The sequence below is a fragment of the Roseateles cavernae genome (genome assembly GCF_040187885.1).
Classification (GTDB): domain Bacteria; phylum Pseudomonadota; class Gammaproteobacteria; order Burkholderiales; family Burkholderiaceae_C; genus Roseateles_E; species Roseateles_E cavernae.
Genome location: NZ_JBDPLH010000006.1, coordinates 221,007 through 267,578 on the forward strand (window position 1 = coordinate 221,007; position 46,572 = coordinate 267,578).

Sequence of the window (46,572 nt, forward strand, 5' to 3'; positions counted from 1 at the left end):
CCGCCACCGAAGCTCAGCCGCCCTCCGCTCGATTCGAACGACTTCCCCTATGTGGCGGACACCTACGCGCACTGGCGCGCGCCGACCACCATCACGGAAGGCCAGATCGTCAAGGTCGGTGACACCTTGCCCGATATCTTCGCGGGTCACGATATGCGTCGCGCCGGCCTGATCGGGCCGGCGATGGTGGGCGACGTGACCTGGTCGACCGACAAACACCGGCTGTCGTCGGCCCCGGGCAGCGTGCGCTTTCTCAACAGCGACAAGACGGTGGGCCGCCTCAGCGCCTTCCTGACCGCGATGGGCGCACCCGTCAACGGCCGCAGCTTCTGGACCGGCTACACGATCGAAGCCTTCGTCAAAATTCCCGCCGACTGGGACGCGAGCAAGCACCGCTGGGGCAATCTGCTCGGCCGCCAAGGCAATCGCGGTGCGGTGCCCGGTGGCTACCAGGGCGGTGACCCGGAGGCTTCGAGCGTGCTGTTCGCGATCTCCAGCCTGCGCGAAGTGCAATGGGAAGTGGTGCCGGCGTCCAATTCACGCTATGCCCAGACCAACTGGTCGGGCGAGCTGATACGCAACACCTGGTACCACGTCGCCATCGTCAACGATCCGGCGACCGCCACCACGACGCTCTATGTCGAAGGCGCGCCGGTGCTGCGCAATGTCAGCAACGCAGCAACGGGCACGCGCTCGCAGAGCTCACCGCTGCCTTGGATCATCGGAGCCGGCTGGTGGGACGGCGTGCTCGACGACGGTTTCTACGGCTGGATCGGCGAGATGCGTCTGGTCGGCAAACCCATCCCGCCCGAACAGTGGCTCACCGCACGCCGCAACTGATACTGCCGGCCGCCACTGCGGCCCCGTTTTCCTTGGAGTACTTTCCCATGATTCAACGCCTTCTTCTTGGTGTGGCGCTCGCCACCGCCCTCGCTCCGGCCTGCGCAGCGGAACAGTTCGAGGCCTCGGCCGACATCTTCAACGGCAGCGGCTATGGCCAGAGCTACCTCGGCGCAGGCGGCACGACACCGCTCTACAACCAGGCACTCGGCCAGGTGGTCGATGGCGGCAATGGCGCCTTTGACGCCTTCGGCTTCTACAACAGCGGCGTCGGCGCCCTGAGCCAGACGCGCCAGGTCGAGCTGCTCAGCGGGAACGTCTTCCGCTTCTTCGACACCTTCACCAACCATAGTGCGAGCAGCATCACGACCACGCTCAACTTCTTCGGCAACCTCGGCTCGGACGGCGACGAGTTGGTCCGCAGCACCAAGCCCGGCCTGCTGGTCAGCTGCGAGGACGACGGCAGCGGCAGTTGCGGCAGCGATCCGGTGCTGGCCCTGGTCTCGGGCAATAACGGCCTGGGCCGCGCAGCGATCACGCCCGACCGCTACAACGTGGGCTTCTCCGTCACCGTGAAGCCCGGCGAGAGCCTGAGCTTGCTCAACTTCGCCTTCCTCGCCAGCGATGTGAACGGCCCGACCGTGTCCGATCTGTGGCTGGCCCAATCCACCGGCGAGTCGCTGCTGAGTGCACCGCGCCTGGACGGTCTGAGCGCACAGCAGATCGCCACCATGGCCAACTTCACGACGCCGGTACCTGAACCAACGAGCTGGGCCCTGCTGGCCCTGGGCCTGGGCGTGCTGGCCTTGCGCCGCTCGCGCCTGACTCTTCGCCGGCCCTGTCCGGCTTGAGCCGCCACATGAGTGTGGCCATCTGATGAACTAGAGAAGGCCGGCGTCTAGAGCGCCGGCCCCGAGCCGATCAGGCTCAGTTCAGTTGTGCGCCGCAAGAGCGGCGGCAGAGATTTTCAGAGGCTTCGACTTCACGACTTGGATTCCTGTACAGAGCCATGCTTGGCCTGATGTAGAAGGGGTCAGTGCAGAGCCGGACACTTTTCCAGGCCCTGTGTAAGTTAAACGCAGCCGGCTCGACTACTCGGTGAGACCTTGCCTGAGCCTTGCGCGGCTACCGGCTCGTCTTCTTGTGCAAACCTCATAGCCTCAGGAGTCTTGTCTATGCCAAAGCTGCTTCTCTCTGCCGTGGCTGCCGCTACCGCTGCGTTGACCTCGACCGCATTTGCACAGTCGCCCGCGACCGCGCAGATAGACCCCAAAACCGTCCTGGATCAGTTCGAGTCCACCTTCGGCAAGTTCGAAGGCTTTCGCCGCTCGGGTGCCAAGGGTGTTTGCGCCGTGGGCGAATTCGTCGGCACCGCAGATGCGCGCGCGCTGTCGACAGCCTCGGCCTTCAGCGGCAAGCCGGTGCCCGTCGTGCTGCGCTTCTCGGTGGGTGGCGCCAATCCGAAGGCACCTGACAACGCCAAGTCCCAGCGCAATATGGCTCTGCAGTTCAATCTGCCCGATGGCGAGTTGTGGCAGATGGGCAATATCTCGGCGCCGGTGTTTGGTGCTTCATCGCCACAGCAGTTCCTCGCGCGGCTGGCTTCTCTTCAGCCTGACCCCGCCACCAAGATGCCAGATGCGGCCAAGGTCAAGGCATTTGCAGATGCAAACCCGGAAGTGCTGCTGCAGGGCAAGTACTACGCATCCCAGCCGGTGCCGGCCAGCTTCGGCACAGTCAACTACTGGGGCGTCAGCGCCTTCGGCTTTGTCAACACCGCCGGCACAAAACAGTTCGGCAAGTGGATCTTCGAACCTGTGGGCGGCGTGCAAGGCCTGAGTGACGAGGAGGCCAAGACCAAGGGGCCGAGCTTCCTGTTTGATGAGCTCAGACAACGAGTCAAGGACGGCAAGGTCGCCTTTAATTTCAACCTGGAACTGGCTCAGCCCGGCGACAAGATCGACAGCGCGACCGTACCGCTGCCGGAAGGACGCAAGAAGCTCAATCTGGGTTTGCTGAAAGTCACCTCGGTGGCCGAGGACGGTGGCGGCGCCTGCCTGACGATCACCTACAACCCCATGGTTCTTCCCAAGGGCGTGGAGCCGTCCGCCGATCCGATGATTGTCGCCCGCGCCGCCCCCTATGCAGTCGGGCTCGGTCGTCGCCTGACCGAGGGCGCGAAGCAGCAGTAGCGAGTGCGAGGCTCGGCACCGGCTAGACGATCAGCTCGGATCTTCGGGACTTGTAGAAGATACGGCCAGCACCATCTCCGCGTGCCGAGCCGCTTTATCGGGGGGATCCAAAGAAGACCTCTTGACAGGCACCGTGCACAAACCACGGTCAGCCCTCGACAGGTAGCCGACCAGAGTTTCAGCTCGGCAGCAGGTGCGCTTTCATGCGGTGCACAGGACATGATGTGAACGACGTGCTGGCGCCACGTTGCGCGTCATCGGAGTGAGGCAGGACAACCGTCGTCGATACTCCAGCCTCGCCATCGTCGAGCCCAAAAGCCCTACTCAGACACCTGCGCCGGCGCGGCGCGGCGCGGCGCAACAGCAGCCCCTGCCCTCGCCTCGCCCAGCAAGCCCTGCCAGTACAGCTCGGCGCCCAGCAACACGGTGCGCATCTGGGTGCGCTGGGCGAGCACAAAGGCCTCTCCGTAGACCGTCTCGTCGGGAAACTCGGTGATCAGCGTGAAGGGCACGGTCGAGCGGCTGTCGTCCTGGATCAGGCAGGGTATGCCGTTGAGCAGCAGCGGCGCCGTGTCGGCATCGACCCAGTGCGCGCGCCACAGCCGCTGCTGGCGCGCGTTCAGCGCGGCCAGGGCCGGGTCTTGCGCCAGCCCCGCGCTCAGCGCCTCAAGAAAGGCCAGGCCATCCCGCCCCGGGTGTCGACGCAGGATCAGGAAAAATCCGCGCGGCAGCGCCCAGTCCTCGAAGCCCGGCGGCAGATAGCCGGCAAAGGGCCGGGTCCACTCATGGGCCGGATAGCCATGCAGGCTGAAATGCAGGCCGGCCCCGGTGCGCGCGATCGCCTCCTGGCGCGCGGCCTTCTCGCCCAGCTCGGCGCCGCTGCGCGCCTCCAGATCGTCGCCCAAGGCGGTGTAGCGCGCCGCGTGGTGCATATGGCGCGGGTTGCCGCGGATCAGGGCCTGGTGCAGGGCCGCGCCGTCGGGGTTCTCCAGCGCCACCAGCGCGTAATGGGCTTGGTCCTGCTGCTGCAAGACCTGGACTGCGCGCAGCGCGCCCACCACGCCCGAGCTTTCATTGGCATGCTGGCCAGCGCTGATCACGATGCCGGGCTTCGTGCCACGCCGGTGCAGGCCCGTGACCGGTCGGCCCTGGTGCGACAGGCAGGCAAAGCGCTCGCCCTGCAGCGGCGCCAGCCAGGCGGCCACCGCCTCGGGCGACAGCGGCGCAGCCTGCACGGCCAGGTCGTCCACCAATACTGGCTCGGACGACTGCGCCTGTGGTGCCGGCGCGCTCAGCAGCACCCTGACCCGCGTGCGGCCTGCGGCGGCGCGGATGTCGGGGATGATCTGGCCGGGCCGCAGCGTGCGGTCGCCCGGCGGGCGGCCGGCGCGGCGCTGGAAGAACTCCAGCACGGCAAAGTAGCAATCCTCGTGCAAGGCCTCGCGTGTGCTGATCAGCTCCTCGTCATAGGGCAGCGCGCGCTCGATGCCGCCGATCTCGACTTCGATGCGCAGCTGCTCGAAATAGGGTTCGGTCTTGCCCCAATGATGGCCGGCGACCGCCGCCATCGCCGCCTCGTAGGCGGCTCGATAGTCGCAGCCGGCCAAGGCCGCATCCTCGATCAGCCGGCCAGCGCGCCAGCTGCGCCGCCAGGCCAGCGGCGCGAAGGCCTGATCGATGGGCACGAACAGCGTCGCCAGCGGCCGTCCGTCGGCGCTGACGCGGGCCTCGGTCTGGGGCAGCGCGGCATCGGTCTCAAAGCCCAGTTCGCCCTCGCCCAGCAAGGCCGCCAGCGGATAGGCCTCGACCTTGAGCCGCTGCAGCACGGCTGGCGCCACCGTGATGAGCAGCAGCCGCCAGCCGGCCGGCAGCGCCAGCTCGCCTTCCAGCCAGGCGTGCAGCAGCGGTTTGTAGGCGCTGCGGATGCGGGCCGCGATGCCCAGCTCGGCCAGCGCCCGCTCGGCCTCGCGCCGCGCCGCCTCGTCCTCGAAGACCCAGGCCTCGAGGCGCTCGGGGCGCTCGCGCGCCGCCTGCTCCAGCAGCAGGTCCAGGCTGCGCGGCAGCGTGATGTCCAGCAGAGCACTCATGATCGATGGTGGGGTGGTTTGCGTTCGGTGTTTATATCGCTGTTGAGGCCGCGCCCGCCGCCAGCCCGGACTGAGCTGCGACAGGGGGCGGGCCGGGCAAGCGCTTCTCGAAGGGCAGCGAGCGCAGCGCCTCCAGGTCGGCATCGGGGGCGAACAGCGCACGGTAGCCATAGCCCAGATAGAGGCCCACGGCCTCGGGCTGGCGGCAGCCGGTGGTCAGGTAGATGCGCCGATAGCCCTGCCGCAGCGCGCGGCTCTCCAGCTCGATCAGCACGCGGCGGGCCAGGCCCTGGCGGCGCAGCCGGCGGTCGGTCCAGATGCGCTTGAACTCGGCGGTGTGCGGGTCGGCATGGCGCTTGAACGCGCCGCCGGCCACCGCCCGGCCCTCGCGCAGCAGCAGCACAAAGCTGCCGCCCTGCGGCGGCGTGAACAGCTCGGCCGGATAGCGCTCCAGCTCGGTCTGGGCGCTGATGCCGTCGCGCCGGAAGAAGTCGCCGTAACGGCTGTCGTACTCATGGCGCAACTCGTCGATCAGCGGCTTGGCCAGCGGATCGAGCGGGCTGGTGTCGATGAAATGGAATTCGCTCATCGCTCTCCCCCTTCAGGCCAGATAGCGCTCGACCAGGCGGGCCCAGTAGGTCGCGGCCGGCGCCAGGACGGCGTCGTTGAAGTCGTACTTCGGGCTGTGCAGCGCCGGGCCCTCGCCATTACCGATGAAGAGATAGCTGCCCGGCCGCGCCTGCAGCATGTAGGCGAAGTCCTCGCTGGCGGTGCGCGGACGGAAGTCCGCGTCGAGCTTGTCGGCGCCCAGGGCCTCGCGCGCCACCTCGCGGGCGAATTCGGTCTCGGCCGGGTGGTTGATCACGGCCGGGTAGCCGAGCCGGTAGTCGACCTCGGCCACCGCACCGAAGCTCTCGGCCTGGGCACGTGCCAGCGCCGGCACGCGCTGGCGCAGCAGCTCGCGCACCTCGGGCCTGAAGGAGCGTGCGGTCAGCTTGAGCTCCACGGTGTCGGGGATCACATTGGCCGCGAAGCCGCCGTGGATCGAACCCACCGTGACCACGCCCATGTCCAGCGGGTTGATATTGCGCGCCACCACGCTTTGCAAGGCGGTGATCAGATGCGCGCTGACCAGCACCGGGTCCACCGTCTCCTGCGGCTGCGCGCCATGGCCGCCCTTGCCGCGCACCGTGATCAGGGCCTGGTCGACCGAGGCCATCGCCGGGCCGTCGACACAGCCCAGATGGCCGGCGTCAACACAGGGCCAGTTGTGCATGCCGAACACCGCATCAACCGGGAAGCGCTCGAACAACCCGGCGTCGATCATCTTCTTGGCTCCGCCGCCCATCTCCTCGGCCGGCTGGAAGATCAGCTGCAGCGTGCCGTCGAAATCGCCGTGCCGGGCCAGGTAATGGGCGGCCGCCAGCAGGGCCGTGGTGTGGCCGTCGTGGCCGCAGGCATGCATCACGCCCTCGTGCACGCTGGCATAAGGCAGGCCGGTGGCCTCGCGGATCGGCAGCGCATCCATATCGGCGCGCAGACCCAGGCGCTTGCCACCCTTGCCGCGGCGCAGGCTGCCGACCACGCCGGTGCCGGCAATCCCGGTGCTGACCTCGTAGCCCCAGGCCGACAGCCGCTCGGCCACCAGGGCCGCGGTGCGGTGCTCCTGGAAGGCCAGCTCGGGGTGCCGGTGGATGTCGCGGCGCAGCGCGATGAACTCGTCGAGATGGGTACTGATCTCGCGGCCGATGCGCTCGACCGCCTGCCGCGCCAGGGTCTGGCCCAGGCCCGGCGCGCGGTTCAGCACCAGGCTGCCATCATCGGCACCGCTCATGCCGCCTCCGCTGCCGTAGCGGCTGTTGCATCAGGCCTGCCGGCATGGCGGCTGGCCTTGCGCGGCAGGCCCAGGTGCTCGCGCAGGGTCGCGCCGGGCAGCTCGCGGCGGTAGCGGCCGCGCGCCTCCAGCACCGGCAGCACATGTGCGATGAAGTCCTGCAGGCCCTGGGCCTGCACCGGGAAGCCGAGGATGAAGCCGTCGGCCGCGCCGCTGTCGATCCAGTGGATCAGCTCGTCAGCGATGCGCTCGCCACTGCCGACGAACTGCGAGGCCGGCGTCGCCGCCTGCAGCGCCACCTGGCGCAGGCTCAGGCCCTGGGAACGGGCCTCGGCCTTGATGCGGTCGGTGGTGGACTTGAAGCTGTTGCTGCCGATCTCGCCGAGCTCGGGGAACGGTTCGTCCAGCGGGTACTGGCTGAAGTCGTGATGGTCGAAATAGCGGCCCAGGTAAGCCAGCGCATCGTCGACGCTCAGCAGCTCACGGATCTGCTGGTACTTGGCCTGGGCCTCGGCCTCGGTGGCCGCCACCACCGGGCCGACGCCGGGGAAGATCTTCACCGCGTCGGCCGCGCGGCCCTGGGCCCGGGCGCTGTCGCGCACCTGGGCGCGGAAGCTGCGCGTCTCCTCCAGCGTCGGCGAGCGGGTGAACACCGCGTCGGCGTACTTGCCGGCCAGCGCGATGCCGGCGTCCGAGGATCCGGCCTGGAAGATCACCGGCTGGCCCTGCGGCGAGCGGCCGATGTTCAGCGGCCCGGCCACCTGGAAGAAGCGTCCCTTGTGATCCAGCTTGTGCAGCTTGGCCGGGTCGAAGAAGCGGCCGCTGGCGCGGTCGCGCAGCAGCGCATCGTCGTCCCAGCTGTCCCACAGGCCCTGGGTCACGGCCAGGTATTCGTCGGCGATCTGGTAGCGCAGCCCGTGCTCGGGATGGCTGCGGTTGTAGTTGCTGGCCGAGCCTTCCAGCGGGCTGGTCACGACATTCCAGCCGGCCCGGCCGCCGCTGATCAGGTCCAGCGAGGCCAGCTGGCGCGCCACCGTGAACGGATCGCTATAGCTGGTGCTGACCGTGCCGGCCAGGCCGATCTTGCGGGTTGCGATGGCCAGGGCCGACAGAATCGTCAGCGGCTCGAAACGGTTGAGGAAATGCGGCAGCGACTTCTCGTTGATGAAGAGGCCGTCGGCGACGAAGGCGAAGGCGATGCCGGCCGCCTCGGCCTTGCGCGTGGTCTCGATGATGAAGTCCAGATTGACGCTGGCATCGGCCGGCCCCGAGGGGTGGCGCCAGGAGTGCATATGGCTGCCGGCGCCCTGCAGCATCAGGCCGAAGGGAATGGAGGTCTGGGTCATGTGGTTTGAATCTCCGTGGGTTCGGTGCGGGCTCAGTCCGCAGAGTCCGGCTCCGGGGTGAAGCTGCGGGCCAGCAGCTCGACCGAGGCCAGGCGCTGATCGAAGTCCGGCACCGGGGTGTCGATCACGAACTCGGCGACGCCGAACTCGCGATGCAGCGCGTCGAGCGCGCTGCGCACCCGCTCGGGCGTGCCGGCGAGCACCTGCGGGCGCAGCTCCTCGATGCGGTAGTCCTCGGGCCGCTCGAAGCCGGCCTGGCGTGCGAACTCGGCCGCCGCGGCCAGGGTCGGCAGATTGACGCTCTGGCCGGTGCTCAGGTGCAGCTTGTAGAGGCGCAGCGCGCCGGCCAGGCGCTCGGCCTCGGCCTGGGTCGCGGCGGCCAGCGCATAGAGGGCCAGCAGCGGCGCCCGGCCGCCGGCGCGGCGGTAGGCCTGCAGCGAGCGCTCGATATGGGCCGGGTCGCCGTTGAAATGGCCGGCATAGCAGAAGGCCCAGCCCTGGGCGGCCGCCAGCTCGGCGCTGTCGGGGCTGCCGCCCAGCAGGATGCGCTCGGGCAGCACCGGCGGCAGCGGCCCGGCCAGCGCCCGCCCCGGCGCCGCGCTCAGGAAGCCGTCCAGATCGGCCAGCAGCTGGGCGAAGGTCGGACCGTTCGACGGGTCGTGGCGGGCCTGCAGCGCACGGGTCGAGGCCGGCAGGCCGCCGGGCGCCTTGCCCACGCCCAGATCGACCCGGCCCGGCGCCAGCGCGGCCAAGAGCTTGAAGGCCTCGGCCACCTTGTAGGGCGCATAGTGCTGCAGCATCACGCCGCCCGAGCCGATGCGGATGCGCTGGGTGCGCGCCAGCAGGTGGGCGGCCAGCACCTCGGGGGCCGAGCTGGCCAGCAAGGCCGTGCCGTGATGCTCGGCCACCCAGAAGCGGTGATAGCCCAGGGCCTCGGCGCGCTGGGCCAGCAGGGTGGTGCGCTGCAAGGCCTCGGCGGCGGTCGCGCCCTCGGGGATGGGGCTTTTGTCCAGCAGCGAGAGTCGGTAGCTCATGGTCATGCCAGCGCTGTGGCGGCCTGCTCGCGCAGGCTCAGGAGCACGCGGCGCTTCAGCTCGCCGTAGCGCGGATCGGCCACCAGGTCCTCGAGCCGGCGCGGCCGCTCGAAGGGCAGGCGCAGCTCCTCGATCACCCGGCCCGGCCGGGCCGACATCAGCAGCACCCGGTCGCCCAGGGCCAGGGCCTCGTCGACATCGTGGGTGATGAAGAGCACCGTGGTGCGCTGGGCCTGCCAGACCGAGATCAGCAGCTCCTGCATCATCAGCCGGGTCTGCGCATCGAGCGCGCCGAAGGGCTCGTCCATCAGCAGCACCTGCGGCTCGGGCAGCCAGGCCCGCGCCAGCGCGGCGCGCTGGCGCATGCCGCCCGAGAGCTGGTAGGGCGGGTGGTGTTCGAAGCCCTGCAGCCCGACCCGGGCCAGCAGCTCGCGCGCCCGGCCCTGCACCGCCACCGCCGGCTGGCCGGCCAGGCGCGGGCCCAGGCAGACATTGCCCAGCACATCGAGCCAGGGGAACAGCTGCGGCTGCTGGAACACCACGCCACGCTCCGGCCCCGGGCCGCCGATCGGCCGACCCTCGAAGCGCAGCGATCCGGCGTCCGGCTGCTCGAAGCCGGCCAGCAGGTTCAGCACCGTCGACTTGCCGCAGCCCGAGGGCCCCAGCAGGCAGACGAACTCGCCGGGCGCGATGCTCAGCGAGAGCTGGTTCAGCACCGGGGTGCTGCCGCCGCCCGGCGCCGCGAAGCGCTTGACGATGCCGCGCAGCTCGATCTGGGGCATGGTGGATTCGCTCATGTCCTCACTCCTTGCCCGCCCAGGGCACGAAACGCCGCTGCGCGCGCAGCAGCAGCCAGTCAAAGGCCCAGCCGGTGAAGCCCAGCAGCAGAATGCCCAGCATCACGATGTCGGTGCGCAGATAGGCGCTGGCATTCAGCACCATCCAGCCCAGGCCAGAGGTCGCGGCCACCATCTCGGCGGCGATCAGCGAGGTCCAGCCGACCCCCACCGACAGCCGCACGCCGGTGAACAGCTCGGGCAGGCTGTGCGGCAGCACCACATGGCTGAACAGCTGGCGCCGGCTCGCGCCCAGCACCTGGGCCGCGCGCAGGCGGCCCTGCGGCACCGCGGCCGCCGCCGCCGCCGCGCTGACCACCACGCTCAGGCCGGTCGAGATGAAGATCAGGAAGAACTTCGAGCCCTCGCCGATGCCCAGCCAGACCACCACCAGCGGGATCAGCGCGATCTTGGGCAGCGGGCGCAGGAACTGCACAAAGGGGTTCAGCAAGGCCGACAGCGTGGACGACAGGCCCATCGCCAGCCCCAGCGGCACGCCGATCAGCACGGCCGCCGCAAAGGCCGCCAGGGCCCGGCCGACGCTGACCGCCACATGCTGCCACAGCGGCACCTGGCGGTAGCCCTGCTGCAACAGCTCCTGCACGGTGCGCAGCACCTCGGCCGGCGGCGGCAGCAGCAGCGCATCGACCCAGCCCAGGCTGCCGCTGAGCTGCCACAGCAGCAGCACGGTCAGCACTGCCACTATGCTCAGCGCGCGCAGCCGCCAGGCCGGCGTCAGCCGCCAGGCGGCGCCAGGCGCCGGCCGCAAAGCAGCGCCGGGCGCCGGCGCTGCGGCCTCACTGGCCAGCGAGTGCGCGTGCGGCATGGCTGCTGTTGATTGCGGGGGCATAGCTGTCGGGCACATCGGCGCGGCGGATCTCGCCGATCTCGGCCAGGAACAGCGCCGTGTCCTTGGCGGCGCGGGCAATGCCGGCGTTCGCCGCCGTCGCGCCCTGGCCCAGATAGGCGGGCGTCAGCTGGTCTTTCAGCGAGGCGTACTCCAGCCCGGTCAGGATGGAACGGGCCGTCTCGACCGGCACACCGACATGCTCGGCAATCGCCCGGGTCGAGCCCTCGGGGTCGCGCTGGTACTGCTCCAGATTTTGCTGGTAGACCGCCAGGAACTTCGAGACCAGCTGCGGATACTGGGCGGCGAAGGCCTTGCGCACGACGAAGTTGTTGTAGACCAGATAGCCGTCCTTCTGCAGTTGCTTGGTCGCGAACACCTCCTTGCCGCCATCGGCCTCCAGCTGCTGGGTGAACGGGCCCCAGACATAGCCGGCGTCGATGTCGCCGCGCTTCCAGGCCGCGACGATCTCGGCCGGCTTCAGCGGCACCAGGCGGATCCTGCTCTTGTCGAGCTTGTGCACCTTGATCGCGGCCTCCAGCGCGTAGTGGGCGGTCGAGTTGGCCGGGTAAGCCACCGTCTTGCCTTCGATGTCCTTCAGGCTGTTGATGCCCTTGGCCGTGCGGCCGATCAGGCGCTCGCTGGTGGCGATCACCTCGGGCACGCCGATGATCTCGATCGGCAGCTTGCGGGCGATGCCGGCCGCCGCCGGGCTGGAGCCGAAGCGGGCGATGTCGATCTCGTTGGCGGCGAACAGGCTCAGCACATCGGCGCCGGTCGCGAACGGAATCCAGCGCACCTTGGTGCCGAAGGCCTTGTCGAAAGACTGGTCGATCTTGCCCAGTATCCAGACCCGCGGCCCGCCGGCATAGGCGAAGCGCACCTCGGGGGGCAGGTCTTGCGCCCGCAGCTCATGGGGCAGGAAGAAGGTGCCGGCCAGGGCCAGCAGGGCCAGCGCGAGCTGGCGCCATAGTTTTTCTGCACTCATCGGTCACTCCGAAAATTTGTCGATGTCCGATGGTCGCAGCGCTGCCCACGGCGGCGAACGAAGCAAAGCGCAGAAGCTTCTGCGTTGGCCGATGACGGCGCAGCCGGCCGGGCTCAGCCGGCTGCGGCATGGCGGTTGGCCGGCACCGGCAGGCCCAGGTGCTCGCGCAGGGTCCGGCCTTCATAGTCGTGCCGCAGCAGGCCGCGCTCGCGCAGGATGGGCAGCACCTCGGCGACGAAGTCGTCAAAGGCGCCGGGGAAGTAAGGCGGCATCACATTGAAGCCGTCGGCCGCACCCGACTCGAACCACAGCTGCAAGGTGTCGGCGATCTGCGCCCCGGTGCCGGCAACGATCTTGTGGCCGCGCGAGCCGGCCACCAGGTAGTAGAGCCGGCGCAGGCTCAGGCCCTCGCGCCGCGCCAGATCGGTCAGGAGCTTGGCGCGGCTCTGGTTCAGCTGCGAGGGCGGCAGCTCGGGTACCGGGCCGTCCAGCGGGTAGTCGCTGATGTCGTGGCCCAGGCGCTCGCTGAGCAGGCGCACCGCGTTGGCACCCTCGATATAGCTTTGCAGGGTCGCGAACTTCTCGTCGGCCTCGGCGGATGTGCGGCCGACGATGGGCAGGATGCCGGGCATCACCAGGCAGTGCTCGGGCCGGCGGCCCTGGGCCGGCAGCCGCGCCTTCAGGCCGCGGTAGAAGGCCTGGGCATCCTCCAGGCTTTGCTGCGCGGTGAAGACCAGCTCGCCGATGCGGGCCGCCAGGTCCTGGCCGGTCTCGGACGAGCCGGCCTGTATCAGCACCGGCTGGCCCTGCGGGCTGCGGCTGACGTTCAGCGGGCCGCGCACCTGGAAATGCGCGCCGCGGTGGTCCAGCGTGTGCAGCTTGGCCGGGTCGATATAGCGGCCGGTGGCGCTGTCGTGGATGAAGGCGCCCTCCTCCCAGCTGTCCCACAGGCCCTTGACCACCTCGACGAACTCCAGTGCGCGGGCATAGCGGGCCTCGTGCTCGGGGTGTTCGGTGCGGCTGAAATTGGGCGCGATATCGGGGCTGGTCGAGGTCACGACATTCCAGCCGGCCCGCCCGCCCGACAGCAGGTCCAGCGAGGCGAAGGCGCGGGCCAGATGAAAGGGCTCGCCATAGGTGGTCGAGGCGGTGGCCGCCAGGCCGATGCGCTCGGTCACCATGGCCAGCGCCGACAGCAGGGTCAGCGGCTCGAAGCGGGCGATGAAGGAGGGATGCTCCTTGGCATGGGTGGCCAGGTTGTCGCCCAGAAAGATCAGATCGAACCTGGCCGCCTCGGCGGCCTGTGCGATGCCGACGATGTGCGGCAGGTTCTCGCTGCCGAAGGCGGCGCCGGGATAGCGCCAGCCGGCCACATGATGGCCGGCGGCCTGCAGGAACAGGCCCAGGCGCAGGCTGCGCGGCGGCGTGGTGGTGCTCATATCAGATCGAGAAACGCAGTTGATGGAGGGGCCAGGCCGGCGGCGCAGGCCGGGGCGGCGCGGGCGGGCGTTGATCGCCGAGGCTGCGGTTCAGGAAGCTGCGGGTGCGCTCGTTGAGCGGCGCGCGGAACAGGCGCTGGGGCGGCCCCTGCTCGACGATGCGCCCCGCCTCGGTGAACACCACCGCGTCGCTGACCTCCTCGGCAAAGCGCATCTCGTGGGTCACGAGGATGCAGCTCAGCCCCTCGTCCACCAGCTCGCGGATCACGCCCAGCACCTCGCCGACCGTCTCGGGGTCCAGCGCCGAGGTGACCTCGTCGAACAGCATCAGCTCGGGGCGCATCGCCAGCGCCCGCGCGATCGCCACCCGCTGCTGCTGGCCGCCGGACAGCTCGCCCGGATAGGCCTGCAGCTTGTGGCCCAGCCGCACCTTGTCGAGCAGGACCCTCGCCTCCCGCTCGGCCTCGGCGCGCTCGCGGCCGGCCACCCGGGTCGGCGCGATGAGCAGGTTCTCCAGCACGGTCAGGTGCGGGAACAGGTTGTACTGCTGGAACACAAAGCCGACCCGCTTGCGCAGCGCGATGAATTCGGCCTCGCTGCGCAGCCCGTCGACCTGGGTGTCGCCGACGCGGATGCGGCCGCGCTGCGGCCTCAGCAGGCCGGTGATGCAGCGCAGGATGGTGGACTTGCCCGAGCCCGAGGGCCCGATGATGGACAGGGCCTGGCCGCGCTGCAGGCGCAGCGAGATGCCCTTCAGCACCTCGTTGGCGGCGCCCGGTCCGGGGAAGGACAGGTGGATGTCGTCCAGCTCGACGAGCGGAGCTTCGGTGCGGTCAATGGCGGGCATGGCGTTGTTCCAGCGCCTGCGTGTAGCGGGCGATCGGGTAGCAGTAGGCGAAGAAGAGCGCCAGCAGACTCAGATAGACCAGCACGGTGAAGTCGCTGCGCGCCACCGTGTTGCTGGCGATCTGGGCCCGGTCCACGACATCGTGGACACCGACCAGGGAGGCCAGCGAGGTGCTCATCGTGATGCTGGCGTAGAGATTCATCCAGGGCGGCAGCATGCGGCGCAGGCACTGCGGCAGTATCACCAGGCGATAGATCTGGCGGCGCCGCAGCGCCAGCGACTGCGCGGCCTCCCACTGCGTGGCGGGGATGGACTGGATCGCGCCGCGGAAGATCTCGGCCACATTGGCGCTGGCCGGCAGGGCCAGGCCCAGCACCACCTTGACCCAGTCGGGAAAAGGAAAGCGCCAGGACGCCAGCCCGATCTCGAAGGGGAAGACATAGGTCGTGAAGTAGATCAGCACCAGCACCGGCGCATTGCGAAAGGCCTGCACCCACAGCCCGGCGGGCCCGCGCAGCCAGGAGCGGCGCGACAGCAGGGCCGCGCCGACCAGCAGGCCCGCCACCGTCCCGAGCGCCATCGCCAGCAGGCTGATATAGATATTGGCCGCCATGCCGCCCAGCAGGGCCGGAGTCCAGACCCACAGATGCTGGAGCGCCAGCGGCATCAGGCTGTCACTGGCCATAGCCGGGCATCCTCAGGCGCAGCTCAAGCCAGCGTCCGGCCCGCGCGACGCCCCAGGTCAGCAGGCCGAAGAACAGCAGGATCAGCAAGAGCAGCTCCAGCACATTGTCGCGATTGCTCCAGATCATGATGGACTCGTAGGTCACGTCGCCGACCGCGATGGCCGAGGCCACCGCCGTCATCTTGACCAGATCGACCAGGTTGTTGACCAGGGCCGGCAGCGCAAAGCGCAGCGCCAGCGGCAGCTCGATGCGCCACAGCAGTGCGCGCCGGCCGAAGCCCAGCGAGCGCGCCGCCTCCAGCGTGACGGCCGGCACGGCCTGGATGCCGGCGCGCAGGGCCTCGGCATGGAACACGCCCTTGTGCAGCGAGACGACCACCACCACCCAGACAAAGGGCGTCAGCGGATTGCTCGCGCCCAGGCCCTGCAGCTGCTGCGTGATCAGCATATTCAGCACCAGGAAGGCGCAGTAGAGCTGGACCAGGGTCGGCGTGTTGCGGGTGACTTCAACAAAGGCCCGCGCCGGCAGCGCCAGCCAGGGCCGGCCCGAGGTCAGCGCCGCCGCCAGCCCGACACCGGCCGCCAGGCTGGCCGGGATCACCAGCAGGCACAGCTGCAGCGTCACGCCCATGCCGCGCACAAAGGCGGCGCGCTCGCCGGCCTCGCGCAGGAAGTCATAGTTCAGCCCTAGGGGTTTGAGGGCCGCGACCGGCACGGCCAGCAAGGCATCAAGCATGGACCCACCCTGCCCCGCTCATGCCGGCTGCTTGCGAAACTGCCCGTGCAGCTCCAGCAGCTTGGCCGAAGGCTTGATGCCGTGACGCCGGCCCAGCTCGATCAACCAGCCGCTGCGGTGCCATTGCCGGATGACGCGGTCGATCGCGGCCAGCGCATCGACCTCGCCCTTGCGCGTCCAGATCACCGAGTCCGAGGGCAGCAGCTCGGCGGCAATCGGGATCTCGTGCTCTGCCCATTCGGGGTTGTCGGCCTGCAGCTGGCGCAGGGTCGGGCCGACATGGACCGCCGCGACGCAGGCACCGCCGCGCAGCGCCAGCAGCGACTCGGGCTGGCCACGGAAGGCCTTGATCTGCGCACCGTACTGCTCTTCCAGCGGCTTGATGTAATTCGAACCCTGGGACACGCAGACCGGCTTGCCGCGCAGATCGCCCCAGTCCCGCAAGCCGCTGCCGCGGCGCGCGATCGCGGTGCCGCCGACCTCCTCGAACGGGGTCGGTGCGAAGCCCAGGATCTCGGCCCGCTCGGCGGTCCACTGCATGTTCGCGATCAGGACATCGACCTTGCCGGTCTGCAGAAACTGCACCCGGTTGGAGGGCTGGACCTGCACCGTCTCCAGCCCGACGCCCAGTGCCCGGGCCAGGGCCTCGGACAGCTCGACGTTGTAGCCGATGTGTTTTTGCGTAGCCGGATCGATGCTGCCGAACGGCGGGCCCGACAGCATCACCCCGACCACCAGGCGGCCGCGCTGCTTGAGCCGGTCCAGCGTCGCGTCGGCCAGCACTGGGCCCGCGAGGCTGGACAGCGCCAGCACGGCGGCCAGCAGCCGGCGCTTCATCGGCGGCCTTTCAGCTGGGCATGCAGCTCGGCCAGCAGCGGGCTGGCCGGCGCGATGCCCAGGCGCTTCTCGGTCTCGATCAGCCAGCCGCTGCGATGCCATTGCTGCACCACCTTGTCGATCGCGGCGGCGGTGTCGGTCTCGCCCTTGCGCACCCAGATCACCGAGGGCGCGGGAATCAGCTCGGGCAGCGGGGCGGCGTAGTCGGCCCATTCGGCATTGCCGCGCAGCAGCGGATGAATCAGGATGCCGTCGTGCACGGCCGCCACGCAGTTGCCGCCGCGCAGGGCCAGCAGGGATTCGGACGAGGTCTTGAAGCCCTTGACCTGGGCGCCGTACTGCTCGGCCAGCGGCTTGGCATAGCTGCTGCCCTGGGACAGGCAGACCGGCTTGTCGCGCAAATCCTCCCAGCGCTGGATGCCGCTGCGCTTGGGCACGACGGCGCTGCCGCCGACGCGGTAATGCGGGGTCGGTGCATAGCCGAGTATCTCGGCCCGCGCCTCGTTGAGCTCCATCGACGCGATCAGCGCGTCGACCTTGCCGGCCTGCAGCAGCTGCACCCGGTTGCCCGACAAGACCTGCACGGCCTCCAGCTCGACTCCCAGCTTGCGCGCCAGATCGCGGGCCAGCTCGGGGTTCCAGCCGGTGAAGCGCTGGGTGGCCGGATCGATGCTGCCGAACTGGCCGCCGCTGATCATCACGCCGATCACGATGCGGCCCTGCTGCTTGATCTTGTCCAAGGTGGCATCGGCGCGGGCGGCCCCGGCCATCATCATCAGAACGCCGCCGGCCAGGGCCAGCGCGGTCTTCAATCTGCTGCTGTTCTTCTTCATCGCTGTCGGTGTGAATGGGTTGTGGACGCGGGCCAGTCTAGGAGCGGGTCTGCGCGCGGCGAAGGCCGATTGCCTTCTATGCTTATGCGAGCGCCGGCTCCGCGACCTCGGCCGCCTGCGGCGGGTCCAGGGCGGGCACGGCGTCGAACAGCGCGCGGGTGTAGGGATGGCGCGGCGCGCCGAACACCGCCTCGGCCGGCCCGCTCTCGACCAGGCGGCCGGCCTGCATCACGCCGACCTGGTCGGCCATGAAGCGGATCACCGCCAGGTTGTGGCTGATCAGCAGATAGCTGATGCCGAACTCGTCCTGCAGATCGCGCATCAGGTTCAGCACCTGGGCCTGCACCGAGACATCGAGCGATGAGGTCGGCTCGTCGCAGATGATGAACTCGGGCCGGCTGGCCAAAGCCCGGGCGATCGCGACGCGCTGGCGCTGGCCGCCCGAGAGCTGCTGCGGATAGCGCCGCGCGCTGTCGGCCGGCAGGCGCACCCGCCGCAGCAGCCGCTCCACCTCGGCGGCCAGCGCCGCCGGCTCGGTGATCAGGCCCAGCACCTGCAGCGGCTCGGCGATGATGCGGGCGACGCTCCAGCGCGGGTTCAGGCTGGCATAGGGATCCTGGAACACCATCTGGAAGCGCCCGCGCAGCCGCGCGGCGGCTTGGCGGTCGGCCCAGCGGTCGACCCCGCCATGCAAGACCTGACCCTGGCTGGGCGGGGTCAGTCCGGCCACCATGCGGGCCAGCGTCGATTTGCCCGATCCCGACTCGCCGACCAGGCCATAGGTCTGGCCGCGCCCTATCTGCAGGCTGATGTCCTGCACCGCCAGCAGCGGCTCGCCGGGCCGGCGCAGCCAGTGCCGCCAGCCCGATGCGGCCGTACGCTCGAAGCGGCGCGACAGGTGCTTGAGCTCGATCAGCGGCGTGCCGGGCGCACGCGGGGCGCTGATCCCGCTGACCCCACAATCGGCGGACTCGCCCGGCAGCGGCAGGCGCTCGAGCCGGCGGCCCAGCGGCGGAATCGCGGCCATCAGCATGCGGGTGTAGGGCTGGCGCGGCGAGCCCAGGATCTCGCGCACCGGCGCCTGCTCGACCAGGCGGCCCTGGCGCAGCACCAGCACGCGGTCGGCGATGCTGGCGATCACGCCCAGATCGTGGCTGATCAGCAGCAGGGCCATGCCGCGCCGGCGGCACAGGCGCCGCAGCAGCGCGATCACCTGGGCCTGCACCGAGACATCGAGCGCCGTGGTCGGCTCGTCGGCGATCAAGAGCTCGGGTTCGCCGCACAGGGCCAGCGCGATCGCGACGCGCTGGCGCATGCCGCCGGAGAACTGGTGCGGGTACAGGCTCAGGCTGGCCGCCGCATCGGCAATGCCCACCTCCTCCAGCAGGGCCACCGCGCGCCGGCGCGCGGCCGCCGCATCGAGCGGGAAATGCACGCGCAGGGTCTCGCTCAGATGGCGGCCTATGCTCAGCACCGGGTTCAGGCTGGCCAGCGGATCCTGGAACACGGTCGCGATGCGGCGCCCGCGCCGCCGGGTCAGCGCGGCGGCGCCCAGCGTGTCGATGCGCTGGCCGTCGAGCCAGACCTCGCCGCCGGCCAGCCGGCCGGGCGCCTCGATCAGGCCGGCGATGGCCTTGCCCAGCATGGACTTGCCGGCGCCGGACTCCCCCACCACGCCCAGCACCTCGCCACGCGCGATCTCCAGCGACAGCTCGTCCAGCACCTCGTGCTCGCCCTCGGCCGTGTCGAACACCACGCGCAGGCCGCGCGCGCTCAGCAGGGGCGGCCGTGCCGCCGCCATCCTTGCACTGATCGCGCTCATCGCAAACCCGGGTTCAGATGGTCGCGCAGCCGGTCGCCCAGCAGATTGACCGACAGCGCCACCGCCAGCAGCAGCAGCGCCGGGAACAGCAGGATCCACCATTCGCCGGAGAGCAGGAAACCCTGGCCCAGGCGTATCAGCGTGCCCAGCGAGGGCGTGGTGGGCGGCAGGCCCACGCCCAGATAGGACAGCGTGGACTCGGCGATGATGGCCAGCGCGAAGCTGATCGTCGCGATCACCGTGATCGGCGCGGCGATATTGGGCAGGATGTGGTGCCAGGCGATGGCAGCCGGGCTGCGGCCGATCACGCGGGCGGCCAGCACATAGTCCCGGCCCTTCTCCACCAGCACGGCGGCGCGCACGGTGCGCGCGTACGGCACCCACTCGGAGAGACCGATGGCCAGCACCAGCACATAGATGGCCAGCGCCTCGCGCTGGGAGGGCGGCAGCAGGCCCTGCAGCAGGCCGGTCAGCAGGCCCGACAGCAGCAGGGCCACCAGGATCACCGGGAAGGTCAGCTGCACATCGGCCACGCGCATGATCAGCGCGTCCAGCAAGCCGCCGGCATAGCCGGCCAGCAGGCCCAGGCCCACGCCCAGCAGCAGCGAGAAGGCTACCGCGGCCAGGCCCACCGCCAGCGACACCCGGGCGCCGTAGAGGATGGCCGAGAGCAGGTCGCGGCCCTGGTCGTCGCTGCCCAGCAGATACCAGCGCCCGCTGGCCGCGCCCTGCTGCAACGGTCGGGTGTAGCCGTCCATCAGCTCCAGCTGGGCCGGGTCGAAGGGATTCTGCGGCGCGATCCAGGGCGCCAGCAGCGCCGCCGCCGCGAGCAGCAGCAAGAGATGCAACGGCCACAGGCGCAGCAGTTTCAGCAACAAGGTCTTGTTCATCGTGAGGTTTCAGGCTTTGCGCAGACGCGGGTCGGCCAGCAGATAGGCCAGGTCGGCCAGCAGATTGACGGTGACGAAGACCGCGGCCACCAGCAGCAGAAAGGCCGCCATCACCGGCACATCGACCGCCTGCACCGAGGAGATGAAGAGCAGGCCCACGCCGGGCCACTGGAACACCGTCTCGGTGACCACGGCAAAGGCGATCAGCGAGCCGAGCTGCAGCGCGGTGATCGTGATCACCGGGATCAGGGTATTGCGCAGCGCATGGCCCAGCAGCAGGCGGCGCTCGCTGAGGCCGCGGGCGCGGCCGAAGCGGATGTAGTCGCTGCCCAGCACCTGCAGCATCTCGGCCCGCACCAGACGCATGATCAGGGTCAGCTTGTAGAGGCCCAGGGTCAGCGCCGGCATCGTGATCGCGGCCCAGCCGGCGCCGCTGAGCAGGCCGCTGCGCCAACCGCCCAGATCGACCGTGGGGCCACGCCCGAAGGCCGGCAGCCAGTGCAGCTGCACCGTGAACAGCCAGATCAGGCCGATGCCGATCAGAAAGGTCGGCAGCGACACGCCCAGCAGCGACAGGGTCATGATGAGCCGGCTCAGCCGGCCCTCGCGCCGCACGGCGGTATAGATGCCCAGCAGGATGCCGCCGGCCAGCGCGATGCTGCCGGCCACCAGGGCCAGCTCCAGCGTGGCCGGCAGGCGGTCCAGGATCAGCTCCAGCACCGGGCGCGAGAGCCGGTAGGAGATGCCGAACTCGCCCTGCAGCACCCGCCCCAGATAGGCCAGGTACTGGGCCGGCACCGGCTGCTCGAAGCCCAGCTTGGCCAGCAGCGCCGCCCGGTCCGCCTGGCTGGCATCCTCGCCCAGCAGGCTGACGGTGGGGTCGCCGATGTAGCGGAACATCAGAAAGGACAGCAGCGACACCGCCAGCAGCACCAGCAGGGATTGCGCCAGCCGGCGCAGCAGGAAGTTCAGCATCGGCGGCTCACTTCAAGACCTTGTAGAACTTGAAGAACGGCGCGCTGGTCGGGTTGACCGGGATGTCGAAGCGGCGGGTCGTGGCATAGGTCAGGATCTGGTTGTGCAGCGGCAGGTAGATCTGCTCCTTCTGCAGCGTGCTCCAGATCTCGGCGATGCTGGCGTCGCGCTTGCGCACATCGCCCTCGGTGGACAGCGCGGCGATCTTCTGGTCCAGCGCGGGGTTGGCATAGCGGGTGGCATTGGCCGAGCCGCGGCTGGCGCTGCGCGAGTGGAACAGGTAGTCGAAGATATAGGCCGAGTCCAGCGTCGGCACGCCCCAGCCATAGAGGTAGAAGTCGGTGTCCTGGCTGTTCAGCGCAGCGGTCTGGATGGCCAGCGGCCGCGCCACCACCGTGACCTTGACGCCGATCTTGCCGAGAAAGCCGGCCACCGCGGTGCAGATCGCCTCGTCGTTCAGATAGCGGTCATTGGTGCAATGCAGGGTCAGGCCGAACCCGTCCGGGTAGCCGGCCGCGGCCAGCAGCGCACGGGCCTGCTCGACCGAGGGCTTGGGCAGGCTGTCGAAGCGCTTGTCATAGCCATGGACAAAGGGCGGCGCGACGATGCCGGTGGGCACCGACAGGCCGCGCATCACGACCCGCTTCAGCGCCTCACGGTCGATGGCCAGATGGAAGGCCTCGCGCACGCGCCGGTCGGCCAGCGGATTCCTGCCCTTGACGTCGGCGTACTTGAGCTCGCCCTCGCCGACATTGAAGCCCAGGAAGATGACCCGGTTCTCCGGCGCCTGGGTGACGCGCAGCCGCGCGTCCTCGCTGAGCCGGGCGATGTCCGAGATCGGCACGTCCTGCACGAAGTCGACCTCGCCCGACAGCAGGGCCACGACCCGGGTGGCCGGCGCCTTGATCGGCAGATAGACCAGCTCGCTGATCTCCAGCGGGAAGCTGCCCTTGCCCCAGTAGCGGTCGAACTGCTTGAGCACGGTGCGGCTGTCGGGCTCGCGCGAGACCAGCTGGTAGGGCCCGGTGCCGTTGGTGTGGCGCGTGGCGTGGCTGTCCTCGCCATCGGCCGGGTTGCGCGGGGTCTCGACGCGGTTGGCCCGCGCCCAGCTGGCGCTGACGATCAGGATATTGCTCAGATTGGCCGGCAGGATGGGATTCGGCCCGGTGGTCTTGATATGCACCGTGTGGGCATCGACCTTGATCACATCGGCGATCGAGACCAGCAAGGCCTTCATGTCCGAGCTGGGCGCCTTGGCCCGCTTGATCGAGAACACCACATCGTCGGCGCTCAAGGCCGTGCCGTCGTGGAAACGCACGCCCTGGCGCAGCTTGAACTCCCAGACGTTGGGGTCGGCGGTCAGCTTCCAGCTGGTGGCCAGGGTCGGCAGCTGCGAACCGTCCGGCCCGCGTATCAGCAGCGGCTCATAGATCTGCTGCAGCAGATTCAGGTTGGGTCCGTTGTTGACGGCGTGCGGGTCCAGCGTCGAGGCGTCGGTGGAGCGGGCCCAGCGCAGCGTCGTGGCCTGGCTGAGCAGAGGCAGCAGGGCCGCCAGCAGGGTCGCGGTGACAAGCAATCGTTTCATCGTGGTGCTCGGGCTGACAGGAAGCGGCGATGCTTTCATGCGCAGCGAGAAGCCGGAACGCAGATGTCGGCATATGGATAGACGAATCCCGACGCAACCGGCTTCAGGGTGGCAGTGCGCTGAGGAAGTCCCGCAGCTCGGCGCGAAAGCGCTGCGGCTGCTGCAGAGGCAGCCAGTGCGCGGCGTCGGGCAGGACGCGAAAGCGCGCGCCGGCCAGGGCCTCGGCCAGCAGCGCCACCCGCTCGGGCGGGCTGGCCAGATCCTCGGCGCCGGCGATCACCAGGGCCGGCACCCGCAAGCCGCGCAGGCCGGCCAGCGTGTCGACATCGCGCACCGCGGCCCCGCAGGCCGCGAAGCTCTCGACCTCCATGGCCGCGATCCACTGCCCGAGCCGGTTCGGCGGGCCGGCGTGGTGGGCGCGAAAGCCCGGCGTGAACCAGCGCTGCAGCAGCGGCTGCACCAGCGCGCCCATGCCCGCCTCGCGCGCCAGCGCGATGCGCTCGTCCCAGGCCCGGCGCACCGGGGCCTCGTTGTGGCCAAGCGTCGCGATCAGGGTCAGCGAGGCGACCCGGCCGGGATGACTGATCGCATGCTGCTGCGCGATCATGCCGCCCATCGAGATGCCGACGAGATGGGCCCGCTCGACCGCGTGCGCGCGCAGCAGCGCCTCCAGCTCGTCGGCCAGGGCCGGCAGGCTGCAGCCGGCCTCGGCCGGCCGGTTGCGGCCATGGCCGCGCACGTCGTAGCGCAGCACCCGCCAGCCCTGCCGTCGCAGCCAGTCGGCATGCACATCCCAGGCCGCCGCCCGTGTCGCCAGCGAATGGATCAGCACGATGCAAGGCCGGGTGCCGGCCCCCTGATGAGACAGCGGCGCCGGCATCAGGCCGGCGCGTAGGCGTCGAGCTTGGCGAGAAAGCCGCGCAGCAGGGCCAGCGAATCCAGATGGCGCAGATGGATGTCCTTGGGCTTGATGCGCAGCTGGCCCTGCTGCTCCAGCGCCGCCACCAGCTCCAGCATCGCGAACGAATCGAGCAGGCCGCTGCTGATCAGCGGCGTGTCGGGCTCGAGCCGCTCGGCCGGCAGCGCCGCCAGGCCGGCGACCAGGGCGACCAGGGTCGCGTCGTCAATTCTTGCCATGGCAATCTCTCTCCTAGTGTTGCGTGGTGTGAGCCTGGCGCGATGGCGCCAGATGCTGGTAGCGCTGGATCAGCTGCGGCACGTCGATCTTGCCGTTGCCGGTCAGCGGCAGCGGTCCGCGCCAGTGGTGGAACACCACCGGCGTCATATAGGGCGCCAGCCGGCCGCGGCAATGCTGGCGCAGCCCGGCCGGGTTGGGCGTCTCGTCATTGGCCGTGGTCAGCAGCGCGATGATCTTCTGGCCGAGCCGCTCATCGTCCTGGCCGAACACGATGGCCTTCTGCACGCCCGGCGCGGTCGACAGCACATCCTCGATCTCGGTCGGGCTGATGCGGTAGCCGCTGGACTTGATCATGCGGTCCGAGCGGCCGACATACCAGAGCACGCCGTCCGCGTCGAGGCGCACCAGATCGCCGCTGAAACACAGCCGCTCGTCGGGTGCGGTCGCGACCCCGGCCTGCAGCGGCAAGGCACGGAACTTTTCGCGGCTGGCCAGTGGCGCGTTCAGATAGCCGAGCGCGACGCTGGGCCCGCGATGGACCAGCTCGCCGACCTCGCCGGGCCGGCACAGCCGACCCTCCGGATGCAGCACGAGCAGCTCGGCGTTCGGCACGGCCCGCCCCAGCGCACCGCGCTTGGCCGCGAATTCGGCGGGCGCCAGATAGCTGGAACGCACCGCCTCGGTCATGCCATACATCAGAAAGATCTGCTGATCGGGGAAGCACTGCGGCAGCGCCGCCAGCACGCGCTCGGCGCATTTGCCGCCGGCATTGCTGATGTAGCGCAGCGCCGGAAAGCGCTGCGGCGCGTCCTCGAGCACCTCGACGATATCGGTCCACAGCGGCGGTATGCCGGCCAGGCCGGTGATGCGGTGGCGCTGCAGCGCCTCCAGCAGATCGGTGGCCAGAAAGTTCTTGTGCAGCACGGTCGTGCCGCCGACGGCCAGCATGGTCAGCAGCTGGCCCAGCCCGTAGTTGAAGCAGAACGGCAGCACCGCCAGCACCCGGTCGCCGGCATGGTTGCCCAGGTACTGCACGGTGGACTGGATGGAGCTGACGATATTGCGGTTGCTCAGCAGCACGCCCTTGGGTTTGCCGCTGGAGCCCGAGGTGAAGATGATGGTGCAGAGATCGCCATCGAGGCCCGGCCGCTCCGGCAGCTCTGCCCGGCGCCCCGCCTCCAGCAGCGCTGCCCAGCCCAGCGTTCCCGGCCCCGGCTCGCCGGTGGTGACCAGCCAGCGCAGCGAGGCCGGTCGAGGCAGCCCGGCCAACTGCTGCGCCCGCTCGGCATCGACCAGCAGCAGGTCCGCCCCCAGCTCGATCACCGCGTCGAGCAACTGGGCCGGGGTCCACTGCCGGCTGATATTGGCGTAGGCCGCACGCAGCCGCGAGGCCGCCAGCATCGCGACCACCTCCTCGACGCCCTTGCTCATGCTGATCGCCAGCCGCGCACCGGGGCCCAGCCCCTGCCCGGCCAGCCCGGCGGCGCAGGCCTCGACCCGGTCGAGCAGCGCGCGGTAGCTGTAATGCTGCTCGGCATCGATCAGCGCGATCTGCTCGGGATCGCGCTGCGCGGCGCGGCGCAGCAGCTCGTAAATGCTGATGGGTTCGGACATCATCAATCTCCATGAGTGACAGCCTCGCCCGCCGTGCCGGCGGGGAAGCTGGGCACGACAGCGCGCGCCAGGATGCGGAAGCTGTCGCCCAGGCTGCCGACCTGGTGCACGGTCGTGAAGGCGCCGGCGGCCATCACCCACAACAGGGTCAGGGGCAGCGCCAGATGGCGGCTGAAACCCTGGCTGAACCAGGTCCATTGGCGGCGCCGCTTCTCGGCCGCCCAGAGGCGGTGGAGGCTGATGCCCAGCGCATGGTGCAGGCCCCAGAACAGCCAGTGCCAGGAGCCGGCGTGCCAGATGCCCATGATGCTGAAGGTCGCGAACACGGCCAGATAGGGCTGGCGGCTGTGGGCGATGACCGGCATATAGACATAGCTCTGGCACCAGTTCGCCAGGCTCATATGCCAGCGCTTCCAGTACTCCGAGACATTGCGCGCCAGCACCGGGAAGTTGAAGTTCTCCAGCACGCGGATGCCGAACAGCCGGGCCGAGCCGATCGCCATATCGGAGTAGCCGCTGAAGTCCATATAGAGGATCAGGAAGGAGACGGCCAGAAACCACCAGACCTCCAGCGTCGACGCACCGGCCAGCCTGTCGATCAGCTCGCGCGCCGAGGCATGGGGGCCGAACAGGCGCGGCAGCAGCTGGTCCGCCACGACGAACTTCTTGATCAGTCCGTTGATGATGCGGTTCAGCCCGATGCGCAGGTCTTCCTTGTCGAAGCGCGGCGCCGCGCCGTCGGCATAGGACTTGAAGGCATCGAAACGATGGATGGGCCCGGCGGTCCAGATCGGGAAGAAGAAGGCATAGGCCAGGAAGTCCAGCGGCCGGTAGGCCGGCAGGCTGCCGCGCTGCACCTCGACCAGGTAGTGGATCAGCCGGAAGGTGATGAAGCTGATGCCCAGCGGCGCGACCACGTCGCGGAACTCGCCGTCCAGCCCCAGACCCGGCGCCAGCTCGGGCAGGTATTTGTACCAGGCCAGATAGGCCAGCAGACCGACGATGGCGGCCAGCGCCAGCGCCGAACTCGATTCGCCATCGCGCTCGCGCAGCCGCCAGCCGATCGCCAGAAAGGCCAGCACCCAGACGCCCAGGCCGGTGACGCCGAGCGGATCAAGGCTGTAGAGATAGGCCAGCGAGACCAGCAGCAGCAGCAGCGGTCGGGCCCGCATCGGCAGCTGCCAGTAGACCAGCACGCTGGCGGCCAGGCTGGCCCAGTAGGTCCAGGATTGAAACATCGCTCGCTCCGTCCCTTGCTCAAAAGCCTTGGTAGCGGAACACCCGCGCACCCGAGGCCACCGCGAGCATCGCCAGCAGGGCCGAGTACAGCAGGAAGCCGAACACCAGGCCGGTGACGCCGGTCTTCAACAGGGTCTTGAACTTCTCGCGCATCGGGTCCCTCTCCTCAAGGTGTGGGCCGGCGCGGCAGCTGCTGCGCAACGGCATTGAACAAGTGATCGCTGAGTTCCTGCTGGGCCCGCGCGCTGCGGATATGGCTCCAGTCCTGGAAATCCGCCTCGGCCAGGCCGGGCACATCGTTCAGGTTGATATAGGCCGCGCCATGGCGTCGGGCGAACTCGGCGACGCGGGCCCGGTGGCCGGCGTAGAACTCCGGCCCGAGGATCTCGCGCCGCGCGCGTGGGTTCAGCGGAATATCCAGCAGCAGCACCTTGACCGAGGGGTAGCGGGTCAGCCCCGCCAGCAGGCGCTCATAGGAAGCCAGATTGCGCTCGGCATGACGCTCGTACGAAGCCAGGCGCTGCTTCAGCACCCGGGCATCGGCCTGCCAGGCCGGCTCGGTCTTCGGGGTGCGGTCCAGATAGGGATGGGTGTTCCAGCGCGCCACCGGTCCGCTGACCAGATGCTTCAGCGCATCCCAGTAGCGGGCGACGAAGAAGGGGTAGTTGTCGAGCAGATAGTGCCCGTGGCGCGGCAGCGGCGCGTGGCCATTGGCGCGGGCCTCGGCATCGAAGGCCTCGCTCTGGAAGGCCAGCCGCGGCTTGCGCACCAGCGCGGCCAGCTCGGCCGGATCGGCGGCCAGCCGGCTCGGGCTGACCCCCAGCACCAGCACGCCGTCCAGATGCGGCGCCAGTTCGGCGGCCAGCGCCGTCATCTCCAGCCCCGACTGGCCGCCGGTCATCAGCGCCATCACCTCGCTGGCCCGGCCCATCTTGTGCGACAGCAGGCGGCTGGCATCGGCCTGGTTCAGCAGGCCTTCGCGCATCGCCGCAGTGCCTATCAGCACCGCGCCCTCGATGCGGCGCGGCTGCTCGCGCAGCTTCAGCACCTCGCGGGACGCAAAGGCGTAGTCGTCCAACTCGTCGCGCACCAGATAGCCGGCCCAGGGCCCGGTCAGCAACGCGGGCTTCAGCAGCAGGCCGCTGCCGACCAGCAGAGCCAGCACGGTGAGCAGGGCCAGCACCAGGGCCGGCCAGCTCAGCAGCAGCGGTCCCTGAGCGAACTGCGGGTTCGGCTCCTTCATCGAATCACACTCCCTCTTGCCCTGCCCGAGATCGGCAGCTGTTGTTGTGCTTGAAGCGCAGCATCCTGGCCAGCGCGAAGCGATCGTGGCAGGCCGAGGCTGCTGTGCGAACAAAGATCTGCGCAGATCGATATGCACAGGACCGGGTCAGAAAAATCCCGTCCATCAATGTGCGTTTCGCTTCCGAGCGAGGCGAGCCCAGTACGCGGCCCCTGCCGGGATGCCCCCCCCGTACCGGGAGTCCGTCGATCTGATGCGCCGCCCGCATGTCCAAACTCGGATTTGATCGTTCCCGGCGCCAGCATCGGGGCCTAAGGTCCGCACCATGCACCGAAGCCCCGCCCGACACCAGGCGGAACCGGCCGGTGAAGGCCAGAGAACACACCATGGGCAGTCTGCGCAGACCCTTCTCCAACACCGCGACCGATCCCGTCATCGACAGCCGCGCCTCGATGCGCTGCGACGTGCTGGTGATTGGCGCGGGCTGCGCCGGCACGCAGGCCGCCCGTGCGGCTGCGGCCGGTGGCGCCCGCGTGCTGTTGGTCGACCGCCTCGACGCCGCCGAGCTCGACAAGAACAAGCAGCAGGCACCGGCCCAGGCTCTTGCGATGCAAGGGCGCGGCCGGCTCCTGCGTCGCCTGGCCGAACACACGGCGCTGGAGCTGCTGCTGGACCGCGAAGGCGCCGTGCGCGGCGCGGCCGGAGTCGGCGGCACGGCCGAGACACCCTGGCGCATCGAGGCGGCCGCCGTGATCATCGCCAGCAGCGAGGCCTTGCTGATGGCGGCCGAGGCGGGCGCGCAACTCAGCGGCATGGAGCATGGTGGCGGCTTGCGCGCGGGTGTCGAAGGTGCCAGCACTGTCGACGGGCTCTACGCTGCGGGTGGCGCGGCCTGGCAGCCGATGCCCGCAGGCATCGGCCTGCCCCAGGGCACGGTGGCCCATGCCTTGCTGTCGGGTCAGCAGGCCGGCGCCGGCGCGGCAGCAGCGGCCACCCGGGCGCAGCAGTCGCGGGCGACAAGGGCGCTGTGCTGCGCCGGCCTGGTCGGGCTGCGAGGCAGCGGGCATCGACCCGCCAACCCACTGGCGATTCATGCGGCGCTGCAAGCCGTGCTCGGCACACTGGCTCATCGCGAGCCCAGCGCTGCCGAAGCCGCCGAGGCACTGTCACGGCTTGATGCGCTCTGGCAGTTCCTGTGCCGGTCCGCAGCGGCACCGCAAGGTGCGCTGTGCGCCACCCGTGCTGTCGCCGGTCGGCTGGCGGTGGCCCGCTGGAGACTGCGCAGCGTGCTGGCACGACGGGCCAGCGAGGCCGCGCACCAGGCCAGCGAATGCGTGATCAGCGGTGGTGTCGACGAGGCCTGGGCCCGTGCCGAGATGCACCCCGAGCTCAAGCCGCGGCCGGCCCTGCATCTGCTGCAGACGCCCGCCGCCCGGCTGAGCGCCTTCGCGCTCTGAGCCGCAGGCGCCGGCTCTGCCTCCTCAACAGCAGGGCGATGCATCCGGTCGTTGTCGGCCGACCTGATCGACGCCAGCGACGCGAACCAGGCCTGCTGCGGCCCAGGCTTGTTTCGAGCACAAGCTTATGCGTACAGCTTCGTTGGCCGGCCTCGGCGCTGATCGAACAATCTGCCGATGCCGTCCTTCGATCCCTCTCTTGGCCTGCCGCCCGCCCGCGTCGCTGACGCCAGCCCGCGCTGGCTGCCGCCGCGCTGGTGGCCGGCGCTGCAGCGCGGGCTGCAGGGCCTGCTGTGGGCATGGCTGGTGCCGCTGATCCTGCTGGGCCTGTGGTTCATCGCCGCCCGCTTCGAATGGGTCGCGCCGCAGGTGCTGCCGCCGCCCGGCGATGTGGCGGCCGCGCTGCGTGAGCTGATCGCCAGCGGCGAGATCTGGGGCCACACCTGGATCAGCCTGCAGCGGGTGTTGGGCGGCTTCGCGCTGGGTCTGGGGGCAGGTCTTGCGCTGGGTGTGGCGATGGGCTTGTCGCCGCTGCTGAAGGACTATCTGTATCCCAGCTTCAAGGCCCTGGCCCAGGTGCCGGTGCTGGGCTGGCTGCCGTTCTTGATGCTGCTGGTGGGCATGGACGAGTCGCTCAAATACCTGCTGATCGCCAAGGCCGCGCTGGTGCCGGTGGCGCTGAACACGCTCAAGGGTCTGGAAAACGTGCCCAGCCGCCATATCGAGGTGGCCAAGGTGCTGGGCTACGGCCGCTGGCAGCTGCTGCGCCGCGTGGTCTTTCCGGCCGCGCTGGCGCCCGTCTGGACCGGCCTGCGCCATGGCCTGACCCATGCCTGGCTGGCCCTGGTGATGGTCGAGCTGCTGGCCTCCAGCGAGGGGCTGGGCTTTCTGATCGTCTATGGCCGGCAGCTGTTCCAGCTGGAACTGGTGCTGGCGGCGGTGGTGGTGGTCGGCCTGTTCGGCTGGGCGCTGGACCGGCTGCTGGCCGGCATCGAGCGCCGCCTGCTGGGCTGGCGCAAGGAGGCCTTCTGATGGCGGCCCGACACCCCGTCCCGAAACCCTTGCGCGGCTGGCTGCTGCCGCTGGCCGTGCTGGCGCTGTGGTGGTGGGCGCGCGCCTCGGGTTGGTCGGACTCCAAGCTGCTGGTCTCGCCGGCCGAGGTGGCCGAGCGCGGCGCCGAGCTGATCGCCTCGGGCCAGCTCTGGACCGCCTTGAGCGCCAGCCTGGGCCGCAATCTGATCGGCTTCGCCATCGGTGCGGCGGCGGGTCTGGCCGTGGGCGCGCTGCTGGGTCTGTCGCGCCGGGCCGAGCGCCTGATCGGCCCCAGCCTGCACACGCTCAAGCAGATCTCGCTGTTCGCCTGGATCCCGCTGCTGTCGGTCTGGTTCGGCCTGGGCGAGACGGCCAAGATCGCCTTCCTGGCCATCGCCGCCTTCTTCCCGGTGCTGCTGAACAGCTTCGAGGGCATACGCAGCGTGCCCGGCGAGCTGGTCGAGCTGGCCCGGGTGCTGCGCTATAGCCGCTGGCAGCTGCTGCGCCGCGTCGTGCTGCCGGCCTCCGCGCCCAGCATCTTCGCCGGCATCCATCTGGGCCTGATCTATGCGTGGCTGGCCACGCTGGGCGCCGAATATCTGCTGGCCTCGGGGCCGGGCATGGGCGGCCTGCTGGTGGCCGGGCGCGAGCATTTCGAGATGGACCTGGTGCTGGTGGGCGTCGGCGTCGTCGGCCTGGTCGGCTATGGGCTGAACAGCGGCGCCGGCTGGCTCGAAGCGCGGGCCCTGGCCTGGCGCGGCCGCTCGGTCGCCAACTACTGAACCGACAAGGACGATCACCATGGCCGAAGCCGGCACGCTGGAGATCCGCCAGCTCAGCAAGCAGTTCACGATAGACGCCAAGGGCAGGCGCCTGCCGGTGCTGCAGGACATCAATCTGGACATCGCGCCGGGCGAGTTCGTCGCCATCGTCGGCGCCAGCGGCTGCGGCAAGTCGACCCTGCTGCGCCTGATCCTCGGCCTGGAGCCCGAGTTCGAGGGTCAGCTCTTGCTGGACGGCCAGCCCATCACCGGCCCCAGCCTGCAGCGCGGCATCGTGTTCCAGGAGCACCGCCTGTTCCCCTGGCTGACGGTGCAGCAGAACATTGCCGCCAGCCTGCTCAACAGCGGGCTGACGCCGGGCCAGCAGCGCTTCGCGGTGCGCGAGCATATCGAGCTGGTCGGCCTGCTCGGCTTCGAGCAGGCCTATCCGCATCAGCTCTCGGGCGGCATGGCCCAGCGCGTCGCGATCGCCCGCGCGCTGGCGCCGCGGCCCGAGATCCTCCTGCTCGACGAGCCGCTGGGCGCGCTCGATGCGCTGACCCGCGCCCATCTGCAGGGCGAGCTGCGCCGCATCTGGCAGGCCGAGGGCATCACGATGCTGCTGGTGACCCACGATGTCGAGGAGGCCCTGTTCCTGGCCGACCGGGTCATCGTGATGGAACCGCGCCCGGGCCGCATCAAGCACCAGCTGCGCCCGGGCCTGCCGCATCCGCGCGAGCGCCACAGCCCCGCATTCGCCGCGCTCAAGCAGGCCTTGCTGGCCCAGCTGGGCGACGGCATCGCGGCCGAGCCGCCACCACCGCTATCGCCGCGCGATCTGCGCTTTGCCATCTGACCCACCACGGAGCCCGACCACCATGAGCGACACCACCCTTTCCCCCGCGCTTGAACTCGATCTGCAGCCGTTGGCAGGCCGCATCGGCGCCGAAGTGCGCGGCCTGCGCCTCTCGGGCGCGCTGGCCCCCGAGAGCTTTGCCGCGCTGAAGGCGGCCCTGCTGCGCCACAAGGTGCTGTTCATCCGCGGCCAGCAGCATCTGGACGATGAGCAGCACCAGGCCTTCGGCCGCCTGTTCGGCCCGCTGGAGGCCCATCCGACGGTGCCGGCACCCTCGGGCACGCGGCTGCTGGAGCTCGACTCGCTGCATGGCGGGCGGGCCGATTCCTGGCATACCGATGTGACCTTCCAGGCCGCCTTCCCCCAGGTCTCGGTGCTGCGCGCCGTCGTGCTGCCCCCCTATGGCGGCGACACCGTCTGGGCCAATACCGTGGCGGCCTACGAGGGCCTGCCCGAGCCGCTGAAGCGCCTGGCCGAGAGCCTGCGCGCGCTGCACGGCAATGACTACGACTATGCGGCCGCCCGCGTGATCGCCGAGGACGATGTCGCACGCAAGCGCTACCGCGAGGTCTTCACCGCCAAGACCCTGCAGGCCGAGCATCCGGTGGTCCATGTGCACCCCGAGACCGGCGAGCGCGCGCTGCTGCTGGGCCATTTCGTCAAGCAGTTCCAGGGCCTGTCCAGCAGCGATTCGCGCCGCCTGTTCGACAGCCTGCAGTCCCATGTGCTGCGGCTGGAAAACACGGTGCGCTGGCGCTGGGCGCCCGGCGATGTGGCGATCTGGGACAACCGCGCCACCCAGCACTACGCGATCAACGACTACGGACAACAGCACCGCGTGGTGCGCCGCGTCACCGTCTCCGGCACGCCGGCCGTCGGTGTCGATGGTTTCGTCAGCCGCCTCATCAGCGCATAACAAGCAACCCAGAGATCCCGACCATGACATTCTCCCGCCGCCTGCTTCTGAGCGCCGCCCTGCTGGGCCTCTTCGCCACCACGACCCAGGCGCAGACCGCCCCCGCCGTGATCCGCATCGCCGCGCCCGAGCAGGGCAGCGGCACGAACTCCTTCCCGGGCGCGACGCCCTTGGCCGTGGCCAAGGCGCGCGGCCTGATCGAGGAGGAGTTCAAGAAAGATGGCATCAAGATCGAATGGACCTTGTTTCGCGGCGCCGGCCCGGCCATCAACGAGGCGCTGGCGGCCCGGCAGCTGGACGTGGTCTACCTCGGCGATCTGGCCTCGGTGATCGGCCGCGCCCGCGGCCTGCAGACCAAGCTGATCCTGCCGCTGGTGCGCGGCAGCAACAGCTATCTGGCGGTGGCACCGGGATCGGACATCAAGAGCTTCGCCGACCTGAAGGGCCGCAAGGTCTCGGTGCTCAAGGGCACGGCCTACCAGCGGCCCTTCGATCAGTTCCTGGCCGATGTTGGGCTGACCGAGAAGGACGTCAAGCTGCTGAACCTGGACTGGCCTGCCTCCAAGGCGGCCGTGGTCAACAAGGACATCGATGCCACCTTCGGCGGCGTCGATCTGAACCTGCTGGCCGACAAGGGCGTGAGCCTGCCGGTCAACACCCGCGGCAAGGGCCCGGCCTACACGATACAGAGCTCGGTGCTGGCCACCGAGGACTTCACGAGCAAGTACCCGGCCCACACGACCCGGCTGGTGGCCGCCATCCTGCGCGCCTCGCAATGGGCCTCCGAGGAGGCCAACCGCGAGCCGCTGATCCAGCTCTGGCAGCAGAGCAGCGGCACGCCGGCCGCGGTGTTCCGCGCGGAGTACCAGGACAGCAGCCTGAAGAATCGCAACTCGCCGCTGTTCGACGACTTCACCCGCACGGCCTACAAGGGCGTGGTCGCCGATGCCCAGCGCCTGGGCCTGATCAAGCAGGGCTTCGATGTCGAGGCCTGGCTGGAACCGCGCTTCGTCAACGAGGCGCTGCGCCAGCTCAAGCTCGAGGGCTTCTGGCAGCCGGCCGACAAGGACGGCAAGGTTCGCGGGGGCGCTTGATCGATGGCCCAGACCCGCCCCAACATCCTCTTCATCCTGGCCGATGACCTCGGCTGGGCCGACCTCAGCGTCTACGGCCAGCGGGACTACGCGACCCCGCAGCTGGACCGGCTGGCGGCCGCCGGCGTGCGCTTCACGCAAGCCTATGCCAACTCGGCGGTCTGCTCGGCCACCCGCTTCGCGCTGATGACCGGGCGCTACCAGTACCGCCTGCCCGGCGGGCTGGAGGAACCCATCCCCACCGCGCGCGGCCCACGCGGCCCCATCGGACTGCCGCCCGAGCACCCGACCCTGCCCTCGCTGCTGGCCGAGGCCGGCTATGACACCGCGCTGATCGGCAAATGGCATCTGGGGTCGCTGCCCGAGTTCGGCCCGCTGAAGAGCGGCTACCGGCGCTTCTTCGGCAACTACGGCGGCGTGATCGACTATTTCACGCACAAGCCCGGCGTCGGCACCGAGGTCGCACGCGATCTCTACGAGGACGAGCTGCCGGTGGAGCGGGCCGGCTACTACACGCAGATCCTGGCCGACGAAGCCGCTGCCTATCTGAGCGACCCGGCCCGCCACGACGCGCCCTTCCTGCTGTCGCTGCACTTCACCGCGCCGCACTGGCCCTGGGAGGGTCCGGAGGACGAAGCCGTCTCGCGCGACCTGAGGAGCCTGTTCCATTACGACGGCGGCAGCCAGGCCACCTATGGCCGCATGGTGCAGGCGCTGGACGGCGCGGTGGGCCAGGTGCTGGACACGCTGGCCGCCCGGGGTCTGGCCGACAACACCCTCGTGATCTTCAGCAGCGACAACGGCGGCGAGCGCTTCAGCAAGACCTGGCCCTTCACCGGCCAGAAGACCGAGCTGCTGGAGGGGGGCCTGCGCGTGCCGACCCTGCTGCGCTGGCCGGCCGCGCTGCCACCCCAGGTCAGCGAACAAGTCACCGCGACGATGGACTGGCTGCCGACCCTGCTGGCCGCCGCCGGGCTGCGGCCCCACCCCGACTACCCCAGCGACGGCGAGAACCTGCTGCCCATCCTGAAGGGCGAGGCGCCCGAGCGCGAGCGCCGGCTGTTCTGGCGCTACAAGGCCAACAACCAGCGCGCGTTGCGCGACGGGCGCTGGAAGTACCTGAAGATCAACGAGCACGAGTTCCTGTTCGATGTGCTGGCCGACCCGCGCGAACGCGCGAATCTGAAGACCCGCGAGCCGGTGGTCTTCGAGCAGCTCAAGCGCGACTGGCTGGACTGGGACGCCGGCATGCTGGCGATCACACCCGAGGTCTTCACCCACGGGCTGAACCCGGCCGTGCAGGCCGACCGCTACAGCCCGCAGCCGCTGACACCGCTGCCCCGACCGCTGTGATCGAGGCTGCTTACTTGCTTTGCGGATAAGCAAGCTCAGAAGCCGCACTTCCCCGCATGCAACCCTCTTCTTAAGCTGGGCTCACCCCATCAGCCACAGCCCCACAGCCATGTCCGCCACCCTTGAACACCCCGCCACCCTGTCCGTCGAGCAGCAGCAGGCGCTCGACAAGGCCCGCCAGGCAGCCGACGCCGCCGCCCTGCCCTATGCCGGCGGCCTCAGCCCGAGCCAGGCCTGGGCCCTGGTACAGGCGGGCGTGGCCACACTGGTCGATGTGCGCTCGGCCGAGGAACGCAAATTCGTCGGCCAGGTGCCCGGCTCGCTTCATGTGGCCTGGGCCAGCGGCACCAGCCTGACACGCAACCCACGCTTTGTGCGTGAGCTGGAGGCCAAGATAGTCGACAAGAACCAGCTGGTGCTGCTGCTGTGCCGCAGCGGCAAGCGCTCGGCGCTGGCCGCCGAGGCGGCCACCAAGGCCGGCTTTAGCCAGGTCTTCAATGTGCTCGAAGGCTTCGAGGGCGAGATCAATGCCCACAAGCAGCGCGGCCATGGCGATGGCTGGCGTTTCCGGGGCCTGCCCTGGGAACAGGACTGAGCGACCCACCTCTCTCGATGACCTTCAGAAGGAGGCCGCGATGAGCGCCCTGCCCGAGTCTTTGCCCCTCAGCCAGCCCGATACCGATGTCCAGCTCGACCAGGTCGTCGCCGGCCTGCGCCAGGCCCGCGTCGATTGGCGCGAGCGCCACCGCCTGCATGAGCCTCGCGGCCGCGAGCTGCCTTCGGCCGAGCTCCTGAGCGACATCATTGGCGGCCTGCGCGGCGCGCTCTTCCCCTTGCGCCTGGGACCGCCCGAGCTGCGTCAGGAGGCCGAGGACTTCTATGTCGGCCACACACTGGACACCCAGCTGCAGGCCTTGCGCCAGCAGATCCTGCTGGAGCTGGGCTATGCGGCGCGCCAGCCGCAGGCCAGCGCCGCGCTGGAGCCGCGCGCCCGGCAGCTCAGCGCTGAATTCGCCCGCGCCCTGCCCGATATCCGCCGCCTGCTGGACAGCGATGTGCTGGCCGCCTACCAGGGCGACCCGGCGGCGCGCAGCGTCGACGAGGTGCTGCTGTGCTACCCGGGCATCGAGGCGATGATCCACCACCGGCTGGCCCACAAGCTCTACACCCTGGGCGTGCCGCTGCTGGCCCGCATCATTGCCGAGCTGGCCCATGCCAAGACCGGCATCGACATCCACCCCGGCGCGCAGATCGGTGCCGGCCTCTTCATCGACCATGGCACCGGCGTCGTGATCGGCGAGACGGCCGTGATCGGCGAGCGCGTACGCATCTACCAGGCCGTGACCCTGGGCGCGCGCAGCTTCCCGACCGACGCCGACGGCCAGATCAAGAAGGGCGCGCCGCGCCATCCCATCGTCGAGGACGAGGTGACCATCTATGCCGGTGCCACCATCCTGGGCCGCATCACCCTGGGCCGCGGCGCCACCATCGGCGGCAATGTCTGGCTGACCCGCAGCGTGCCGCCGGGCAGCCATGTGACCCAGGCGAGCTCACAGCACGAGATCCACCCCGGCAAGCGCTGAGCCCGCAACAAGCTTCCATCTCATCCATCCACAACCCAGGAGTTTCCATGGCCGAAAGCCTCGAACCCCAGCAGGCCCTGAGCGACAACGCCGCGCGCCAGCTGGCCAATGCCACCAAGACCGTCCCCCAGCTCTCGGTCATCAGCCCGCGCTGGCTGGTGCATCTGCTGCAGTGGCTGCCGGTCGAGGCCGGCATCTACCGTCTCAACCAGGTCAAGAACGCCAAGGACATCCGCGTCGCCTGCGCCGCGCGCGACGAGAGCGAGCTGCCGCAGACCTTTGTCGACTATGACGAGCAGCCGCGCGAGTACTTCCTCAACGCGGTCTCCACCGTGCTGGATGTGCACACCCGCGTCTCCGACCTCTACAGCAGCCCGCACGACCAGATCAAGGAACAGCTGCGCCTGACCATAGAGATCATCAAGGAACGCCAGGAGTCCGAGCTGATCAACAACCCGGACTACGGCCTGATCGCCAATGTCGCCCCCGAGCAGGTGATCTACCCGCTGACGGGCGCGCCGACGCCCGACGATCTGGACGAGCTGCTGACCAAGGTTTGGAAAGAGCCCGCCTTCTTCCTGACCCATCCGCTGGTGATCGCCGCCTTCGGCCGCGAATGCACGCGCCGCGGCGTGCCGCCGCCGACCGTGAGCCTGTTCGGCTCGCAGTTCCTGACCTGGCGCGGCGTACCGCTGATCCCCTCGGACAAGGTGCCGGTGGCGGACGGCAAAAGCAAGATCCTGCTGATACGCGTCGGCGAAAAGCGCCAGGGCGTGGTGGGCCTGTTCCAGCCCGGCCTGGCCGGCGAGCAGAGCCCGGGCCTGTCGGTGCGCTTCATGGGCATCAACCGCAACGCCATCGCCTCCTACCTGATTTCGCTGTACTGCTCGCTGGCGGTGCAAAGCGAGGACGCCCTGGCCCTGTTGGATGATGTGGAGATCGGCAAATACCATGAGTATCCTGACAGCTACAAGTGAGGCGGGGCTGCCCGATCTCGCGGCCTTGAGCCGGCTGGCCGGCGAGCTCTTCGCCGAGCTGCCGGGTGGCGGCAGCAATCCGGCGCTGGCACCGAAGCAGCCGCAAGACCTGAGCCTCAACGACGGCCCGTTGCCGCAGCTCGAAGCCGCGCCGGCCGGCCAGGCCCATGCCGCCCAGGCCCCGCGCCAGGGCGGCGCGGCCCAGGGCGTGCCGCAGGCCTATGCGGCGGCCCTGCCCTTGCCTTCGGCATCGGCACCGAGCCGACCCCACGGGGCTGGCTACTACTTCATCCATGAAGCCAGCCATCCCCAGGCCTCGGCGGCGCCCTTGCCGACGATCGAGGACCGCGTCACGCCGCAGTCCTTCGGCCTACCCGGCCAGGACACGCTGAAGGCCTTGCTCGGCGATGTGCGCGAGATCAACGGCAGCCGGGACTCATCGGGCGGCTACTACTTCGTCCAGCCCGAGCAGGTGCAGGCCCACGAGGCCCGCGCCGGCCAGCCGCAGACGACGGAGCGCTCGGTGCCCGGCGGCTTCGACGTCGACGCGGTGCGGCGCGACTTTCCGATCCTGGCCGAGCGCGTCAACGGCAAGCCGCTGGTCTGGCTGGACAACGCGGCCACCACGCACAAGCCCCGCCAGGTGATCGAGCGGCTCGCCTACTTCTACGAGCACGAGAACAGCAATATCCACCGCGCGGCACATGAGCTGGCGGCCCGGGCCACCGACGCCTACGAGGGGGCGCGCAGCACCGTGGCGCGCTTTCTCGGCGCGGCCAGCGCCGAGGAGATCATCTTCGTGCGCGGCGCCACCGAGGGCATCAATCTGGTGGCCAAGAGCTGGGGCACCAAGCACATCGGCGCGGGCGACGAGATCATCGTCTCGCAGCTGGAGCACCACGCCAATATCGTGCCCTGGCAGCAGCTGGCCGCCGAGAAGGGCGCGAAGCTGCGCGTGATCCCGGTCGACGACACGGGTCAGGTCTTGCTGGACGAGTACCGCAAGCTGCTGAACCCACGAACCAAGCTGGTCGCGGTGACCCATGTGTCGAACGCGCTGGGCACGATCACGCCGATCCACGAGATCGTGGCACTCGCCAAGGCAGCGGGCGCGCGCACCCTGGTGGACGGTGCGCAGTCGGTCTCGCATCTGCGCGTCAATGTGGCGGCGCTGGGCGCGGATTTCTTCGTGTTCTCGGGCCACAAGGTGTTCGCGCCGACCGGCATCGGCGTGGTCTACGGCCGCCGCGAGGTGCTGGAGCAGACCCCGCCCTGGCAGGGCGGCGGGAACATGATTGCCGACGTCACTTTCGAGCGCACCCTGTTCCAGCCACCGCCGTCACGCTTCGAGGCCGGCACCGGCAATATCGCCGATGCGGTGGGCCTGGGCGCGGCACTGGACTATCTGCAGCGGCTGGGGCTGGAGAAGGTCGCGAGGTACGAGCATGACCTGCTTGACTACGCGACCCAGCACCTGGTCAGCATCCCGGGTCTGCGCCTGATCGGCACGGCCCAGCAAAAGACCAGCGTGCTGTCCTTTGTGCTGCCCGGCTACCAGACCGAGCAGATCGGCCGCGCGCTCAACGACGAGGGCATCGCGGTGCGCTCCGGCCAACACTGCGCCCAACCCATCCTGCGGCGCTTCGGCCTGGAGGCGACGGTACGGCCCTCGCTGGCCTTCTACAACACCTGCGGCGAGATCGACCATCTGGTCGCGGTGGTGCGGCGGCTGGCGCAGCGGCGCTGAGCGGTCCCGGCAGCAGGCGGCGCCGTGCACGCCCCTGTTGCCACAAGTCCGCCCTGTTCTTCCAGCGCGAAAGACCCCCCTCGTCAAGCCTCACGGCCATGGCGGAGTGAGTGCCCTCACCTCGCCCCGAAGTTGGCGGCTGCCTTTGATGAAAGGCATCGCATATCCCGGGACCGAGCACTACGTCAACGGCAAAGCCCCGCGGCGGGCGAGGCCGGCGCGGTAAATTAGACAGACAGGGGGGTGGTTAGACAGCGGTTAGTGAACACCATCGCTGCCGGGCTCTATTCTTGGCCTGCCCGGAGGGACTCGAACCCCCGACCTGCTGCTTAGAAGGCAGCTGCTCTATCCAGTTGAGCTACGGGCAGAGGTGCCGATGATGCAAAGAAAACTTGGTCGGGGCGGCGGGATTCGAGCTCGCGACCCTCTGCTCCCAAAGTACCTATCCATCGAACCTAGGGGCACTACGCGAGACCTAACAAGACCAAAAATTCTTACACTTCAACAACTTAACTCTATTTCCCTGTCCCGCGACATTTCAAGAAATCCCACAAAGTCCCGCTCACGGTTTACCCCTGGCAGAACGCAGACCTGTGAAGGAATCTGGAGCTCGAACCGCCAATGACGACTCGCTACCCAAAATCCGGCAAGGGCCGGCGCTGGACGATCGCAGAACTGCGAGCAATCCCGCTGGACTGGAAAGGCGACATCATAGCTGACAGCGACGGCTTGACTGGGGAAGTCCGAGTCACAAACGAAGACGCAGTGGCGGTCCGCTTTCGCTTTGCGTTCAAGTGGGGTGGCAAGGTCTCTTGGTATCAGTGCGGCTCCTGGCCCGGCAACAGCCTCGAAGTCATCCGCCGCCATCGCGGCGATGCCCGCAACAAGGTCAAGGCTGGCAGGATCGAAACCCAGCAACACGTCGAAGCTGTCATCGCAGCAGACGCCCAGAGACGCGCCGAAGACCTCACCAACAATGACCTCATCGACACGTGGCTGCGGGATGGCGTGCGGCGCAAGGATGGCAACCACGAACTTGGCCTGAAACTGGACAAGAACGTGCGCCCATTCATCGGGACGAAACCGGTCCGCCTGTCGTATGCCCGACTGCCGGCTGGCACGCAGCGCGCACAATCCAAGACGAGTTTTGCCACAAGCCAGCGACGGTCGAAGCCGTGGTTGAACCGATAGGCAAAGCCGTGAGGTAAGCGGCGGCGTACTTGCGGTCATTGAAAGGATGGAATGCGACGGCCACCCTGAACTGCAGCTGATCGTCACAGTTTCTGCGCTGAAACAGAAGCTCCTACCACTGCGAGTCCTGCCCGGATCATGAATCCTTTGGCGGCCGTTTGCTTTTGCGCCAGCGCCGCCAGCCCCACCACTGCCACAGCGCCCAATCCATCACGGCGCCGAACACCAGCAGCAGCTCGATCAGACCGTAGAAACGCTCAAGGTTCATCCGCCGTCCCGAAGGAACAGGCGCTGCACCGAGTCCATCCAGTGCCGGTGCGCCTCGCCGGCGGCGCTGCCGTGCAGCTCGCTGAGCGCGCCATGCAGCATCTTGCGTGTCAATGCGCCGGACAGGGCTTCCATCACCGCCTCGACATCCTGGCCCCGGGCCAGCGCGCGGCGCGCCTTGGCCAGCTCGGCCTGGCGCCAGTCCTCGGTCTGGCGATGCAGGGCCTGTATCAGCGGCACGCTGGCGCGCTGCTCCAGCCACTGGGCAAAACTCGTGACCCCGGCGCTGACGATGGCCTCGGCCTGTTGCACCGCCGCCTGGCGCCGCTCGCCATTGCCCTGCACCAGCCGGGTCAGGTCATCGACCGTGTAGAGATAGACATCGTCCAGCGCCGCCACCTCGGGCTCGATATCGCGCGGCACAGCCAGGTCCAGCATCAGCACCGGTCGGCGCTTGCGCGCCTTCAGCGCCCGCTCGACCGCGCCCAGCCCGATCAGCGGCAGGCTGCTGGCGGTGCAGCTGATCACGACATCGAACTCGTGCAGGCGCTGGCCCAGCTCGGCCAGCGGCAGCGAGGCCGCGCCCAGCCGCGCCGACAAGACCTGACCCCGCTCCAGGCTGCGGTTCGCCACCGTGATGCTGCGCGGCCGGTGCGCGGCCACATGGGTGGCCACCAGCTCGATCATCTCGCCGGCGCCGACAAAGAGCACCCGCGTGTCGTGCAGGTCCTCGAACAGTTGCAAGGCCAGCTGCACCGCCGCCGCCGCCATGCTGACCGCGTGCGCGCCGATCTCGGTGCTGCTGCGCACCTCCTTGGCGACCGCGAAGCTGCGCTGGAACAGCTGGTGCAAGGTCGCACCGAGCGCGCCGGCGCTGTCGGCATCGCGCACCGCCGCCTTCATCTGGCGCCAGCCCGAGCCGATCGGGGGTACTTCTGGGTGTAAGGTAATCGATCGCCGCCACGAAAGTTATGGTTGAAGCGCCTTGGCGATGCCCGGCCTTTTCGTGCGCCCAAGGCGTCGGCGGACAGATCGAGCCGTTCCTGGGACTGCAGATCCGGAACTACAGGCCCGGCGAGGGGCCTCATCCCGTGATGGCGGAAGTGGCGACTTTCTGGGGACATCGTCCTTTGGGCCTACGCGCGTTGCAACACAGGGGGCGCCTAAGCACGGGCGGTGCACGGCTAGAGTTGTAAATAAGCGATGAGTGAAGCCATCGCCGATTGCCCTGCGGCATTCTCATCCTCCGCCGTCCCACGCTCAGGAGATTCACATGGGCAAGTCCATGGCAGTACACGGCTAGACCGTGCGAGCAACCGATCGGCGTGGCGAAGACGAGGCCTAACGCTGATTCCTGCGCGGGCAGGACGGGCTTGCCTTCGCACCCCAGCGGGTCGGCTCGACCACCTGTCGCGATCGAAGGAGAAGCCAATGCCACGTCATCCACCGACGGAGCGCCAGCAGCCGATGCTGGCCCACCGGGTCACCGCCTTGACCCCCTAGGGGGGCGGGCCGATCACCAAGCTCCGTTTCACGACCTGCCACGCAGCGGATGCCGTGGCTCCTCCCCTTCATCAACTACCAATCCCATGAACACCATCCTCATCACCGGAAGCTCCTCCGGATTCGGCCTCGAAACCGCAAGGCTCTTCCTGAGCCGTGGCTGGCGTGTAGTCGCGACGATGCGCACACCCCGCGACGATCTCCTGCCCGTCTCGGATCGACTACGGGTACTCGCACTGGACGTCACCGATCCGCAAAGTATCGAACAGGCCGTCGATGCCGCAGGGCCTATTGACGCGCTGGTCAACAATGCCGGGATCGGGTTGATGGGTGCCTTTGAAGGTTCCTCACTCGCAGCGGTACGCGAGCTCTTCGAGACCAACACGCTCGGCACCATGGCGGTCACTCAGGCCATGTTGCAGCAGTTCAGGCAACGCAGGCGTGGGGTGATCGTGAATGTGTCATCGGCGATCACATTGAAACCCCTGCCGTTGTCAGCCGCTGATGGTGCAACGCAACGCGTAGCTGTCATGTCGCCATCGATATGCGATCCAGCCTTATTGAATACGGGGTCTCGCGGGCCGGATCAGCGCGCGTTTGCCTGCTCAGCGAACGCACGGATCGCACTGGATCGATGTATCGCCTGGAGGCCGGCTTGAAAGGCAACTTCAATCTCGTGGCCGGACAGTTTTAGCCGGGTCTCAATAGCGCGCGAGCGCGCGGCCGTCGCGGGCTCCGCGTCCTGGAAGCTGAGGTGTTCGACGACGAACTCAACTTCGTCACACCGCCAGTTCGAAGGCACACTGCCGAGGGCGTCGATATCGAACTTGCTCAATCCGCACCGATGCTGAACCAGGAGATCTCTCCAACGCAGCATGACGGCCTGGAATGAATCTGCTGCCAAACGCGCGGCTGCGTCAATGGCCGCAACCGAGATGCGTTGCACGAGTTCCCCACGCCAACGTCCATCAAGTGGCAATACCTCAAGGGTGTTCGCGATCACAGTCTGGTTGCGCCAGATGCTATTGAGCTGGAGAGCTTCCTGGTGGCGCGCCCTGGTAAAGGGCATCGGCCGCGTTCCGGGATGGCCCCATCTGCGTTTCGTTTGTTGCGGTTGCCGGACTAATGTTGGACGAGCCGCCCTTTTGGCCCTCAGGTTCGGCTTGATTGAGTTCCGTCACTCACCCGTCCCCGCGCAGCCTCGGTCCATCAGGTTTGCTTGCAGTTCGTCCTAGTCTGCCGCACCTCTATCATTTCGCGCTCGCCGCCCGCGAGTCGGACGGCGAAGCTGCAATCACTGACAACATGTGGCCCCGCCCGAACAGACGATGAACATCACAAGGTCATTCAAGACACTGCCTCCACTGACCGCCTGCTTGGCACTGGTGCTTGCAACGCTGACGAGCGCTGTCCACGCGGAAGCCCCGGCGCCCCTGCGCACCGAGATCACGCTGACACATATCGCTGCAGACAGGTGGCGTGCCGATTACGTGTTCTCCGAACCCGTTACGGCCGTTGAACTGGGCTCGCAGGTGGGTCAGTACAGGCAGCAGGCATGGCGTCCGCTGACAGCGGGAGTGGAGTTGGTTGCCGTTGCCGGAAGGGAAAGCCTGCGCAGTGCCACCTTGCTGAGCAGGTTGAGCGTGGAGATCAATGCCTTTGATGAGTTTGCCGAAGCTCAGTACGCCCCGATCAATCGCTTTTCCGATGGCGGCTGGGACTTCTACCTCGGCTTCCTGCACGGCGCGCTGACGCAGAGTGGCCGCGAGCGCAGCATGGAGGCGGCCTTGCGCCTGCAGGGGCTCGGAGATGAAACCGTAGTGGCGCCCGCTAAGCCCGGCGTTGGGCTGGAAGGCTACGCCTACTTCGGCCCGAACAAGCCAGCTCGCATGGGCACGGTCAAGGTCATCATCGACCCGCAGGTGCCGGGTTGGCTTCGCGAGGTCATTCAGGACACCACCACGAAGGTGTCTCAGTTCTACGAGCAATCGTTCCAGCGGAAATTGCCCGACACGCCTTTGGTCTCCATCGCCGTGACTGGATTTGACGGCCCGCCGGGCAGCTTGAGCCTCAAGGGTGGCGTTTCCGGCGGCGGGCTTTCCTATCGTCTCCAAGGGCGCGGCCTGGTCGACGACCATCCCAAGAAGCGTCAGCATGTCGCCAGCCTGGTGGCGCACGAAATGGCACATCTGTGGCAGACCAGCCTGAAGCGCGGTGGGGTCGGAGAAAGCGACCCATGGGTTCATGAAGGCGGGGCGGAAGCCCTCATGTTGGCCGCCTTGCGCGGGACCGGCATCCTTAGCGAGGAAGAAGGCGATCGTTATGCGCAGCGGCTGCTGAATGAATGCGAAAAGCTCAAGGACGACGTGACGGTCTACCGCGGCTTTTACGCTTGCGGTTTCAAGCGCTTCAATGAGTACGCGATGGCGCCGGTACCGCTTTGGCGCGCCATGATGAACCGCAGTGAAGAGACTGGTGAAATCTATTCTGTGCCAATGATTCGCGCCATTCTCCAAGGGGCCTCTGCGTCGACGCTGCCTTGAACGGAATGCCCACGGCCAATGGCCGGCCGTTTGAGGCTGATTGCGGAAGTTCACCAACGGCTGCTTTGCGGCAGTACGGTACCAGGCAGAGCATCCAAGGGGCTACGTACGGCGCCGCCACCCACCTTGAGGACATGGGTGTAGATCATGGTGGTCGCGACATCAGAATGACCGAGCAAGTCCTGGACTGTTCGAATGTCGTAGCCTGATTGCAGGAGATGCGTAGCGAACGAGTGCCGCAGCGTGTGCGGCGACACCGGCTTGGTCACGCCGGCGGCCTTGGCCGCGCGCTTGAACACCCGCTGGAAGGTCTGGTCATACATGTGATGCCGACGAACAATCCCGCTGCGCGGGTCGACCGAGTGATGATCCTGGGGGAACACCCAGAACCACGCCCAGGAAGCACCTGCACGCGGATACTTTCGGTCCAAGGCATCCGGCATCTCGACGCCGCCTCGCCCGTCTTGTTGATCCTGCTGCCACACGGCATGAGCCTGGCTCAGTTGCTCACGCAGACCTCGCGCAAGCGATTCCGGCAGCATCACGACCCGATCCTTCGCCCCCTTGCCCTCTCGGACGATGATGGCACCGTGCGAGAAGTCCACGTCCTTGACACGCAAGCGCAGGCCTTCGGTGATGCGCATGCCTGTGCCGTACAGCAACTGCCCGAAGAGCTTCCACTCCGGTGCGAGGCCGGACAGCACGGCCGCCACCTCCTCGCGTGACATGACCACCGGCAGGCGTCGTTTTGGACGCGGTCGACCGATCTCCGACATCCAGGGCAGTTGGACCCCGAGCACCTTCCCATAGAGAAACAGCAGAGCCGACAGGGCCTGTCGGTGCGTGGCGGGCGCGACCTGACGCTCGCTGGCCAGCCAGGTCAGGAAAGCCTCGACATCCGCGCCGTTGAGCTCGCGTGGATGGCGCAGGCCGTGATGTCGGACGAAGGCTCGGACCCAGAACACATAGGCATCCTCTGTACTGCGGCTGTAGTGCAGGAAGCGGATGCGTTCGCGGACCTGGTCCAACAGCCGTGGGGACTTCAGCGACGGAAGGTCAGCCAAGCCGGGCGCGGGGCGCAATGCCCTGCGCTCGATCTCCCCAATCGGTGCGATAGACGCAGCATTCATGTGCAGCTCCAATGCACAAAGCTGCGGCTACGTGGGTTGCTACCGAGCAATCCAGCAGGAAATGCAGCTCAGAATGTGGGTGACGTGTTTGGTCGTTATTTAATACTGCTTTTTTGTACAGCATATGTCGCGCAAAGCTAGGCTGCAAGCCGCTTCCAGTCCAGTCGTATCGAACATGTTAGGGAGACAGGGTGCCAAGTTATGCGGCATGGCTGTCCGCATATAACCAAGTTGAACCGCACCTGCAGCCATGCCTTCCAACCTCGACGAGACAA

43 protein-coding genes, 1 tRNA gene and 2 pseudogenes (1 of these 46 cut by a window edge) are annotated in these 46,572 nt (G+C 68.6%); 18 read left to right on the forward strand and 28 right to left on the reverse strand.

Annotated elements, in window-relative coordinates:
- From ABGI63_RS17560 to ABGI63_RS17570, 3 genes are all read left to right on the forward strand, one after another.
- Positions 1-840, forward strand: the 3' end of a protein-coding gene (locus ABGI63_RS17560) for a LamG-like jellyroll fold domain-containing protein (RefSeq protein WP_349743639.1). 1,224 nt of this gene lie to the left of the window's left edge; the window shows 840 of its 2,064 coding nt (coding positions 1,225-2,064); its start codon lies beyond the left edge, outside the window; its stop codon occupies positions 838-840.
- Between the two features lie 47 nt (positions 841-887).
- On the forward strand, positions 888-1,691 hold the full coding sequence (locus ABGI63_RS17565; protein ID WP_349743640.1) for a PEP-CTERM sorting domain-containing protein: 804 nt from the start codon (positions 888-890) through the stop codon (positions 1,689-1,691).
- Between the two features lie 324 nt (positions 1,692-2,015).
- The gene (locus tag ABGI63_RS17570) at positions 2,016-3,032 is read left to right on the forward strand and encodes a catalase family peroxidase (RefSeq protein WP_349743641.1); all 1,017 of its coding nucleotides are present in this window, start codon (positions 2,016-2,018) and stop codon (positions 3,030-3,032) included.
- A gap of 320 nt (positions 3,033-3,352) precedes the next feature.
- On the opposite strand, the gene ABGI63_RS17575 is transcribed toward ABGI63_RS17570, so the two are convergent.
- The 24 genes from ABGI63_RS17575 to ABGI63_RS17690 all read right to left on the reverse strand — a co-directional run bounded on the left by ABGI63_RS17575 (position 3,353) and on the right by ABGI63_RS17690 (position 27,887).
- Positions 3,353-5,119: a hypothetical protein gene (locus tag ABGI63_RS17575; protein ID WP_349743642.1), complete on the reverse strand. Its 1,767-nt coding sequence runs from the start codon at positions 5,117-5,119 to the stop codon at positions 3,353-3,355.
- 31 nt (positions 5,120-5,150) lie between these two features.
- Positions 5,151-5,708 (reverse strand): GNAT family N-acetyltransferase, encoded by a 558-nt coding sequence (locus ABGI63_RS17580; protein ID WP_349743643.1) that lies wholly within the window; start codon positions 5,706-5,708, stop codon positions 5,151-5,153.
- Between the two features lie 12 nt (positions 5,709-5,720).
- The gene (locus ABGI63_RS17585) at positions 5,721-6,953 is read right to left on the reverse strand and encodes a M20 aminoacylase family protein (RefSeq protein WP_349743645.1); all 1,233 of its coding nucleotides are present in this window, start codon (positions 6,951-6,953) and stop codon (positions 5,721-5,723) included.
- Positions 6,950-8,299, reverse strand: a complete 1,350-nt coding sequence (locus ABGI63_RS17590) for an LLM class flavin-dependent oxidoreductase (protein WP_349743646.1) — start codon at positions 8,297-8,299, stop codon at positions 6,950-6,952. Before ABGI63_RS17590 ends, ABGI63_RS17585 begins: the two co-directional genes overlap by 4 nt.
- Positions 8,300-8,331: 32 nt before the next feature.
- Positions 8,332-9,333 carry an MsnO8 family LLM class oxidoreductase gene (locus ABGI63_RS17595; RefSeq protein WP_349743647.1) on the reverse strand — a complete coding sequence of 334 codons (1,002 nt, stop codon included), beginning with the start codon at positions 9,331-9,333 and terminating at the stop codon, positions 8,332-8,334.
- A gap of 2 nt (positions 9,334-9,335) precedes the next feature.
- Positions 9,336-10,115: an ABC transporter ATP-binding protein gene (locus tag ABGI63_RS17600; RefSeq protein WP_432767437.1), complete on the reverse strand. Its 780-nt coding sequence runs from the start codon at positions 10,113-10,115 to the stop codon at positions 9,336-9,338.
- A gap of 19 nt (positions 10,116-10,134) precedes the next feature.
- A complete protein-coding gene (locus ABGI63_RS17605; protein WP_349743649.1) occupies positions 10,135-10,995 on the reverse strand; it encodes an ABC transporter permease in 861 nt (286 codons plus the stop codon).
- A complete protein-coding gene (locus ABGI63_RS17610) occupies positions 10,967-12,004 on the reverse strand; it encodes a taurine ABC transporter substrate-binding protein (protein ID WP_349743650.1) in 1,038 nt (345 codons plus the stop codon). The genes ABGI63_RS17605 and ABGI63_RS17610 overlap by 29 nt, the downstream gene beginning before the upstream one ends.
- A 113-nt stretch (positions 12,005-12,117) precedes the next feature.
- Positions 12,118-13,443 carry an LLM class flavin-dependent oxidoreductase gene (locus tag ABGI63_RS17615; protein ID WP_349743651.1) on the reverse strand — a complete coding sequence of 442 codons (1,326 nt, stop codon included), beginning with the start codon at positions 13,441-13,443 and terminating at the stop codon, positions 12,118-12,120.
- 1 nt (position 13,444) lies between these two features.
- Positions 13,445-14,290, reverse strand: coding sequence for an amino acid ABC transporter ATP-binding protein (locus ABGI63_RS17620; RefSeq protein WP_349743652.1), 846 nt, complete (start codon positions 14,288-14,290; stop codon positions 13,445-13,447).
- Complete coding sequence (locus tag ABGI63_RS17625; protein WP_349743653.1) at positions 14,277-14,975, reverse strand: amino acid ABC transporter permease; 699 nt, start codon at positions 14,973-14,975, stop codon at positions 14,277-14,279. Before ABGI63_RS17625 ends, ABGI63_RS17620 begins: the two co-directional genes overlap by 14 nt.
- Complete coding sequence (locus tag ABGI63_RS17630) at positions 14,965-15,711, reverse strand: ABC transporter permease subunit (protein WP_349743654.1); 747 nt, start codon at positions 15,709-15,711, stop codon at positions 14,965-14,967. Before ABGI63_RS17630 ends, ABGI63_RS17625 begins: the two co-directional genes overlap by 11 nt.
- 18 nt (positions 15,712-15,729) lie before the next feature.
- Positions 15,730-16,548 carry a transporter substrate-binding domain-containing protein gene (locus tag ABGI63_RS17635; protein ID WP_349743656.1) on the reverse strand — a complete coding sequence of 273 codons (819 nt, stop codon included), beginning with the start codon at positions 16,546-16,548 and terminating at the stop codon, positions 15,730-15,732.
- Positions 16,545-17,324, reverse strand: coding sequence for a transporter substrate-binding domain-containing protein (locus tag ABGI63_RS17640; RefSeq protein ID WP_349743711.1), 780 nt, complete (start codon positions 17,322-17,324; stop codon positions 16,545-16,547). The genes ABGI63_RS17635 and ABGI63_RS17640 overlap by 4 nt, the downstream gene beginning before the upstream one ends.
- A 139-nt stretch (positions 17,325-17,463) precedes the next feature.
- Positions 17,464-19,203: a dipeptide ABC transporter ATP-binding protein gene (locus tag ABGI63_RS17645; RefSeq protein ID WP_349743658.1), complete on the reverse strand. Its 1,740-nt coding sequence runs from the start codon at positions 19,201-19,203 to the stop codon at positions 17,464-17,466.
- On the reverse strand, positions 19,200-20,093 hold the full coding sequence (locus ABGI63_RS17650; protein ID WP_349743660.1) for an ABC transporter permease: 894 nt from the start codon (positions 20,091-20,093) through the stop codon (positions 19,200-19,202). Before ABGI63_RS17650 ends, ABGI63_RS17645 begins: the two co-directional genes overlap by 4 nt.
- A 9-nt stretch (positions 20,094-20,102) precedes the next feature.
- Positions 20,103-21,068: an ABC transporter permease gene (locus ABGI63_RS17655; protein WP_349743662.1), complete on the reverse strand. Its 966-nt coding sequence runs from the start codon at positions 21,066-21,068 to the stop codon at positions 20,103-20,105.
- 7 nt (positions 21,069-21,075) lie between these two features.
- The gene (locus tag ABGI63_RS17660) at positions 21,076-22,653 is read right to left on the reverse strand and encodes an ABC transporter substrate-binding protein (protein ID WP_349743664.1); all 1,578 of its coding nucleotides are present in this window, start codon (positions 22,651-22,653) and stop codon (positions 21,076-21,078) included.
- A gap of 103 nt (positions 22,654-22,756) precedes the next feature.
- Positions 22,757-23,533 (reverse strand): alpha/beta fold hydrolase, encoded by a 777-nt coding sequence (locus tag ABGI63_RS17665; RefSeq protein ID WP_349743666.1) that lies wholly within the window; start codon positions 23,531-23,533, stop codon positions 22,757-22,759.
- Complete coding sequence (locus ABGI63_RS17670) at positions 23,533-23,790, reverse strand: acyl carrier protein (RefSeq protein WP_349743668.1); 258 nt, start codon at positions 23,788-23,790, stop codon at positions 23,533-23,535. Before ABGI63_RS17670 ends, ABGI63_RS17665 begins: the two co-directional genes overlap by 1 nt.
- Before the next feature lie 13 nt (positions 23,791-23,803).
- Positions 23,804-25,405, reverse strand: a complete 1,602-nt coding sequence (locus tag ABGI63_RS17675) for an AMP-binding protein (protein ID WP_349743669.1) — start codon at positions 25,403-25,405, stop codon at positions 23,804-23,806.
- Between the two features lie 2 nt (positions 25,406-25,407).
- Positions 25,408-26,643 carry an MBOAT family O-acyltransferase gene (locus ABGI63_RS17680; RefSeq protein WP_349743671.1) on the reverse strand — a complete coding sequence of 412 codons (1,236 nt, stop codon included), beginning with the start codon at positions 26,641-26,643 and terminating at the stop codon, positions 25,408-25,410.
- Between the two features lie 19 nt (positions 26,644-26,662).
- Positions 26,663-26,797: a hypothetical protein gene (locus ABGI63_RS17685; protein WP_349743673.1), complete on the reverse strand. Its 135-nt coding sequence runs from the start codon at positions 26,795-26,797 to the stop codon at positions 26,663-26,665.
- Positions 26,798-26,810: 13 nt separating this feature from the next.
- Complete coding sequence (locus ABGI63_RS17690; RefSeq protein ID WP_349743674.1) at positions 26,811-27,887, reverse strand: hypothetical protein; 1,077 nt, start codon at positions 27,885-27,887, stop codon at positions 26,811-26,813.
- A 386-nt stretch (positions 27,888-28,273) separates the two neighbouring features.
- Here ABGI63_RS17690 and ABGI63_RS17695 point away from each other — a divergent pair, with 386 nt between their 5' ends.
- The 11 genes from ABGI63_RS17695 to ABGI63_RS17745 all read left to right on the forward strand — a co-directional run bounded on the left by ABGI63_RS17695 (position 28,274) and on the right by ABGI63_RS17745 (position 39,663).
- Entirely contained in the window at positions 28,274-29,344 is a 1,071-nt protein-coding gene (locus ABGI63_RS17695; RefSeq protein ID WP_349743676.1) for an FAD-dependent oxidoreductase, read from the forward strand.
- A gap of 177 nt (positions 29,345-29,521) precedes the next feature.
- The gene (locus ABGI63_RS17700) at positions 29,522-30,376 is read left to right on the forward strand and encodes an ABC transporter permease (protein WP_349743678.1); all 855 of its coding nucleotides are present in this window, start codon (positions 29,522-29,524) and stop codon (positions 30,374-30,376) included.
- Entirely contained in the window at positions 30,376-31,158 is a 783-nt protein-coding gene (locus tag ABGI63_RS17705) for an ABC transporter permease (protein WP_349743679.1), read from the forward strand. Before ABGI63_RS17700 ends, ABGI63_RS17705 begins: the two co-directional genes overlap by 1 nt.
- Before the next feature lie 19 nt (positions 31,159-31,177).
- Entirely contained in the window at positions 31,178-31,993 is an 816-nt protein-coding gene (locus ABGI63_RS17710) for an ABC transporter ATP-binding protein (RefSeq protein WP_349743681.1), read from the forward strand.
- A gap of 22 nt (positions 31,994-32,015) precedes the next feature.
- On the forward strand, positions 32,016-32,909 hold the full coding sequence (locus tag ABGI63_RS17715) for a TauD/TfdA dioxygenase family protein (RefSeq protein WP_349743683.1): 894 nt from the start codon (positions 32,016-32,018) through the stop codon (positions 32,907-32,909).
- A gap of 23 nt (positions 32,910-32,932) precedes the next feature.
- A complete protein-coding gene (locus ABGI63_RS17720; protein ID WP_349743685.1) occupies positions 32,933-34,003 on the forward strand; it encodes an ABC transporter substrate-binding protein in 1,071 nt (356 codons plus the stop codon).
- 3 nt (positions 34,004-34,006) lie between these two features.
- Positions 34,007-35,356, forward strand: coding sequence for a sulfatase family protein (locus ABGI63_RS17725; RefSeq protein ID WP_349743687.1), 1,350 nt, complete (start codon positions 34,007-34,009; stop codon positions 35,354-35,356).
- A 109-nt stretch (positions 35,357-35,465) separates the two neighbouring features.
- Complete coding sequence (locus ABGI63_RS17730) at positions 35,466-35,951, forward strand: rhodanese-like domain-containing protein (RefSeq protein ID WP_349743688.1); 486 nt, start codon at positions 35,466-35,468, stop codon at positions 35,949-35,951.
- A 40-nt stretch (positions 35,952-35,991) separates the two neighbouring features.
- Complete coding sequence (epsC, locus tag ABGI63_RS17735) at positions 35,992-36,939, forward strand: serine O-acetyltransferase EpsC (protein WP_349743690.1); 948 nt, start codon at positions 35,992-35,994, stop codon at positions 36,937-36,939.
- A gap of 47 nt (positions 36,940-36,986) precedes the next feature.
- On the forward strand, positions 36,987-37,916 hold the full coding sequence (locus ABGI63_RS17740; RefSeq protein WP_349743692.1) for a family 2A encapsulin nanocompartment shell protein: 930 nt from the start codon (positions 36,987-36,989) through the stop codon (positions 37,914-37,916).
- Positions 37,891-39,663: a family 2A encapsulin nanocompartment cargo protein cysteine desulfurase gene (locus ABGI63_RS17745; protein ID WP_349743694.1), complete on the forward strand. Its 1,773-nt coding sequence runs from the start codon at positions 37,891-37,893 to the stop codon at positions 39,661-39,663. Before ABGI63_RS17740 ends, ABGI63_RS17745 begins: the two co-directional genes overlap by 26 nt.
- 291 nt (positions 39,664-39,954) lie before the next feature.
- On the opposite strand, the gene ABGI63_RS17750 is transcribed toward ABGI63_RS17745, so the two are convergent.
- Positions 39,955-40,031, reverse strand: a tRNA-Arg gene (locus tag ABGI63_RS17750).
- Positions 40,032-40,284: 253 nt separating this feature from the next.
- Between ABGI63_RS17750 and ABGI63_RS17755 the strand changes: the two genes are divergently transcribed.
- Positions 40,285-40,854: an Arm DNA-binding domain-containing protein gene (locus tag ABGI63_RS17755; protein WP_349743696.1), complete on the forward strand. Its 570-nt coding sequence runs from the start codon at positions 40,285-40,287 to the stop codon at positions 40,852-40,854.
- Between the two features lie 136 nt (positions 40,855-40,990).
- On the opposite strand, the gene ABGI63_RS17760 is transcribed toward ABGI63_RS17755, so the two are convergent.
- Complete coding sequence (locus tag ABGI63_RS17760) at positions 40,991-41,122, reverse strand: hypothetical protein (protein ID WP_349743697.1); 132 nt, start codon at positions 41,120-41,122, stop codon at positions 40,991-40,993.
- Positions 41,119-42,027 (reverse strand): annotated as a pseudogene (gene hemA, locus ABGI63_RS17765) (glutamyl-tRNA reductase); the annotation flags it as partial. The pseudogene hemA and the gene ABGI63_RS17760, both read right to left, overlap by 4 nt.
- Positions 42,028-42,710: 683 nt before the next feature.
- Between hemA and ABGI63_RS17770 the strand changes: the two are divergent.
- The 3 genes and pseudogenes from ABGI63_RS17770 to ABGI63_RS17785 form a co-directional block, all read left to right on the forward strand.
- Positions 42,711-43,122 (forward strand): annotated as a pseudogene (locus ABGI63_RS17770) (SDR family NAD(P)-dependent oxidoreductase); the annotation flags it as partial.
- Between the two features lie 256 nt (positions 43,123-43,378).
- Positions 43,379-43,516, forward strand: coding sequence for a hypothetical protein (locus ABGI63_RS17775; RefSeq protein ID WP_349743699.1), 138 nt, complete (start codon positions 43,379-43,381; stop codon positions 43,514-43,516).
- Between the two features lie 436 nt (positions 43,517-43,952).
- On the forward strand, positions 43,953-45,167 hold the full coding sequence (locus ABGI63_RS17785; RefSeq protein WP_349743701.1) for a hypothetical protein: 1,215 nt from the start codon (positions 43,953-43,955) through the stop codon (positions 45,165-45,167).
- Positions 45,168-45,217: 50 nt separating this feature from the next.
- Here ABGI63_RS17785 and ABGI63_RS17790 read toward each other — a convergent pair whose 3' ends face one another.
- Entirely contained in the window at positions 45,218-46,297 is a 1,080-nt protein-coding gene (locus ABGI63_RS17790; RefSeq protein ID WP_349743703.1) for an integron integrase, read from the reverse strand.
- Between the last annotated feature and the right edge of the window lie 275 nt (positions 46,298-46,572).

Excerpts from the sequence above, each read along its gene's own strand:
- ABGI63_RS17690 (WP_349743674.1), bottom strand. The coding sequence starts at position 27,887 with ATGAAGGAGCCGAACCCGCAGTTCGCTCAGGGACCGCTGCTGCTGAGC.
- ABGI63_RS17565 (WP_349743640.1), top strand. The coding sequence starts at position 888 with ATGATTCAACGCCTTCTTCTTGGTGTGGCGCTCGCCACCGCCCTCGCT.
- ABGI63_RS17700 (WP_349743678.1), top strand. The coding sequence starts at position 29,522 with ATGCCGTCCTTCGATCCCTCTCTTGGCCTGCCGCCCGCCCGCGTCGCT.
- ABGI63_RS17570 (WP_349743641.1), top strand. The coding sequence starts at position 2,016 with ATGCCAAAGCTGCTTCTCTCTGCCGTGGCTGCCGCTACCGCTGCGTTG.
- ABGI63_RS17665 (WP_349743666.1), bottom strand. The coding sequence starts at position 23,533 with ATGCCGGCGCCGCTGTCTCATCAGGGGGCCGGCACCCGGCCTTGCATC.
- ABGI63_RS17635 (WP_349743656.1), bottom strand. The coding sequence starts at position 16,548 with ATGAAGCGCCGGCTGCTGGCCGCCGTGCTGGCGCTGTCCAGCCTCGCG.
- ABGI63_RS17695 (WP_349743676.1), top strand. The coding sequence starts at position 28,274 with ATGGGCAGTCTGCGCAGACCCTTCTCCAACACCGCGACCGATCCCGTC.
- ABGI63_RS17610 (WP_349743650.1), bottom strand. The coding sequence starts at position 12,004 with ATGAGTGCAGAAAAACTATGGCGCCAGCTCGCGCTGGCCCTGCTGGCC.
- ABGI63_RS17670 (WP_349743668.1), bottom strand. The coding sequence starts at position 23,790 with ATGGCAAGAATTGACGACGCGACCCTGGTCGCCCTGGTCGCCGGCCTG.
- ABGI63_RS17745 (WP_349743694.1), top strand. The coding sequence starts at position 37,891 with ATGAGTATCCTGACAGCTACAAGTGAGGCGGGGCTGCCCGATCTCGCG.
- ABGI63_RS17650 (WP_349743660.1), bottom strand. The coding sequence starts at position 20,093 with ATGAACAAGACCTTGTTGCTGAAACTGCTGCGCCTGTGGCCGTTGCAT.
- ABGI63_RS17710 (WP_349743681.1), top strand. The coding sequence starts at position 31,178 with ATGGCCGAAGCCGGCACGCTGGAGATCCGCCAGCTCAGCAAGCAGTTC.
- ABGI63_RS17585 (WP_349743645.1), bottom strand. The coding sequence starts at position 6,953 with ATGAGCGGTGCCGATGATGGCAGCCTGGTGCTGAACCGCGCGCCGGGC.
- ABGI63_RS17740 (WP_349743692.1), top strand. The coding sequence starts at position 36,987 with ATGGCCGAAAGCCTCGAACCCCAGCAGGCCCTGAGCGACAACGCCGCG.
- ABGI63_RS17600 (WP_432767437.1), bottom strand. The coding sequence starts at position 10,115 with ATGCCCCAGATCGAGCTGCGCGGCATCGTCAAGCGCTTCGCGGCGCCG.
- epsC (WP_349743690.1), top strand. The coding sequence starts at position 35,992 with ATGAGCGCCCTGCCCGAGTCTTTGCCCCTCAGCCAGCCCGATACCGAT.
- ABGI63_RS17675 (WP_349743669.1), bottom strand. The coding sequence starts at position 25,405 with ATGTCCGAACCCATCAGCATTTACGAGCTGCTGCGCCGCGCCGCGCAG.
- ABGI63_RS17660 (WP_349743664.1), bottom strand. The coding sequence starts at position 22,653 with ATGAAACGATTGCTTGTCACCGCGACCCTGCTGGCGGCCCTGCTGCCT.
- ABGI63_RS17575 (WP_349743642.1), bottom strand. The coding sequence starts at position 5,119 with ATGAGTGCTCTGCTGGACATCACGCTGCCGCGCAGCCTGGACCTGCTG.
- ABGI63_RS17645 (WP_349743658.1), bottom strand. The coding sequence starts at position 19,203 with ATGAGCGCGATCAGTGCAAGGATGGCGGCGGCACGGCCGCCCCTGCTG.
- ABGI63_RS17705 (WP_349743679.1), top strand. The coding sequence starts at position 30,376 with ATGGCGGCCCGACACCCCGTCCCGAAACCCTTGCGCGGCTGGCTGCTG.
- ABGI63_RS17785 (WP_349743701.1), top strand. The coding sequence starts at position 43,953 with ATGAACATCACAAGGTCATTCAAGACACTGCCTCCACTGACCGCCTGC.
- ABGI63_RS17730 (WP_349743688.1), top strand. The coding sequence starts at position 35,466 with ATGTCCGCCACCCTTGAACACCCCGCCACCCTGTCCGTCGAGCAGCAG.
- ABGI63_RS17630 (WP_349743654.1), bottom strand. The coding sequence starts at position 15,711 with ATGCTTGATGCCTTGCTGGCCGTGCCGGTCGCGGCCCTCAAACCCCTA.
- ABGI63_RS17595 (WP_349743647.1), bottom strand. The coding sequence starts at position 9,333 with ATGAGCTACCGACTCTCGCTGCTGGACAAAAGCCCCATCCCCGAGGGC.
- ABGI63_RS17580 (WP_349743643.1), bottom strand. The coding sequence starts at position 5,708 with ATGAGCGAATTCCATTTCATCGACACCAGCCCGCTCGATCCGCTGGCC.
- ABGI63_RS17615 (WP_349743651.1), bottom strand. The coding sequence starts at position 13,443 with ATGAGCACCACCACGCCGCCGCGCAGCCTGCGCCTGGGCCTGTTCCTG.
- ABGI63_RS17625 (WP_349743653.1), bottom strand. The coding sequence starts at position 14,975 with ATGGCCAGTGACAGCCTGATGCCGCTGGCGCTCCAGCATCTGTGGGTC.
- ABGI63_RS17680 (WP_349743671.1), bottom strand. The coding sequence starts at position 26,643 with ATGTTTCAATCCTGGACCTACTGGGCCAGCCTGGCCGCCAGCGTGCTG.
- ABGI63_RS17720 (WP_349743685.1), top strand. The coding sequence starts at position 32,933 with ATGACATTCTCCCGCCGCCTGCTTCTGAGCGCCGCCCTGCTGGGCCTC.
- ABGI63_RS17790 (WP_349743703.1), bottom strand. The coding sequence starts at position 46,297 with ATGAATGCTGCGTCTATCGCACCGATTGGGGAGATCGAGCGCAGGGCA.
- ABGI63_RS17590 (WP_349743646.1), bottom strand. The coding sequence starts at position 8,299 with ATGACCCAGACCTCCATTCCCTTCGGCCTGATGCTGCAGGGCGCCGGC.
- ABGI63_RS17715 (WP_349743683.1), top strand. The coding sequence starts at position 32,016 with ATGAGCGACACCACCCTTTCCCCCGCGCTTGAACTCGATCTGCAGCCG.
- ABGI63_RS17760 (WP_349743697.1), bottom strand. The coding sequence starts at position 41,122 with ATGAACCTTGAGCGTTTCTACGGTCTGATCGAGCTGCTGCTGGTGTTC.
- ABGI63_RS17685 (WP_349743673.1), bottom strand. The coding sequence starts at position 26,797 with ATGCGCGAGAAGTTCAAGACCCTGTTGAAGACCGGCGTCACCGGCCTG.
- ABGI63_RS17655 (WP_349743662.1), bottom strand. The coding sequence starts at position 21,068 with ATGCTGAACTTCCTGCTGCGCCGGCTGGCGCAATCCCTGCTGGTGCTG.
- ABGI63_RS17620 (WP_349743652.1), bottom strand. The coding sequence starts at position 14,290 with ATGCCCGCCATTGACCGCACCGAAGCTCCGCTCGTCGAGCTGGACGAC.
- ABGI63_RS17640 (WP_349743711.1), bottom strand. The coding sequence starts at position 17,324 with ATGATGATGGCCGGGGCCGCCCGCGCCGATGCCACCTTGGACAAGATC.
- ABGI63_RS17605 (WP_349743649.1), bottom strand. The coding sequence starts at position 10,995 with ATGCCGCACGCGCACTCGCTGGCCAGTGAGGCCGCAGCGCCGGCGCCC.
- ABGI63_RS17725 (WP_349743687.1), top strand. The coding sequence starts at position 34,007 with ATGGCCCAGACCCGCCCCAACATCCTCTTCATCCTGGCCGATGACCTC.
- ABGI63_RS17755 (WP_349743696.1), top strand. The coding sequence starts at position 40,285 with ATGACGACTCGCTACCCAAAATCCGGCAAGGGCCGGCGCTGGACGATC.